This window comes from Kineosphaera limosa NBRC 100340, from assembly GCF_000298215.1.
GTDB lineage: Bacteria > Actinomycetota > Actinomycetes > Actinomycetales > Dermatophilaceae > Kineosphaera > Kineosphaera limosa.
Map to the genome: position 1 here is coordinate 1 of NZ_BAHD01000030.1, position 57,370 is coordinate 57,370.

Here is a 57,370-nt window from a genome sequence, read left to right on the forward strand (position 1 = left end):
GTCCCGACGCCGCAGCGGCCCCCGCGGCGAGTCGGCTTCGGGCTCCGGGCAGAGCGGGGCACGCGCCGCCGGCTCGGGCGCCACGGGGTCAGGAGGCAGCGGTTCAGGTGGCGGCGAGGAGTCCGGCACCGCACGGCGCCGCAACCGCCGACGCACCCGCGGCGGCCGTCCCGCCGCGCGCTCCGACCAGGAGAGCTGACCCACACCCACGCCAGGCGCGCCAGGGCGCCTGAGCAGCCCGCCGCAGCGCTGGCAATAATCGAGACGTTGGGCCCGAGCGATGCTCGGGCCCAACGTCTTTCGAGGGCGGTTCAGAGCAGCCCCGAGCCCTTGTATCTCAGATCCGGAGGCCTACTGGACGCGCGTTCAGTAGATGCCATACGATCGTCCAAGACGCCAGAGAGCGGCTGGGGGGCCGCACCGCACGACGGGGAATCGTGCGATCTGGGGATTACTGAATTGGGGGATTCATATGCTTACCGACGTTGCGACGCAGGCGCCTGTGCGCGCTGTCCGTCACGCGATCTTCGCCCTGGTGGGGGCGCTTCTTCTCGTGCTGGCGATGCCGGGGCTGCTGCAGGCCGTCAGCGTGCCGACCGTCGTGATCGCGGTCGCCGGTGGCGTGGCCGTCGGCGTGTCGGCCCTCGCGGCCCGTGCCGGTCGCACTCAGCGCCGCACCGACCTGTACTGATCACAAGGCACACCGATCGGCTCGAGCGATCGGCCGGCGGATCACTCACCTGGCTGATGGTCTGCTGAGTCCGTCGTTCTGCGTCCGGCCCGGCCTGGTCCCCTCCGACCGGTCGGCCGCCGTCCCGCCTCCTCCCCTCTGTGAGGCGGACGGACGGCCCGACGCCCAACCTCCCTCCGGGCGTCGAACGCACGGCGCCCCGCACCCATACTCCTCCCGGGTGCGGGGCGCCGCGGCGCGTCCGGGATGAATCAGCTAGGGCGCGAACGCTGTTGGGCGGGAGAAGAATGTCATCCCCGGGCCAACACCGGCTCGCTACCGGATGCTCGCGCGAGAATCTGCGCCAACACCTGCGGGGAGGTCAGTTGTTCGCCGAGCCGGTTCGGCTTGCCGTCGCCGTGGTAGTCGCTGGAGCCGGTGACGAGCAACCCGAAGGTGCGCGCCGCCTCAAGGGCCCGGCGCGTCTGCGCTGGATCGTGATCGGGATGGTTGACCTCGATTCCGACCAGCCCCGCATCCCTCATCTGCGCGATGACCGACTCGTCGACGATTCGCCCCCGCTTCTGCGCGAAAGGGTGCGCGAAGACCGGCACTCCCCCGGCGGCCCGCACGAGCTCGATCGCCTCCAACACGTCGATGGCGTAGTGGGAGGCGTAGTACGGCGAGCCGTTGTACAGGTAGCGGTCGAACGCCTCGGTCCGGTCCGCGACGGCTCCGCTCGCGACGAGCGCGTCGGCGATGTGTGGGCGGCCGACCGTGGCGCCGTCGCTGACCTGCGCGCGCACCTGGTCCCAAGTCAACGGAACGACCGTGGCAAGCCGATCGACGATCCGCTGCGCTCGCGTGTCCCGGCTGGCGCGCGCGTGCTCCAGCTGTGCGAGCAGCGGTTCGAACTGCGGGTCGTGCAGGTAGGAGAGCAGGTGGATGCTCGTGCCGTAGTACGTGCACGAAATCTCCATGCCGGGCAGCAGGTCGATGCCGTGCTCGCGGGCCGCCCGGCTCGCCTCATCCCAACCGCGGGTCGAGTCGTGATCGGTGAGCGCCACGACATCCAATCCGGCGGCCGCGGCTTCGGCGACGACCTGGCCCGGCGAGCCCGTTCCGTCGGAGGCGTCACTGTGGGTGTGGAGGTCGATGCGCACGACCGGCAGTTTAGGCGGGCTCGTCAAGCTCCAGCTCGACGCGGCATGAGCACGGTGTAGTCGAGGTCGAGCACGACCCCGGGCAGGTACTTGCCGGCCTCGTCCCGGTAGGGGAAGCCGGCGCAGGGCAAATCCTTCGTCGCGACCGTGCGCAACCGCAGGGCGCCGACATCGGCCCGGCCCGGCACCTCCATCCGGTCGAGCACTTCGCTCCAGGCGTAGATGGTGTCGCCGGCGAATGTCGGATTGGCATGTGAGCCGGCGTTGATCGCCGCGACCGCCTGCGCGTTGGCCAGTCCGTTGAACGAGAGCGCTCGCGCGAGGCTGATGATGTGGCCGCCGTAGATGAGCCGCCGCCCGATCTTCGTGTCGTTCTGCGCGAACTGGTTGAAGTGCACCTTGGCGGTGTTCTGGTAGAGCCGCGTCGCGAGCATGTGATCGGACTCCTCGATCGTCATGCCGTCGACGTGGTCGATCCGCTCCCCCACCTCGTAGTCGTCCCACAGGTGGGTGCTGCCCGCGAGGGCCTGCATCCGCTCGTCGTAGGGGGCGCCGGGCTCATAGGGCACGACGAGGTCCTCGACGGCGACGGCTCCGGGCAAGGGCGGGATGACGCTCTCGCCCACCTCCGAGACAGCCTCGCGGCGGTTCACCATGACCCACCGCACGTAGTCGAGCACCATCTGCCCGTCCTGATTCACGCCCACCGAGCGCACGTAGACGTTGCCGTTGCGGCCCGAGGAGTTCGGTTTCAGCCCGATGACCGTCGAGGTCGTGGTCAGCGTGTCGCCGGGATAGACCGGCACCCCGAAGCGGCCGCCCGCGTAACCGAGGTTGGCCACCGCGTTGAGCGAGATGTCGGGCACCGTCTTGCCGAACACCAGGTGGAACGCGAGCAGCGAGTCGATCGGCAGCTGCGGATAGCCGAGGTCGCGGGCGAACGTCGAGGCGCTCGTGGCCGCGAACCGGGAGCCGTACAGCGCGAGGTAGAGGGCGATATCCCCCTGCGTCACCGTGCGCGGCGTCGCGTGCACGATCTGCCGACCGATCGTGAAGTCCTCGAAGTAGTTGCCGCTGTAGGTCTTTCCGGCCATGACCGTCCTCTCGCGAATGCCGTGCGCTCTGATCCCCTCCCGATCCTGCCAGTCGCGGGCGCTCACGCCTGCCGATCCGCGGGTAAACGGGTACCTTCGCTGACAGGGGCCTGCTCGCAGCCGCGGGGGGCGATCAGCTGACGAGAGCCCGGGGCTCGAGCGCCACCGGGAGGAGGGGGTGGGTGATGTCCTCGGCTCTGTCGCCGCAGCAGCGCGCCGCCGCGATCGAGACCCTCGCGGGCGGCGCCGAAGTCGATGTGCTCGTCGTGGGTGGCGGGGTCACCGGAGCCGGAGCGGCCCTGGATGCCGTGACCCGCGGCCTGACCACGGGGCTGCTGGAGGCGCGCGACTACTCATCGGGCACCTCCAGTCGCAGTTCGAAGTTGATCCACGGCGGGCTGCGCTACCTGGAGATGCTCGACTTCCGGCTGGTCGCCGAGGCGCTGACCGAGCGCGGTCGGCTGCTCACCGATATCGCCCCGCACCTCGTGCGCCCGGTTCCCTTTCTCTTTCCGTTCACCCGCAGCTGGGAGCGCGCCTACATCGGCTCGGGGGTGGCGATGTACGACGCGATGGCCCGCCTGGGCGGCACGGCGGCGGGTCTGCCGCTGCAGCGCCAACTGACGCGGCGTCAGGCGTTGAAGGTCTTTCCGGGCCTCAAGCCGCACGCGCTGACCGGCGCGCTGCAGTACTACGACGCGCAGGTCGACGACGCCCGCTTCGTGGTCGAACTGGTCCGCACCGCAGCCTCGTTCGGCGCGCTCGTGGCCAATCGTGTCGAGATCACCGGCTTCCTGCGCCAGGGCGAGCGGGTCACCGGAGTGGTGGCGGCCGACAAGGCGAGCGGGCGAACGATCGAGATCAAGGCCAAGCAGGTCATCAACGCGACCGGGGTGTGGACCGACGACACCCAGCGGATGCTCAACGAGCGCGGCACGTTCAAGGTGCGGGCGTCCAAGGGCGTGCACATCGTCGTGCCCAAGGACCGCATCCACGCCAAGTCCGGCCTCATCCTGCGCACCGAGAAGTCGGTGCTCTTCGTCATCCCGTGGGGCCGGCACTGGATCATCGGCACGACCGACACCGACTGGGAGCTGGACAAGGCGCACCCGGCGGCGACGTCGGTCGACATCGAATACCTGCTCGACCACGTCAACGCCGTGCTGTCGGTGCCGCTGACTCCCGCGGATGTCGAAGGCGTGTACGCGGGTCTGCGGCCGCTGCTCTCCGGGGAGTCGGACAGCACGAGCCAGCTCTCGCGCGAGCACATCGTGGCGCATACCGCGCCCGGGCTCGTCGTCGTGGCGGGCGGCAAGTACACGACGTATCGGGTCATGGCCAAGGACGCCGTCGACGAGGTCGTCAACGGGTTGGCGCGCAAGGTGCCGCCGTCGACCACCCATCAACTCCCTCTCCTGGGGGCGCAGGGGTACCGGGCGATCCACAACCAGCGCGACCAGTTGGCGGCCCGCAGCGGACTGCATCCGGCGCGGATCGAGCACTTGTTGGGCCGCTACGGCTCGCAGATTCGTGAAGTGTTGGACCTCATCGACGCCGACCCGACGCTGGCCCAGCCGTTGCCGGGCGCCGAGGACTACCTGCGGGTCGAGGTCGCCTATGCGGTCAGCCACGAGGGGGCTCGGCATCTGGAGGATGTGCTCGCGCGTCGCACCCGTATCTCCATCGAGGTGTGGGATCGCGGGGTGGGCGCCGCTCCCGCTGCCGCGCAGGTCATGGCGCCGATCCTGGCGTGGGGCGAGCCGCAACAACAGCGGGAGGTCGAGTTGTACCGCGAGCGGGTGGCCGCGGAGCGGGCGTCGCAGACCCTGCCGGACGACGAGTCCGCCGACGCAGCTCGCCGTGCCGCTCGCGACGCCAGCTGAGGCTCCCGGGGCGGCGGGGGTCGCGAACGTCATAAGGTGTCGCCATGGCAGATCACTTTGACGTCGTCGTCCTCGGTGCCGGCCCCGGCGGGTACGTCGCGGCCATTCGCGCCGCTCAACTCGGCAAGTCCGTCGCGGTCGTGGAGAAGAAGTATTGGGGCGGGGTCTGCCTCAACGTCGGCTGCATCCCCAGCAAGGCGCTCCTGAAGAACGCCGAGCTCGCGCACATCCTGACGCACGAGAAGAAGAAGTTCGGCATCGAGGGTGACGCCACGATGTCGTTCGGCCCGACGCACAAGCGCAGCCGGCAGGTCAGCGCCGGCATCGTCAAGGGCGTCCACTTCCTCATGAAGAAGAACAAGATCACCGAGATCGACGGCTGGGGCACCCTCGGCGACAAGGGCAAGCTCTCCGTCGAGACCGACAAGGGCGAAACCCGCGAGCTCACCTACGACGACCTCATCATCGCCACCGGCTCGGTGACGCGAATGATCCCGGGCGTGCAGGTCTCGGAGAACGTCGTGACCTACGAGGAGCAGATTCTCGACGAGAACCTGCCGGACTCCATCATCATCGCCGGGTCCGGCGCGATCGGGGTCGAGTTCGCCTACGTCATGAAGAACTTCGGCGTCGACGTGACGATCGTGGAGTTCCTCGACCGGATGGTGCCGACCGAGGACGCCGACGTCTCCAAGGAGCTGGCCAAGCACTACAAGAAGCTCGGCGTGAACGTGCTGCTCGGCACGAAGGTCGAGAAGGTCAAGGACACCGGCTCGGGCGTCGAGGTCACCGTCTCCAAGAACGGCAAGGAGGAGACGCTCAAGGCCGACAAGCTGCTCTCGGCCATCGGCTTCGCCCCCCGCGTCGAGGGCTACGGGCTCGACAAGCTCGGCGTCGAGCTCACCGAGCGCGGCGCGATCAAGATCGACGAGTTCGGCCGCACGAACGTCGAGCACGTCTACGCCATCGGTGACGTCACCGCCAAGCTGATGCTGGCGCACGTGGCCGAGGCCCAGGGCATCGTCGCCGCCGAGACCATCGCCGGCGCCGAGACGATGCCGATCGACTACGACTTCATCCCGCGAGCCACCTACTGCCAGCCGCAGATCGGCTCGATGGGCTACAGCGAGGCTCAGGCCAAGGAGAAGGGCTACGACGTCAAGACGGCGACCTTCCCGTTCACGGCCAACGGCAAGGCCCAGGGTCTCGGTGATGCCGTCGGCTTCGTCAAGGTTGTTGCAGACGCCAAGTACAACGAGATCCTCGGCTGTCACATGATCGGCCCCGACGTCACCGAGCTGCTGCCGGTGATGAACCTGGCCAAGCAGTGGGACCTGACCGCCGACGAGGTCTCCCGCAACGTCTTCGCCCACCCGACCCTCGGCGAGGCCGTCAAGGAGGCCGTGCACGGCATCTCCGGGCACATGATCAACTTCTAGTAGCACCTGCTTGACACAAGGCCCGCGTTTCCACCTGGGGACGCGGGCCTTGTGCTGCCCGCCGCCACCGCCCGCGATGATCCGGTGCAACTGCGCGCGAACAGGGGGTCACCCTGCTCAGCGACACCCGTGACGCCTGCCCGGTGTCATACCACGGCGGTATGCTGACGGTATGGCGCAGCAGATGACGATCCGGGTCGACGATGAAGCCGCCGCGTTCGTGGACCGCGCAAGCAAAGCGGGCGAGGGCAGTCGAGCTGACGTGATCAACCGAGCCCTGCAGCGTGAGATGCGCCGCCGCCTCGCTATCGCCGACGCTGCGATCTACGCCGAGAACGCAGACCCCGACCTCGAGTCGGACGCCTACGAAGCCTGGACACGGGCCAACGCCGACATCGTCGGGCGAGACCTCGACTGACATGCACCCCATCTGGCTGGCGCACCTCGACAAGACCCGGCCCGTTCTGATTCTCACCCGAGAAGAGGTGCGGGCAGTGCGGCGCCTGGTCACGGTGGCGCCCATCACGACTACGGTCCGAGGGCTGTCCAGCGAGGTAGCCATCGGCTCCCGGAACGGCCTCGACCACGAATGCGTGGCGTTGCTCGATTCGATCACGACCATCCCCCGCGCCGACTTGATTCGACCCGTAGGTGCGCTTCTGCAGGATCAGGAGGCTGCCCTGACGCGGGCCTTTCATCACGCATTCGACCTCGACGACTGAGCAGAGACGGGTTTGACCCCTCCCCAGGACGCTCGCGGAGGCACGCGAGGCGCAGCACGTTGAGCTGCCCGGGCGCCTCACCGCAACGAGGCCGGGTCATCCGATCGGAGGAGGTCTGTCGAGCCGATCGGTCGATCCGGCGATCCGGGTCGTGGGGCGAGGCTGGGGGCATGGCCCTGATCGAGGTGCGCGGACTGCGCAAGAGCTACGGCGAGAAGCGGGTGCTGCGCGGTGTCGACCTGCAGGTCGAGGCAGGGCAGATCGTCGGGATACTCGGACCCAATGGCGCCGGCAAGACGACGGCCGTCGAGTGCATCGGCGGCCTACGGACGCCCGACGCCGGCACGATCGCGGTCGCGGGACTCGATCCCCAGAGTGAGGCGGCGGCCTTGCGCCAGCTGCTCGGCATGCAGCTACAGGAATGTCGACTGCCGGCCCGGATCACGCCGCTCGAGGCCCTGGAGCTGTTCGCCTCCTTCTATCCCGACCCCCTGCCGGCGACTGACCTCCTAGGGCGGTTCGGCCTGGCGGCCCAGGCCGGGGCTCGATTCGAGCGGCTCTCCGGCGGGCAGCAGCAACGGCTGTCGGTGGCGTTGGCGCTCGTCGGGCGCCCCCGCATCGCGATCCTCGACGAACTGACGACCGAGCTGGACCCCGCGGCGCGACGAGAGATCTGGGGCTACCTGAGCGACCTGCGGGCCCAGGGGGTCACGATGCTGCTCGTCACGCACTCGATGGAGGAGGCCGCGCACCTGTGTGATCGGGTGGCGATCATCGACGGTGGCCGGGTCGTAGCCCACGGCTCCCCCGCCGACCTGACCACCGCGGCGCAGGCGCAGCAGACCTCCTTCGAAGCCGACCTGCCGGAGGCGATGCTCGCCCGCCTCGCTGAGCTGCCAGGTGTGCGGGCGGTGCGGCGCGACGGCGCTCGGATCGTCATCGACGGGGATGACGACAGCCCCCAAACGGTACTGACGGCCCTCATCGAGGGCGGTGTCCGCCCGGCGCGGCTGCGCGTCGCCGCGCCCACCCTCGACGACGCCTACCTACGGCTGACGGAGGCATCATGACGACGGCCGACACCCTCTCCGACCCGAGCGGCCACAACCACACCGGCCACGACCAGACCGGCCACCACCAGACCGGCCACGGCCTGCGCGCCGGGTGGCGGGCCACGAGGGCCTTGCTGGGCAACGAGGTCCGGTTGTTTGCTCGAACCCCGGCGGCCGTCGTCCTGCCGGTGCTCATGCCGATCGTGGCGACCGCCGTCATCGCGGCGGTCCCGGCGGCGCGACGCCCGGCCGAGCCGTTCGGGGGCTTGAGCGTCGCGCAGGCCTACACGCCGACGCTGATCATCTTCGCGGTGAGCATGGCGACGCTCGTCGTGCTGCCCTCGATCCTGGGCGGCTATCGCGAGCTGGGGTTTTTGCGCCGACTGCGGACCACGCCCGTCTCTCCGGCGATGCTGCTCGCCGCGTTCCTCGTCTTCATGACCGTGGTGAGCCTGATGACCGCGCTCGTCATCGCCGGGGTGCCGCTGCTGTTCGGGGTGCCGGCGCCGATGCGGCCGGTCACCTTTGCCGTCGGGGTGCTGCTGTGCGTTGCAGCCTTCTTGGCTGTCGGCACGCTCTTGTGTGCAGTGATCCCGAATCCGCGGGTGGCGACGGGCGTCGGGAATGTCGTGGCGGCACTCATGTGGTTCTGCGCCGGCCTGTGGTTTCCGCGGGCGCAGTTTCCGGCGTGGCTCGCCGGCATCGCCGATGCGACCCCGGGTGGAGCGGCGGTTCGGCTGATGACCGATGCGATGGTCGGTGCCGCCATGTCGTGGTTGGCCGTCGGCGTCTGTGTGGTGTGGTGCGCAGTGGGCGCCACGGTGGCGGTGCGCACGTTCCGGTGGGAGTGAGCGACGATGGCAGGCATGGCTGCCAGATCGGGCGCAACCGGCCGCACCGGGGGCCACGCCGGCGCGCCGGAGGCCGGGCGGGCTCGCGACCCGCACGTGCAAGTGGCGCCCTATGCGCTCCTCGCGGTCGCGCTGGCCGCAGCGTTCGGGCTCGTCAACGCCCTACCGGCGATGTTTCCCGCGTGGACCATGCCGTGGTTCGTGGCGCTGGCCGTGCTGGCCGCCGCTGTCCGGGCGTGGGGTGCGGCGCCCGCTGGCCCCGCGCGGGCGCGGCTGGCGTTCTGGCTCGGGCTGGGCGTCACGCTGGCGCTCGTGCTGTTGAACCCGGCATTCGGGCTGTATGCGTTCATCTTCTACCCGGACGGCACGCGGCTGCTGCACGGCGTGCAAGCCCGCCTCGGCCTCGGGGCGGTCGCGGTGGTGTGCTCGCTGGCCCAGACCGGCGGCCCCAACTCGCCGATCTTCACGCCCCTGTTCGTGGGGCTATTCCTGCTGGTCAACCTCGTGGTGGCCGGATCGATGGCGCTGTTCGACCGGCAACGACAACGCGTCAGCGACGAGTTGACGCAGGCCAACGCCCGGCTGCGCGCCGAGCAGTCGCGCAATGAGGCGCTGCAGGAGCAGCTCTTGGAGCAGGCTCGAGACGCCGGAGTGACTCAGGAGCGCGCTCGCCTGGCCCGCGAGATCCACGACACCATCGCACAAGACCTGGTGGCGATCATTGCTCAGCTGTCGGCGGCATCCCAGGCGGCGCACGCACGACCGAACGGACAACCGGCTGCTGAGTCGTCGGGACAACCTCTCGCGGGTATCGACGACGAGCTTGCCCGGCGCCTGGACCTGGCCGAGCGGACCGCTCGGGAAGCCCTGGCCGAGGCGCGGCGCTCGGTGCGCGCGCTGTCCTCTCCGCGGCTGGACAGCGACGACCTGCCTGCAGCGGTGCAGCGACTGCTCGACGCCTGGGCGCAGACCACCGGTGCGACCGCGCGCCTCGCGGTCCGTGGCCCCGCCGTCCCCGTCGAGCCGGACGGGGTCGCGTTGCGCGTCATCCAGGAGGCGCTGGCCAATGCCGCGCGCCATGCGGGCGCTCGCGCGGTCGACGTCATCCTCACGTACGAGACCGACGCCCTTGAGGTCGAGATCGCCGATACTGGAGCCGGATTCGATCTGGCTGCCACGGCCACCGGTCACGGCCTCCCGGGGATGCGCCAGCGCGTCGAGCAGGCCGGCGGCGCGCTGCGCCTCGTGTCCATTCCCGGTCAGGGCACTCACGTCTCGGCGCGCCTGCCAAGGCCTGAGTGCCCAACAGGGACCACGCGGCAACACGGGAGCCGACGATGATCCGCATCCTCATCGCCGACGATCACCCGATCGTTCGCGACGGTCTGATCGCCCTGCTCGCCTCCGACCCCGACGTCGAGGTGGTCGGCGAGGCGAGCGGCGGCCGGGAGGCGATCACACTGGCCCAACGGTTACGCCCGGACGTCGTCCTCATGGACCTGCGCATGCCCGCAGGCGACGGAGTCGAGGCGATCGCCGCGTTGCGAGCGACCTCGCGCGAGACCCCGCGCATCCTTGTGCTGACGACTTACGACACTGACGACGACATCCGCCGAGCCCTGGCCGCCGGTGCCGACGGCTACCTGCTCAAGGACACCCCACGCCCCGAACTCCTCGCCGCCGTCCACCAGCTCGCGGCCGGCCACCCCGTGCTCACCCCGGAGGTGCTGCGCGTCATGACCGCCCCAGCACCCACGCGGCCGGACTCGCCGGCCCTCACTGCGCGCGAGCGCGACGTGCTGCGCGAGGTCGCCGCCGGCGGCACCAACCGCGACGCCGCGGGCCGCCTGTTCATCAGCGAGGCCACTTTCAAGACCCACCTGTCCCGCGTCTTCGACAAGCTCGGCGTCACCGACCGCGCCGCCGCCGTGCGCGCCGCCTACGACCAAGGGCTGTTGTGAGGTCGCCTGAGCCGACCCCACCGCCCCCATAGATGCGCACGCATCATGAGAGGTGATGCTATGCTGTCACGATGCGGACCACGGTGACCTTGGACCCTGAGAATGAGTCGGCCATCCGACGCCTCATGGAGCGTCGGGGACTGTCGTTCAAGCAGGCGCTCAACGACCTCATTCGCTCGGGCGTCGGCAGCTCCGGCAGCTCCCCGGCGCCGTTTCGCACGCAGGTGCGTCACATGGGCGTTCCGACCGTCGCTCTCGAAAAGGCTCTGCAGCTGGCCGGGGATCTCGAAGACGAGGAGATCATCCGGCGGATGCGGACAGGGCAGTGAAGGTTGTCGACGCCAACGTGCTGCTGTATGCGATCAACGCCGATAGCGCTCACCATGTCGACTCCCGGCGCTGGCTGGATCGCTCCCTGCGCGGCGCCGACACCGTCGGCTTCACCTGGCTCGCCCTCACGGCCTTCGTCCGCATATCGACCAAGGTCGGCCTCTTTCCGGCTCCCTTGACTGCCGCTGAGGCGATGGACCAGGTCCGTGGTTGGCTCGACGCGCCGGGCGCGGCGGTCGTTGAGCCCACCGGGCAACATGTGGCCGTCTTGGAGCGCCTCCTGCGGCAGGTCGGCACGGGCGGCAACCTGGTCAGTGACGCGCACCTGGCCGCAGTAGCCATAGAGCATCGCGCCGATGTCGTGTCGTATGACGCCAACTTCGGGCGGTTCCCCGAACTGCGCTGGCATCGCCCCAGTGACCTCCTGGAGAACGACCCGGCATAGTCGTGGACCGCCGGGTCTCCGGGAAAGGCCCGCGTGAGCCGCGAAGCAGCCGCCGTATCGTTCGGCACGCCGTCCAACCTACGTCCAAGCCTCAGCACGTGCCTGACCCCGGAGCCGTCGCGTGAGACGGTGAAGCGGCTGTTCAGACAGCGCGTGCACCGGGTACACGAACTGGGAGGTGCCATGTCATTTGTTCACTTCGAGGCCATGCGCGCGGCGCGCGATGGGCTCGCCGACCTCTTGCGCGCGGCGACGGAGGGGCGGCCGGCGTCGGTGCAGCGGGGAGCCGACCACCTCGTGGCAATCATCGACGGCAAACGTTTGGTGCGCTTCTACGGAGCGACCTGCCCAGCGCGGGCCGAGATCGCGCCGGAGGATGGCGGCTACTCGATCATCCTTCCCGGGCTACCCATCCACGGCGACGGCGACTCACTGCAGGAAGCCCTCGACGACACAGTGCTGGCGCTGCGCGACTACGCCCACGCCTGGACCGAGCGCCTGCGACTGGCCCCCAATCACGAACAGAACGACATGCTGGTGCAGTTCATCGCCGCCGCGACCGACGACGAACTGCGAGCCTGGCTTACCGCCTAGTGACCTATCCGGCACCGACCCGCAGGGTCACCGCAGCTTCTGCGTCGGCGTCCCGGCCCGACTCTGGTGGGACGTAGCGGATTCTTGACGTACTCGCGAAACCGGGCGCCGCAGGGTCAGGCCGCTGACCTGCACAGTTGCTCGCGGCCTCCCGACGTGGGGGCGCCGCAGTACGTCGAGAATCCGCTACGTCTGCGATGAGACCGCCCGGACCGTGGGGCAGGGTGGGCCGCGGAAGGGCGCCGTTCACCTAGGCCTGCGATACTGCGCGCCATTCGACCCCGGGACAAAGGACTTCCGTGTCGCCTCTGCTTCGGTCCGGAGCTGCTGCTCCACCACGCACCCTCGTCGACATCTTCGAGGAGATTTGCACCGAATATCCAGATTCCGTGGCGCTGGACAACGGCGCCGAGCAGCTCTCCTACAGCGAGTTTCGTGAAGCGGCAGCCGAACTGGGCGATCGGCTCGCCGCGGCCGGGGTCGGGCCGGGTGCGCGGGTCGGGGTGCGTATCGCCTCCGGCACCACCGATCTGTACGTGGCGATCATGGGCATCCTGCTGGCCGGCGCCGCCTACGTGCCCGTCGACCGCGACGACCCGAAGGAGCGCGCCCGACTCGTGTTCGGCGAGGCCGGCGTAGCCGCGATCGTCGGCAGCGACCTGACCATCGAGGCCGGCCCCGGCGCCACACCCGCCACGGCCACCGACCCGGCCGAGGCCCTGCGCCCCGTCGAGCCCGAGGACGACGCCTGGATCATCTTCACCTCCGGCTCCACCGGCACGCCCAAGGGCGTCGCGGTCACCCACCGCAATGCAGCCGCCTTCGTCGACGCCGAATCGCGGATGTTCCTGCAGCGCAAACCCATCGGCCCGCAGGACCGCGTCATGGCGGGCCTGTCCGTCGGGTTCGACGCCTCCTGCGAGGAGATGTGGCTCGCCTGGGCACACGGGGCCGCCCTCGTGCCCGCGCCGCGCTCGCTCGTGCGCTCCGGCATGGACCTGGGGCCCTGGCTGGTGGCCAACCGCGTCACGATCGTCTCCACCGTGCCGACCCTTGTCGCCATGTGGCCCGACGACGCTCTGGCCGACGTGCGGCTGCTCATCGTCGGCGGCGAGGCCTGCCCACCCGAACTCGGCGCCCGCTACGCCACGCCAGAGCGCGAGGTGTGGAACACCTACGGCCCCACCGAGGCCACCGTCGTCGCCTGCGGCGCCCAGGTCGACGGGTCGCTGCCCGTGCGCATCGGCCTGCCGCTGGACGGCTGGGACCTGGCCGTCGTCGACGATCAGGGTCAGCCGGTGCCCGACGGCCAAGAAGGCGAACTCGTCATCGGCGGAGTCGGACTCGCCCGCTACCTCGACCCCGCCAAGGACGCCGAGAAGTACGCGCCGATGCCGAGCCTGGGCTGGGAGCGCGCCTACCGCAGCGGCGACCTCGTCGTGTTCGACGGTGAAGGGCTGGTGTTCCACGGCCGCGCCGACGACCAGGTCAAGGTCGGTGGCCGGCGCATCGAGCTCGGCGAACTCGACGCCCGCCTCCTCGACCTGCCCGGTGTGCTGGGCGGTGCCGCCGCCGTCCGCCAGACCGCCTCCGGCACCAAGATCCTCGTCGGCTACCTCAAGGTCGACGACAGCTACGACCAGGACGGCGCGCTCGAGCGGCTTCGCGCCGACCTCCCCGCCGCCCTGGTCCCCCGCCTCGCCGTCGTCGACGACCTGCCGACCCGCACCTCCGGCAAGATCGACCGCGACGCCCTGCCGTGGCCGCTCGCGCAGACCTCTGACGACGACGCCGACGTCGACCTGTCCGACCTCACCGACACCCAGGCCTGGCTCGCCGGCGCCTGGCGCGATGTGCTCGGCGCGAGCGTGCGCAGTGCCGACGACGACTTCTTCGACCTCGGCGGCTCCAGCCTGTCCGCCGCCCACCTCGTCTCCGCGTTGCGCGCTCGCTTTCCCGGCGTGCGCGTCGCGCACATCTACGACAACCCCTCGCTGCGCGCCCTGGCCGCCGAACTCGACGGCCAGGAGGCCCCCGCGACCACCGACGACGACCGGGAGATCGACCCCGTGCGCCGCCGCGCCGGCGCGTGGCAGTGCGCCGGACTGCTGCTGGCCCGCGCCCTGACCGGACTGCGCTGGCTCACCTGGATCATGCTCGGGCTCTGGCTCGCCGACGCGACGCTCGGTCTCGGCGCGGCCGCCGCCCTCGGGCTGCCCGCCTGGAGCGACCCGCGGTTCTGGGCCCCGGTCGCGCTCGGCTGGGCGCTGCTGTTGACCCCGCCAGGTCGGATGCTGGTCGCGGCGGCTCTGGCACGCCTCATCCTCCTGGGCGTAACCCCCGGAACGTACCCGCGCGGCGGGTCCGTGCATCTGCGCGTCTGGTTCGCCGAGCGCATCACCGACGAGATCGGCCCCACCGGCCTCGGCGGCGCCGCCCTCAACCGCTGGTACGCCCGAATGCTCGGCGCCACGGTCGGCCGGCACGTCGACCTCCATTCGGTGCCGCCGGTCACCGGCTTCCTCACCCTGGGCAACGGCGCGTCCGTCGAGACCGAGGTCGACCTGGCCGGTCACTGGCTCGACGGCGACGAGTTCGTGCTCGGGCGGGTCGCCGTGGGGCGCCGCGCCCGCGTCGGGATGCGCAGCACCCTGCTACCCGGCGCGGACATCGGCACCGACGCCGAGATCGCCCCCGGCGCCGCGGTCTTCGGCCCTGTTCCTGAAGGCGAGTACTGGTCGGGTGCCCCGGCCACCCGCTTCGGCCCGGCGCGCGGCCCGTGGGCCGACGCCAAACCCGTCAACAAGCCCGTCTGGCTGCTGGCCTACACCGCCGGCGGGCAGCTGCTGGCCCTGTTGCCGGCCCTGTGCATCACGCTCGCCGCGCTGATCGTCGAGGGCCTCGGGCGGCTCCTCGGTGTCGCCACCCCGGCAACGGCCAGCTCCGTCTCCGGGGCTGTGGGTGCCGCCCTCGCCTGGTCGCCGCTGGCCGCGCTCGTCGCGTTCGCGCTGCTCACGGGTGCCGTGCTGGGGCTCGTGCGGGTGTTGGCCGTGGGTCTAGTGCCCGGCCACTACCCGGTGCAGGGGCGGCTGGCGTGGCAGGCGTGGATGACGATCCGGCTGCTCGACGAGGCCCGTACCTGGCTGTTCCCGCTGTACTCCGGGGCGCTGACGGCCCGCTGGTGGCGGCTGCTGGGCGCCAAGGTCGGCAAAGACGTGGAGTCCTCGACGGCCCTGATGATCCCCCACCTGGTGACGATCGGCGACGCCGCCTTCCTCGCCGACGACACCCTCATCGGCGGCTACGAGCTGGGCGGCGGCTGGCTGCGCATCGAGCGAGTCAAGATCGGCAAGCGGGCGTTCATCGGCAACTCCGGAATGGCCGCTCCGGGACGCAAGGTACCCAAGGGCGCGCTGGTCGCGGTGCTCTCCGCGGCGCCGCGAAGGGGCCGGGCCAAGCGCGGCACCTCGTGGCTGGGCAGCCCGCCGGCCCCCGTGCGGCGCGCCGTCACCGAGAACCAGGACGAGCGCACCTACGAGCCCACCCAGGGGTTGCGCGTCGCCCGCGCGTTCGTCGAGACGTGCCGCCTGACCTCGCTCATGGCTCAAGGCCTGTGGTTCGCCGCGGCCGCCGGGGTCATCGTGCTCATCGGAACCTCGTGGGTCTGGCCGGCCGCCGCACTACTCGCCGGACCGGTGCTCGCCCTCGGCGCCCTGGCCGCCGGGGCGCTGGCCGTCGCCGTCAAGTGGCTGCTCGTGGGTCGCATCCGGCGCACCGACCACCCGCTGTGGACCTCCTTCGTGTGGCGCAACGAGCTCGCCGACACGTTCGTCGAGCAGCTGGCCGCACCGTGGCTGCTGCGCGCGGCGACCGGCACCCCGATCCTCACCGCGTGGTTCCGCGCGATGGGTGCGCGCATCGGCTCTGGAGTCTGGTGCGAGACGTACTGGCTGCCGGAGGCCGACCTGGTCGCGCTCGGCGACGGCGCCACCGTCGGCCGTGGCTGCGTCGTGCAGACCCACCTGTTTCACGACCGCGTGCTCTCGATGGACTCGGTGACGCTGCATGCCGGCGCCACCCTCGGCCCCAATTCGGTCATTCTGCCCGCCGCCGACATCGGGCGGAACTCGACCGTGGGGCCGGTCTCACTCGTCATGCGCGGCGAGTCGGTGCCCGAACGCACCCGGTGGATCGGCAACCCCATCGGGCCTTGGCAGTGAGCCGGCGAACGAGCTGGCTGTGACGTCTGGCTCGGCCGGTGCGCCGGGCCCACCCCGGTGCACCACGACGGCGCAGAATGGGCAAGGCTGAGGGACGACGCCGGGACGGTCGGCGCGACGGTGACAGGAGGATGAGTCGGTGGTCAAAAGGGCGTTGCGGCGGATCCTGCCCGGGCTGGCGGACGAGCCGGACCCGGCGCGCCGCGACCTGGGCCCGCTGGCCGACAACGAGGCCTACGTGCCCGGCCACGGCGACCCCAGCTACGCCGTGCGCTCCTACGACCTCGACCTGACCCTCAAGCTCGCCGGCAACCACGTACAGGGTCGCGCCGAGCTGCTCATCGAGCCACTCGTCGACCCCCTGCCGCGCCTGCAGCTCGACCTGCACGGGCTGAAGGTCACGAGCGTGACCGTCGACGGTCGCCCTGCTAAGCACAGCCGCCGCGGCGACCGACTGACCGTCACACCGCGCCAGCCGCTGAAGGGCGGCCAAGAGTCCCTGCTCGTCGTGCACTACTCGGGCAACCCGAGCCAGGTGCGCGGGCTCGACGGGCTGGCCGGCTGGGAGGAGCTCGACGACGGGCTCATCGTCGCGTCCCAACCGCACGGGGCGCCGTCGTGGTTCCCCTGCAACGACCGGCCCGACGACAAGGCCGCGTACCGCATCGCCGTCACCACCGACTCCGGATATCGGGTGGTCGCCAACGGCTCGCTGGTGGAGACTCGCCGCCGCAGCAGCCGCACGACGTGGGTGTACGAGCAGCCCGAGCCGATGGCCACCTACCTGGCGACCGTGCAGGTGGGGCGCTACGACACCCTCGACCTCGAGCCCGGACCCGGCCCCGACGGACTCGTGCCGATCCGCCTGCACTATCCGGCAGCGTTAACGCGGCAGGTCGCGGCGGGCCCGATGATGCGCCACCGGGCGATGCTCAACACGTTCACGGAGGCATTCGGGCCGTATCCGTTCGCCCGCTACGACGTCGTCATCACCCCCGACGTTTTGGAGATCCCGCTGGAGGCGCAGACGCTGTCGATCTTCGGCAGCAACTTCGCGCGGCCGGGGTGGCAGCAGGAGCGGCTCATCGCGCACGAGCTGGCGCACCAGTGGTTCGGCAACTCGCTGACGTTGGGGCAGTGGCGCGACATCTGGCTGCACGAGGGGTTCGCCTGTTGGAGCGAGTGGCTCTGGTCCGAGCGCTCCGGTGGCCGGCGCGCCGCCGACCTGGCCCGCGAGCACTACCGCGGGCTGGCCGACAAACCGCAAGACCTCTACTTGGTCGACCCGACCCCGCAGCTGATGTTCGACGACCGCGTGTACAAGCGAGGCGGCGTGCTGCTGCAGGCGCTGCGCGAGCACGTCGGCGACGGCGCCTTCTTCGCGTTCCTGCGCACCTGGTGCGAGCGTTACCGCTACGGCACCATCACCACGCCCGCCTTCGTCGCCGAGGCCGCCGCCGACCTCGGCATCGCCCCCGACTGGTTCGACCCGTGGCTGCAGCACAAAACCCTCCCTGAGTGGGGGTCTTGATTCCGACGAGCCGGGCGCAGGTTAGGTCTGCCTAACATACGGCCGACGTATCTTACAGAGCGTGTATGTTCCTGCGGCCCAGCTCGGGGAGCAAGTGCGCGAGCACCACGTCAACGGCCAGTTGTCTCCCGGTCGGCTTACGATGCCGCACACGACCGACATCCGGGACAAGAGGCGTGATGGGAGCACGAGCATGATCCGCGTGCTGCTCGTCGAGGACGACGTGCGGCTGGCTGCGGCGCTCGGGGACGCGCTGAGCGCCGGGGGCCTCGAGGTGCGGCACGTGACGACCGGCGCGGCGGCGCTCGAGGCGCCGGTGGCCGACGTCGTGTTGCTCGACCTGGGGCTGCCCGACGGCGACGGGCTCGACGTGTTGGCGGCGCTGCGGGCCCGGTTCGACATGGGCGGCGCCGGGATCATCGTCGTCACCGCCCGCGGCCGGGAGGCCGATCGGGTGGCCGGTCTGCGGGCCGGCGCCGACGACTACGTCACCAAACCCATCGCCCTCGGTGAGCTGTTCGCCCGCATCGAAGCGGTCGCCCGGCGCACCAACCCCAGCGCCCAAGCCCACCTCGGCGTCGGCCCGCTCGACCTCGACCTCACCTCCCGGCAGGCCACCCGCGACGGGGTCGACGGCGGCCTCACGGCCAAGGAATTCGACCTCCTGCTCGCCCTGGCCCGCGAACCCGGTGAGGCCGTCTCCCGCGACCGCCTCACGTTGCAGGTGTGGCAGACCGTGTGGCCCGGCACCCAACGGACCCTCGAAGTGCACGTCGCGACACTGCGAGCCAAACTCGGCGACCCTAGCCTCATCGAGACCGTCCGCGGCGTCGGCTACCGCCTGGTGCAGGAGCCGCCGTGAGACGCCGGGTGATGACGGTCTACCTCACGCTGCTCGTCCTGACCTGCATCGGCCTCGCCGTCCCGCTCGGGATTGCCCTGGCGCAGCGCGCGACAACCGCCGTCGTCCTCGACCGCACCGCCGACGCCGCCCGCTTCGCCTCCCTCGCCGAGGCATCGGTAGTCTCCGGGCGATCCGGGCTGATGACGGCCGAACTGGGCTCCTATCACGAGCTGTTCGGCATCGACGCGCTGGTGGTAGACCGCGAGGGCGGGATCGTCGCGCGCGGCCGTCCGGGGTTCACCCTCGACGACCTGGCGTCGACGCTGCCGCGACCCGACGCGCTCGGCGCCGGCGGAGCGGGCGGCCTCCCGGAGCCGGTGCAGGCGGCCATGGCGGGCACCCGTGGCGGCTCGGAGCACACGGTCTATCCGTGGACCAGTCACCCGCTCGTCGTTCTCGAACCCGTCGGCAGCGCGGGTGAGATCGTCGGCGTCGTCGTCACCGCCTCCCCAACGAGTGCGCTGCGCGCCGGCCTCGCCGCTCAGTGGACGCTCGTCGTCGCCGGGGTGTTGCTCGTGCTCGCGGCCGGATTCGCGGCGGCGGGGCCGCTGACCCGGTGGGTGCTGCGCCCGGTGGCCGAGCTCGACGCCGCCGCGCAGGCCGTCGGCTCCGGCAGCCTGCGCACCCGTGTGGAGGGGGTCGCCGGGCCCGACGAACTGCAGCACCTCGCGGGGTCGTTCAACGACATGGTCGCGACCGTCAACGCGCTGCTGGAGCGCCAACGCACTGTGGTCGCCTACGCGGGCCACCAGATCCGTAACCCGTTGGCGGCCCTACGGATTCGCCTCGAAGGGCTAGGGCTGCGGCTGCCGCCCGAGGACCAGCCGATGCACCGCACCACCCTCGATGAACTCGATCGCCTCGCCCGCACCTGCGACGGATTGCTGGCCCTCGCCGAAACCGACGAGGAGCACCTGGATCGCAGCGAGGTCGACGTCGCCGTCGTCGTCGCCGATCGCGTCCGCGCCTGGGAGCCGATCGCCCGCCGCACCGGCGCGCGGCTCGTGGACCGCAGCGAACCGGGGCTGTGGGTGCGGCTCATCGACGGCACCTTGGACCAGGCCCTCGATGCCCTGATCGACAACGCGCTGAAGTTCGGGGGCGAGGGGGTCGAGGTCACGCTGGCCGCCGAGGCAGCCGCAGACGGGAGCATCGTCGTGCAGGTCAGCGACGACGGTCCCGGACTCCCCGCTGGCCTGGGTGCCCGGCTGAGCGGGGCCTACGGCGAGCAGCCCGGCGAACCCTTCGGTCGGCCGGGGCCACCGACGCCGGACGATCGCCGCGACCGCCTCGATCCCCTCAAGGAGTCCGGAGGGTCCGGGCTGGGCCTGTCGATCGTCGTGACCCTGCTGCACCTGGACGGTGGTCGACTCGAGCTGCAGCCGTCCCGACCGCACGGCGTGTTGGCCCGCATCACCCTGCCGAGTTCGCCGCCGCGGTGACCTGATCACCGGCCCCGCGACCTGATGGGCCAAGCGCCGACCCGCGGATCATCCCGCCGGATCGTTAGCGATCTTGACCTCTTGGTAGTACCGCCGCGCTCCGGGGTGCAGCGGCACCGACCCGGTTGCGATGGCCGACCGCTGGGACAGTTGCAGCGCGGCGGGCACCTCCCGGCCGACGGCAGCCCGCGTGTGGAAGAGCGTCGCGGTGAGCGCCTGACCGACCGGGACCGGTAGGTCGGCGTGCACGACCAGCAGGCTGGGGACGCCGACGGTCCGCACGCCCTCGACCCCGGGATAGGTGCCGGCGGGGATCGGCAGTTCGCTGAAGTGGTCGCCATAGGCGCTGGTCAGCGGTCCGACCCACTCCCCCAGGTCGATGAGCCGCATGCTGCCGGTGGCCGCGAGCCGCGAAAGGGCCTCGGTGGGCAATCCGCCGGACCAGAAGAACGCGTCGATCGTCCCGGCCTGCAGTTGCGCGACCGACTCGGTCAGATCGAGCCGCACCACCTGCACGTCAGCGCCCGGCACGAGAGACGCCTGGGTCAGGAGCCGCTCGGCGATCATCTCGGTGCCCGAGCCGTCGGCGCCGAGGGAGACCCGCGCGCCGGCCAGGTCGCGCAGGTCGGTGACCCGCGAGGCGTCGAGCACCACGAGGTGGGTGTGGTTGTCATAGAGCCGCGCGACGGCCTGCACGGGCAGCGGCTCATCGAAGGGCGCCTGCCCGGCCACCGCGAGCGCGGCGACGTCGGCCAGCGTGAATCCCGCGTCGACCTCACCGGCCGCGACGAGCCGCAGGTTCTCCACCGAGGCCGCCGACGAGCGGGCCGTCAGCGGTGTCGCCGAATCGGGGGTCGCCTCCTGCAGCGCCTGCCCGAATGCGTAATAGACGCCACCGGGCAGCCCCGTCGCGACGGTCAGCGGCGCGGGCGCCGGCGCCGGACGGTGCAGCACACCCCAGGCACCGGCCGCGACCAGCGCGAGCACGACGAGCAGCGCAGCCGGCAGCCAGCGTCGGCGACCGGCCCGCTGCCCAAGATTCACGCGCGCCATCGCTCCCCACGGTAGGCGGGCCCAGGGTGGTCGGAGCCCGCACGGGAATGTTGTGGGGGTGAACTAATGACATGCTCCTGGGCCTCGCGCGAGCTCACAGCCCTGACCTGCGGCAATGCTCCAGGCCTGGAGCGCTCCAGACGGAGCACGTCATTAGTTCACCACAAAGACAAATGGAGCACCGTCCGACCGCGCCCGCCCAAGCTCAGGCTTTCCTCAAGTCTGGCCCGCGCAGCACGCCGGGAGACCGGCCCCTCCCTACGGTGAACGAAGCACGGACGACACCGACGACGCTGCCTGACGTGAAAGGACGCACCCATGCGCACCTCCCGACACACGACCGCCCTCGCCGCCGCCGCCACCCTCGGACTCGTTCTGGCCGGCTGTTCCCAACCGGCCGAATCGGGGGCCGCCGACGGGCAGGAGCAGCAGCGGGCCTCGGCGCTGACGATCGTCACCGGCGGCACGGCCGGGGTCTACTACCCGATCGGCGGCGCGCTGCGCAGCATAATCGGCGACCACGTCGAGGGCAGCACCGCCTCCGTCGAGGCGACCGGTGCCTCCGTCGAGAACATCCGGCTCATCAACTCCGGCTCGGCCGACCTGGCGATCACCCAGGGCGACGCCGCCGACCAGGCCAAGAACGGCATGGCCGAGTTCGAGGGCAGCCCGGTCGAGACCAAGACCATCGCCGTGCTGTACCCGAACGTCTACCACACGGTCACGCTGGCCTCGATCAAGAACAACCTCGGCCTCAACTGCTTCGCCGACCTCAAGGGCCACCGCTACTCGGTCGGCGACGTGGGCAGCGGCAACGAGGCCACGACCAACCAGGTCTTCAGCTCCCTCGGCATGAACCCGGCGTCGGACATCCAGCGCCGCCAGCTCGGGTACGCCGAGACGACCAACGCGCTGACCAGCGGCGGGCTCGACGCAGGCTCGTGGGTGGTCGGGCAGGGACACGGCGGCATCAGCGAGCTGGCGGCCACCGCCGACATCGCGCTCGTGCCGATGTGTGACGAGGAGATCACCAAGATCACCGACGGGTACGGCGGTTACACCGAGCACACCATCCCCGGCGGCACCTACCCAGGCGTCGCCGACGACACCAAGACGATCGCCGTGTGGAACGCCCTCGTCGTGCCCAAGGACTTCAACGAGCAGCAGGCCTACGACCTGACGAAGGCGATCTTCGAGAACGTCGACACGGTCGTCGGCGTCTACGCACCGGCCGCGGAGTACCTCAAGCCGGAGACTGCGGTCAACGCACCCGTGCCGCTGCACCCGGGCGCGGTGCGGTACTACGAGGAGGTCGGGGTCGACCTGCCCGCCGAGGTCAAGGCGTCCTGAGCCGATGCCCCGGCTCGCCGTCGGTGCCGCGCTCCTCGCGCTGGTCACACTGGTCGCTCTGGCGCCAGTGTGGCCCGCGACGCGCGTCGCCCACGGCGAGCAGGTGCTGGCCACCGCGACCCAGCGGCACCTGACGATCGCCTACGTCCACTCGATCGATCGCCTGCCCATCGAGGAGGACCTGCGTCGCGAGGGTGACCAGCTGATCGTCGAACGCACGCGCTTGCGTGAGTTCGGCGCCGGGATGGGACACATCGCGGGGCAGGGCAACGGCCGTGCCGACGGTGAGTGGTGGGTCGTCGACGACCTCGCCCGACCCATCGGGCCCCAGCTGCTGCTGCGGGTCGGCGCCCCCCGGGTCGATCACCGCATCCGCCTCGGCGACACCGAACTTCGGCTCTCGAACTGCCTGGCCGGGCAGCGCGTGACCATCAGCGCGGACCGCGTGTCCGCCGCCTCCCTGCTACGTCACCGGGCCACCAGCGCCCCCGCCGCCGGCGACGACCCCGGCGACCCGCCTGCCTGCGAGCCGCCCCCGGCGGCGGAGAGCGAGAAACCATGAGCCAGGCCCGCCGCGACATCATCGAGGAGCACGGCTCCGACATGCTGCCAGACTCCCTCAAGGAGGGAGCGCAGCTGCAGGAGGAGGACGACACTCCCGCCGGCGAGGGCCCGCTGTGGCAACGCCTGGCGGCGGCCCGGCTCGGGGACGTCCCGGGCGTGCGGATCCTGGGCGTCGTCATTCTGGCTCTGGCGCTGCTGCTGGGCGCCTTCCAGCTCTACATCGGCATCACGTTCAGCCTCGACGCCCGCCAGCAGCGCCTGACCCACCTGCTGCTGATCCTCGCGCTGATCTTCCTCATGGTCCCGGCCTCCAAGAAGCCCTGGGGACGATCGCGGCTCATGCTCGGCGTCGACCTGCTGGCCGTCCTTGCCGCCGTCGTCGTCAGCATCTACCCGATCGTCAACGCCCGCGCGCTGGCGCAGCGGGCCGGCGCCTACGAGACCACCGACTGGGTCCTCGGCCTCGTCATGACCCTGCTGCTGCTGGAGGCGACGCGGCGCACCGTCGGCTGGTTCATGTCCGTGCTCGTGCTCGCGTTCATGTTCTACGCGTGGGCCGGGCCGTGGTTTCCCGGTGACTTCCGCCACCGCGGCGTGACGATCGAGCGGCTCTCCAGCTATGTCTACCTGGGCAACGACGGCATCCTCGGGCTGACCTTGGGCGTCGTCGTCACGTTCGTCTTCATCTTCGTGCTCTTCGGCGCGCTGTTGCAGAAGACCGGCGGCGGCAACTTCTTCATCGGTTTGGCGTTCGTGCTGACCGGCCGCTCCCCCGGCGGCCCGGCCAAGGGCGCAGTCGTCGGCAGCGCCCTCATGGGCTCGGTCTCGGGCACGGCGATCGGCAACGTCGCGACGACCGGCCCGTTCACGATCCCGATGATGAAGAAGGTCGGCTACAAGCCGAACGAGGCGGCCGGCGTCGAGGCGGCCGCGTCGACCGGGGGGCAGATCCTGCCGCCGATCATGGGCGCCGGGGCCTTCCTCATGGCCGAGCGCACCGGCATCCCCTACGCCGAGATCGTCAAGGTCTCGATCATCCCGGCGCTCATGTACTTCGCGACCGTCTACCTGTTCGTCGACATCAAGGCGCGCAAGCGGGGCATCTCGGGCATGAGCCGCGACATGCTGCCCAAGTTCGGTGAGGTGATGAAGCACGGCTGGCACTTCCTCGCGCCGCTCGTGCTGCTCGTGGTGCTGCTGCTGCAGTACGTGCCGCCGGGCCGAGCGGGCCTGTTCGCCACCGCCGCGCTGCTCGTCGTGGCGATGCTGCGGGCCGGCAGCCGGCTCAGCCTGCAGGACCTGCTCGAGGTCTTCGTCATCGCCGCCCGCAACACCCTGCCGGTGTCGGCGGCCTGCGCGATCGCCGGGGTGATCATCGGCGTCGTCGGCCTCACCGGCCTGGGCCTGGTCATCTCCGACACACTCGTCACCGCGTTCGCCGGCAGCCTGCTGCTGACGCTGCTCATGGTGGCGCTCGCCTCGCTGATCCTCGGCGTCGGGCTGCCCGTCACGGCCTCCTATGTCGTGCTCATCATCCTGGCCGGGCCGGCGTTGGAGCAGCTCGGCCTGGCCGTCATCGTCACGCACCTGATCGTCTACTGGTACAGCCAGGACTCAAATGTCACCCCGCCGGTCGCCCTGGCCGCGTTCGTCGCCGCCGGCATCGCGGGCGCCAAACCGATGCGCTCGGCCGTCTCGGCGTGGATCTTCGCCAAAGGCCTCTACTTCATCCCGCTGATGATGGCCTACTCCGCGTTGTTGCTGACGGGGCCGGCGACGCAAGTCGTCATAGCGGCCGTGACCGGCATGATCGCGCTGGTCGGGGTGGCGATGGCCATCGAGGGCTACCTGTTCCGCCGGACGACCGTCATCGAGCGGGTGCTGCTCGCGATCGCCGCGGTCATGGTGATGATCGCGCCGGAGTGGGACGGCTGGAGTCAGGCGTTGTTCGGCTTCTCGCCGGGCTCGCAGGCGTTCGTCTGGGGTGGCACCGCCGTGTGCGTCGCCCTCATCGCGTTGCAGTTCATCGGCCGTGGGCGCCATGGGCAGGCTCCCAGCGAAGCTCGGGGCGAACTGAGTACATCAACCGCCTGAGGCTGCCCAGGCGCTGACAACGCCGCTGGTCAACGACCTGGCTGGCGGCGGGGGCACTGATGACGTACTTCGTTCGCCACAGGAGCCGTCAGCGACTACTCCTTGGCGTCGGCGCGCGAGCGATGCAAGGCCCGGTCGCGCGCCCGGTCGCGGATGGCGCCGCGGTTGGGTTGTGTGGCGCGGCCCAAGTAGGCGCCGAGGCTGACACCGGCGGCGAGCGCGAGCCCGATGGACATGGCGGTACCGAGCGAGTCGAAGGCCTGCCCGTAACCCTGCTCGGCCCCGGCCGTCGCCAGGTGATAAAGCCCGCGATAGACGGACAGGCCTGGCAACAGCGGCACGATGCCAGCGGTGCTCAGCGCCAGCGAGGGCACCTGCCAGCGGCGGCCCAGGAGTTGGGCGACGGCACCGACGACCAGGGCCGCCACGCCGCTGGCGGCGGCGACCCCAAAGCCGCCAGCGATCATGAGGGCGTAGGAGCTCCAGCCGAGAGCGCCGGTCAGCACGGACAGGAGGGCAGTGCGGGGGCCGGCGTAGGAGCTGATGGCGAACATCCCGGCGATCACCGCCGACGCGAGCACCTGCATCGCGAAGTTGCCGGTGAGCCGCGAGTAGGCGGCCAGCGACATGGGTGCCCCGATGGTGGTGCTGATGGTCAGCACCACCATCACTCCGACGACGATGCCCAACGTCAGCACGACGACCTCGGCCGAGCGGGCGGTGGCGGTGAGGTAGTAGCCGTCGATGGCGTCCTGCGCCGCCCCCACGACCGACAACCCGGCCAGCAGCACGACGATCCCGGTCGCCACGACCGCCGAGGGCGAGATGTCCTCCAGCCCCGGCACGCTGGCGCGGGCGTAGATGAGGGCGACCGCACCGATGGTGGGGACCATCCCGCCGACCATCTGAGCGAAGAATGCGGGCAGCTTGCGGCGGGCCAACCAGAGCTGGGTGCGGTCCACGATGACGGCATTGGCCAGCGCGATGAGCACCTCGATGGTGGATCCGTCGAGCAGCACGCACACGGCGGTGCCGAGCACGGCGGTTGCGGCGGTGACGACGGAGCGGCGGTATCGCCGCGGCATCGCCGCGATCCGCTCGAACCGGCGGCGGGCAGCGGCCACGCTGAGCCCGCGCTCGTCCTCGATCTCGTTGACGAGCCGCTGCAGCCGCGCGAGGCGCTCGTAGTCGGCCGAGCGCACCCGCACGGTGCGCATCGCGTAGATCGGCGCCTCGGTGCCGCGGTAGTGGCAGACGTCGATGGAGGTGAAGGTGACGTCGACATGCACAGACTTGAGCCCATACACCGTGGTGATCCGCAAGACGCTGGCGGTCACCTCCGCCGCCGACGCCCCGGTCGACAGCAACGCCTCGGCAATCCGCATCGACAGGTCGACGACGTTGCGGGCGCGCTTTTCCTCGACGCCGTCCTGAATGGCCCGCAGGTCCAGGCTCCACGTCGGGGCCTTGTCGCTGGCGACCACCCGCTGGGCGCGGTCGAGCCACGTGAGCTTGGGGTTCTCGGCGACGACGATGGCGCCGGTGGCGTCGTCGGAGATCACGGGGATCGCGGCCGTCGCGTCGGTCAGGGGTTCGTTGGCCGGTTTGCCGCTAGGGCTGTGTGACGACGGAGAGGACACGCCCTCCACTGTGCGACGCCGCCCCCCGGGGGGGCAAACCACCTGCGGCGCGCGGGCGCTGCGGACCGGGGCCGGTCCGTGCAAGCATGTCGCCATGAGCGAGAAGCAGGCCAAGGCCGAGCACCGGAGCCGGCCGACGTCCCAGAACTTCAAGGACTTCATCGCCACGGGCTGGGCACCCCGGGACGAGACCTTGCCGCAGCTCGCGGAGAGTTCCCGATGGGCGGCGCCGCGCCGTGACGCGCTGTCGGCGCAGTTCGCCGGGGAGCGGCTGGTGATCCCGGCCGGCGGCCTGAAGGTGCGCAGCAACGACACCGACTACGTGTTCCGCCCGCACACGGCGTTCGCGCACCTCACCGGGTTGGGCAGCGACCGCGAGCCGGACGCGGTGTTGGTGCTGGAGCCGCTACCCGAGGGCGGGCACGAGCCGGTGCTCTACTTCATGCCGCTGGCGCCGCGGGACAGCGAGGAGTTCTTCGCCGACGCCCGCGTCGGGGAATTCTGGGTCGGCGCGCGCCCGACGCTGGAGAGCATGGCCGCCGAGATCGGCGTGGCCACCCAGCCGGTGGAGAACCTGCGCGACGCCCTCGCCAAGGACGCCGGACTGGTGCCGCTGCGGGTGGTGCGGGATGCCGACGCGCAGGTCAGCGCGATGGTCGACCAGATCCGCTCCGAGAGCGGCCTCGTGCAGTCCGTCGAGAGCCAGGAGGAGGCAGTGGAGTCGGACACGGCGCTGGCGCGGGCGCTCTCGACGATGCGGATGGTCAAGGACGACTGGGAGGCCGACCAGATGCGGGAGGCGTGCGCGGCGACCGCCCGGGCCTTCGAGGCAGTCGTCGCCGACCTCCCGGAGGCGGTGCGGCGGGGCCGCGGGGAGCGTTGGGTCGAGGGGATGTTCGGGCTGCACGCCCGGCACGCCGGCAACGGGGTCGGTTACGACTCGATCTGCGCGTCGGGCGATCACGCGAACACGCTGCACTGGATCAAGAACACCGGCGATGTGCGCCCCGGCGACCTCATCCTCATCGACGCCGGGGTGGAGATCGACTCGCTGTTCACGGCCGACGTCACCCGCACGCTGCCGATCAACGGCCGGTTCAGCGACGCGCAGCGACGGGTGTACGACGCGGTCTACGCGGCCCAGGTCGCGGGCATCGAGGCGTGCCGCCCGGGCAACAAGTTCGAGGACGTGCACGCCGCGGCCATCCGCGTCATCGCCGAGCACCTCTACGATTGGGGCCTGCTGCCCGACGGCGTCGACGTCGAGGCGACCCTCGACAAGGAGGGTCAGTGGCACCGCCGCTGGATGGTGCACGGCACCAGCCACCACCTCGGCCTCGACGTGCACGACTGCACCCTGGCGCTGCGCGAGGACTACATGGAGGGCGAGCTGACCCCCGGCATGGTGCTCACCGTCGAGCCGGGCCTGTACTTCAAGGCCGACGACGAGCTGGTCCCTGACGAGCTGCGCGGTATCGGCGTGCGCATCGAGGACGACATCCTCATCACCGCCGACGGCTGCGAGAACCTCTCCGCCGCCCTCCCCCGCACCTCCACCGACGTCGAGGCCTGGATGGCCAAGCTCTGGGCTGCCCAAGCCTGAGAAGCCGACCTCACGCGGCCGTCCGGAGCCGACAAGCCCTTCGATCCGGCAGGAGCCGAACCGGCACTAATGGGTGGGCGCCGTCGGTGTCGCGGGCCAGACCTGCGACTCCAGCGCCTCCGCCATCGAGGGCCCGAGCGGTGCGCGTGAAGTGAAGACCCCGTTGGTGGCCTCACTGCAGTTGCCGGGGTTGAGAAACGTCGACACCCACAGGTGGCCGCCGTCGCCGTAGCTCAGGCCGAGCAGATAGGGGACGGAAGGGCCTGCTACTGCGCGGCAGATGGGAGTCGAGCCCGGGGTCGCAGGCGGCAGCCCGGCCAGCTCAGCCGGTATGGTGTCGAGCGCCCCTGTCAGGGTGGCCGAGCCGGTGAGCGTGGAGTCGGGTATCGCGACGAGGGCGTCCGGTGCAGGAGGGTGCGTCGGCCCGGGTCGATCGCGGAGCGCCTCCTCGTCGGATTCGTACCGGCACACGATCGCCGCAGTCGGCACGGTCTCGGGGACCAATCGGTCCCCCGCGGAGGCCTCCGGGAGCCACGGGTTGACGGGGACCGGCGGAGCCATCCGTTTGGTGGCCCCCCACGCGAGCGAGGGCGGGCAGACGGTGGCGGCCGGTACCTGTTGGTCCGCCACCGCGCCGCCGCCGGCCTGCGCTGCGGCCGGGGCGCCGGCCTGCTCCTGCGAGGACGAAGCCCCCGTGCCGACAAGGCCATTGGGCAGCACCTGGGAAGCGACCCCCACCGATCCGGCGACCACCACCAGGGCCGCCAGCGACGAGGCCGCCGCGACCCGCCGACGACGCCGGCGGCCGGCGATCTCGACGACTTCGCCGGCATCGAGGGCCGCGGGCGGCCCGGCGGTTGCCTGCAGCCTCGTGACCAGCTCATCCGTGTCGCTCATGTCCCACCTCCAGCGCGGGCCGTGTCCGTGTGCTCCCCAGTCGACCTGTCGCCGGCGCCCGGATCCCTGGTCGCTCGATCCCCAGCCCGCGACCCCGGTGCCGGCCGGTCCCCAGCCGCTCGACCCCCGGCCGGCGTCAAGGCTGCCCGCAGCGACGCCAGGCCGCGGGAGGCCTGGCTCTTGACCGTGCCCGCCGAGCACCCGAGGATCTGTGCGACCTGCTCGACGGGCAGGTCCTCGGCGTACCGCAGCACGACGACCTGCCGTTGCCGCACGGGCAGATGCGCCAGCGCCCAGGCCAGTTCACCGTCGACATCGGCATCCACCTCCTGTCCCAACGCCCGCTCGGGTAACCGTTCGGTAGGGATCTCCCCGCGCCATTTGCGGCGCCGCCACGAGATCTGCAGCCGCGTCATGACCGTGCGCACATACGCCTCGGGCGCCCCGGTGCTGATCCGCGCCCAGTGTGGCCAGGTCCGCACGAGCGCCTCCTGCACCAGGTCGTGCGCGAGCGCCGCGTCGCCGGTCAGCAGGTAGCCGGTGCGCACGAGAGCGCCCGAGCGCGCCCGCACGAACGCCTCGAAATCCACCGCCCCCGGCACCGACCCCGCCACATACCTACAGAAGCACCTGACACCGGCCGCAGGTTGCATCGACGCTCCGCCGATTCTTGCCTGGGCGCCGAACTCGCCGACCCAGCGGCGCGGTCGCACGCACCGTGCCGGCCGACGTAGCGGATTCTCGACGTACTCGGGAGCACCCCTTGACCAGAGCCCGTCGTATCACCGCAGGTCAGAGCGGTGTGCCGTGTTCGGCGAAAATCCCCGGTACGTCCAGAATCCGCTACGTTCGCCGCGCCCTGGCCGGCCCGCGGGCCCATGAGCGCGCCAACAACGACACGGCCCGGCAGCCACTGACCGAGGTCAGTGGCTGGGGCCGGTCGGGCTTCTCGGCGTCAGTGCCCTGCGCCGGCGGGCTCGTCGCCGGTGTCGGACTGCTCGATGACGGCGCAGGCGACGCGCTGGCCGGCGTCACCGGCCTTGCGGGTCTCCTCGTCGGCACCGCCGGCCGCATAGCGGGTGGGGATGTTGGCGAAGTTGTCGGGGCTGCCGTGCAGGATCACCGCGGAGCCGTCGGCGTCGAAGAGCAGCTCAGAGGTGAGGCGCTCGGTGACGACCTGCAGATAGGCGGTGCCGTCGGTGTTGACCAGCAGCGGGGGCAGGTCGCCGGCGTGCGCGGGGTGGTCGGCGCCAGGCCCCGCCAGGTGCGGCCCGGCGGACAAGAAGGGCCCCGTGTCGGTCGCGTCGGCGGGGTTGGCCGAGGGCGCCTCGCACTGGCCGACCGCGTGCACGTGCAGGCCGTGGAAACCAGGCTGCAGCCCGTGGGCCTCGACGGTGACCTCGACGCCCTTGTCGGTCTGAGACAGCTCGACCGTGCCGACCTGCGTGCCCTGCGCGTCGGCGAGTTGCCCGACACCGATACCGGTGGAGGTCGGGCCGGTGGGGCCATGGTCCTCCCCGCCGTGCCCGAAGGCGCCGAGCGTCGGCCGGTTCTCGACATACGTCGCCGTGTAGCCGACGTCGCCGCACGCGGACAGGGCGAACATCCCGGCGACGGCGAGCGCGGGAAGAGCGAGACGACGACGAGGCTGGCGCATGGTCAATTCTCCGGATCAGGTAGGCCGACGGGCGGATTGAGGCGTCACGGGCGGTGTTCGGGTCCAACTTATCCTTGACGAAGGCCCCGATCTCGCGCAATGCCGACACCATCGTGTGGCGCGCTCCGGTGGGGAACCGTCGGCCCCGGGAGTCATCGCGCGCACTCCCCCCTCGGGCGCATCCCATATTTGGGACAAGAAGTCGGTCCCGGCGGTCGCGTCAGGCCGATCCGCGCCGGTGCAATGGGACGCATGACGAGCCCTGAACTGCTGCCCACCGTGACCGTCGGCGACCGCCCCTTGTCGGTGGCGCAAGTGGTGTCCGTGGCGCGCAACGGCGCCCGTGTCGAGATCGCCGAGTCCGCGTGGCTGGCCGTGCGCCGCGGCCGAGAGGTCGTCGATGCGCTGGTCGACGACGACATCGCGCACTACGGCATCTCGACCGGCTTCGGGGCTTTGGCGACCCGCCACATCCCGGTCGACATGCGCGCCCGCCTGCAGCGCTCCCTCATCCGCAGCCACGCCGCCGGCAGCGGGCCGCAGGTCGAGACCGAGGTGGTGCGCGCCCTCATGCTGCTGCGCATCCAGACCCTGGCCACGGGGCACACCGGCATCCGCGAAGAGACCCTGCGCACCTATGTCGCGCTGCTCAACTCCGGCATCACCCCGGTGGTGCACGAGTACGGCTCGCTGGGCTGCTCCGGCGACCTGGCCCCGCTGTCACACTGCGCGCTGGCCCTCATGGGCGAGGGTGAGGTCAGCGACGCCAACGGGCAGATCATGCCGACCGCCCAGGCGCTGCAGGCCGCGGGCATCGCGCCCGTCGAGCTGCAGGAGAAGGAGGGGCTGGCGCTCATCAACGGCACCGACGGCATGCTCGGCATGCTGTGCCTGGCGCTGGTCGACCTGGGTGAGCTGCTGAAGGTGGCGGACATCTCCGCGGCGATGTCCATCGACGGCCTGCTGGGCAGCGACGAGGTCTTCGCGGCCGACCTGCAGGCCCTGCGGCCGCAGGTCGGGCAGGGCCGGTCGGCGGCCAACCTACGAGACCTCATGGCGGGCAGCGGGATCCGCGATTCGCACCGCGACCCCGACGCATGCACCCGTGTGCAGGACGCCTACTCGCTGCGCTGCGCGCCGCAGGTCGCAGGCGGCTGCCGGGACACGGTCGCGCACGCCACCCGCGTCGCCGAGCTGGAGCTGGCCTCGGTCGTCGACAACCCCGTCATCACCGACGACGGCCGCGTCGAGAGCAATGGCAACTTCCACGGCGCCCCGGTCGCCTACGTGCTGGACTTCCTCGCGATCGTCGTCGCCGACCTGGCGAGCATCAGCGAGCGCCGCACCGACCGAATGCTCGACAAGGCCCGCAGCAACGGCCTCCCGCCGTTCCTGGCCGACGACCCGGGCGTCGACAGCGGCCACATGATCGCCCAGTACACGCAGGCGGCCATCGTCTCCGAACTCAAGCGGCTCGCCGTCCCGGCCAGCGTCGACTCGATCCCGAGCAGCGCCATGCAGGAGGACCACGTGTCGATGGGCTGGTCGGGCGCCCGCAAGTTGCGTCGGGCCGTCGACGGACTGCGCCGGGTGCTGGCCATCGAGGTGCTCACGGCGGCCCGCGCCATCGAGTTGCGCGCCCCGCTGCGCCCGAGCCCCGCGATCGGCGCCGTCGTCGCCGCCCTGCAAGCGGCCGGCTGGCCAGGCCCGGGTGTCGACCGCTGGCTGTCCCCGGAGATCGAGGTGGCCGTCGACCTCGTCGGCTCCGGCGCCGTAGTCGGCGCGGCGGAAGGCGCGCTCGGCCACGAGCTGAACTGACCCAGACCGTCGCGCCCCGGCTACGCGGTCTGCCGTTCGCGGGCCAGCCGCGCGATGTGCAGCGCCAGGTAGGTGACCTCGTCGGCGGTCAGCGCCGTGCTGTCGAGTTCGAAGATCTCGGCGACTCGCAGCGCGGTCCGGTGCGCCAGCGGATGCGTGCGCTCCACGGCCAGCCCGAGCAGCTCGGGTGCCTCCGCGATCTGGCGCCCGGAGGAGATCCGCACGAACAGGTAGCGCAGGTGGGTGACGAACCGCGCCGTGCTCATCGACTCGTCGTCGACGTCCATTCCCAGGGCGGCCCGCACGACGACAAGGATGAGTTTGATCCGCTGCGTCATCGCGACGGTGCGTTCGAGGTCTTCGGTGGCGAAGGCCGCGTTGACGAAGTGCAACGCGAACGCCACCGCCTCCTCCCGGGGCAGCTCGACACCCAACTCCCGGGAGGCGATGTCGACGGCGCTCTGCCCCACGCTCAGTTCGTCGGGGTACAACTGCGCGACCTCCCACTGGAGGGGGTAGGCGCCCAGCCCACCCCGCTCCAGTCGGATGAGCGCGAACCGCAGGTGGTCGGCCACGCAGAGCAGCAACCCCTGGGAAGGGGTCACCCGCAACCGCTCCCCGGCCGCGTGGGTGATGGCGGCCGCTGCCTGGGCGACCTCCAGCGGCAGTTCGTCGACGAGGTTCGTCAAGGTGCCGATCGGATGCGTGACGTCGGGAACGAAGCGGTGGGTGACAGCCGCCGCGTCGACGGCATCGCCGAGCCGGCTGCCGAAACCGATGCCGCGCCCCATCAGCACGACGCGACCGCCGGCCTCGTCCTGGGCGAGCACCGCGTTGTTGTTCAAGGCCCGGACGACCTTCACTTCGCACCTCCTTGTACTCGACGGCGACTCTCATCGGTCCTGCAGGTCTATCGCAGGCAGCGCCAGCTCGGCGCACCACAACGGCGCGCCGAGCCGACCCCGCAGCGCTACAGGTGCGCCCCGCCGGAGGCGATGACCCGCCGGAACCACTCGAACGAGTCCTTGCGGCGGCGCTCCAGCGTGCCGTTGCCCTCGTTGTCGCGATCGACGTAGATCATGCCGTACCGCTTCTTCATCTCCCCGGTCGTGAACGAGACGAGGTCGATGATGCCCCAGGGCGTGTAGCCCAGCAGTTCGACGCCGTCCTGGGTGACGGCCAGCGCCATCTGCTCGATGTGTTCACGCAGGTAGGTGATGCGCTCGGGGTCGTGGATCGCGCCGTCCGCCGCGATCGTGTCGACGGCGCCGAAGCCGTTCTCCACGATGAACAGCCGCACCTGGTAGCGGTCGTAGAGCACGTTGAGGGTGTACCGCAGGCCGACGGGGTCGATCGGCCAACCCCATTCGGTCGCCTCGATGTGCGGATTGGGCACGGCACCGGGCAGGCCGCCGGTGACGACATCCGCCGCGTCGGCCTCCTTGGCGGCGTCGGCCTTGACCGTCACCGACATGTAGTAGCTGAAGCCGACGTAGTCGACCTTGCCCGCAGCGAGAATTGCGGCGTCACCCTCAAGGATGCCGACGTCCCAGCCGTTGCGTTCGAATTCCTTGAGGGCGTACCGCGGGTATTCGCCGCGCACGTGCACGTCGGGAAAGAAGAAGCGCGCCCGGTTGGCGACGACCGCGGCCATCATGTCGGCCGGATCGCACGAGAACGGGTAGATCGGTACGTGCGAGATCATCGCCCCGATCTGCAGGCTCGGGTCGATCTCGTGACCGATCGCAACGGCGCGGGCGCTGGCCAGCAGCTCGTGGTGACCGGCCCGGTACATGACTTCGGTCGGATTCTCCCCCGGCGCGATGGTGACCCCGGAGTTCGTCCAAAGAAACAGCGCATTGGTGTCCATCTGGTTGTTGATCTCGTTGAAGGTCATCCAGTACTTGACCTTGGTGTGGTACCGCTCGAAGCACACCCGGGCGAAGCGCTCGAAGAGGCCGACGACCTCGCGGCTGCGAAAGCCCCCGTATTCGCGGGCCAGGTGCAGGGGCATTTCGAAGTGCGACAGCGTGATGACCGGCTCGATGCCGTGGGCCAGCAGTTCGTCGAACAGCTCGTCGTAGAACCGCAGGCCCTCCTCGTTCGGCTCGGCCTCGTCGCCGCGGGGAAAGATGCGGGTCCACGCGATGGAGGTGCGGAAGCACTTCAGGCCCATCTCGGCAAACAGCGCGATGTCCTCGCGGAATCGGTGGTAGAAGTCAGCGGCGACCTGGTTGGGGTAGAACTCGCCGGGGTCGACGTCGGCGGTGATCCGGCGCGGCACGCCGTGGGCGCCGGCGGTCAGGACGTCGACGACGCTGGGGCCCTTGCCACCGGCGTCCCAGCCGCCCTCGAGTTGGTGCGCGGCGACCGCGCCACCCCACAAGAAGTCCTTCGGCAGTGCCGTCGTGGCGCTCATGCGCTGTGCTCCGTTCGTGGCTGCAGTGGATGTCGTGTTCGAGGCCGCGGTCATGCGTCGGAGTCCTTGGCCAGTACTCGGGCGACGACCTCGCCGGGGTTGACCATGGCGCCGACCTCGCCGACGACCTGGCCGTACTTCTTGGAGTTGGTGACGACCACCGGGGTGATGAGGGAGTAACCCGCCTCGCGGATGACCGCCGGGTCGAACTCCAGCAGCAGGTCACCGGCCTTGACCTTGTCTTTGGCGTTGACGTGCTGGGTGAAGCCGCGGCCCTCCAGGGCCACGGTGTCGAGGCCGACGTGGATGAGCAACTCCATGCCGTTGTCGCCGCGCAGGCCGATGGCGTGCTTGGACTTCAGCACCGTGACGACCGTGCCGTCGAAGGGTGCGTAGACGCGAGTGTCGGTCGGGTCGATGGCGACGCCGCCGCCCATCGCGCCGGAGGCGAAGACCGGGTCGGGCACGTCGGACATCGCCACGACTCGCCCGCCCAGGGGGGCGGTGACCGTGGCCACCTGCGTGCCGGCAGCGGTCAGAGTGGCGGCGGCGCTGCCGGGGGCGGCCGGTGCGGCGACCGTGACCTCGGCGGCTGCCTGCGTGCCAGGAGCGGTGACGTCGGCACCGAGCTCCTCGACGGGGTCGTTGAAGCCGACGAAGTAGGTCAGCGCCATGGCGAGGATGAAGGCGACGGCGCAGCCGACGATGGCCCCGAGCAGGGAGGGCGTGCCGGGCGATTCGGCGTTGACGATGGTCAAGAACCCGGGCAGGCCCGCGAACGCATAGTAGACGGTGCCGAAGAACGTCATGACGGCCGCGCCGATCGCGCCGGAGAGGCAGCCGTAGATGAACGGCCGCTTCAGGCGCAGGGTGACGCCGTAGATCGTCGGCTCGGTGATCCCGAAGAAGCCGGGGATGGCGGCCGAGCCGGCGATGCCCTTGAGTTCGCGGTTGCGGGTCTTGAGGAAGACCCCGATGACGGCGCCGACCTGCGCGATGACGGCGGCGGACTGGTAGGCCTGCGAGGCGTCGAAACCGTACTGGGCGTGGTTGGCCAGGGCGACGGGCAGGAAGCCCCAGTGGATGCCGAAGATCACGGCCACCTGGATGAGGCCGCCGTACAACAGCGCAGCCACGACCGGGACGTTCTGGACGAGGTAGTTGAAGCCGTCGGACAGGCCGTTGGCGGCGCCGGCGGCCACCGGCCCGACGACGAGCAGGGTCAGCGGCACCATGACGAGCAGGGAGACGAGCGGGACGAAGATCTGCTGGGCCGCGCCGGTCAGCCGTCGCGACAGGGCCTTCTCCAGGTAGGAGAGCAGCCACACGAGCAGCAGCGGCGGCAGCACGGTGCTGGTGTAGACGGTCTGGGACAGCGGGATGCCGAAGAGCGACACCGACTCGCCCTGCGCGATCCGGCCGGCGATCTCGTTCCAGGTCGGGTTCATGATGGCCGCGCAGCACAGCACGGCGACGAAGGTGTTGACCTTGAAGTGCTTGCTGGCGGTGATCGCGATGAAGATCGGCAGGAAGGTGAACGGCGTCCACGACATGAACGAGAGCACCGCGTGGGTGCCGGTCTCTTCGAAGGCGGGCCAGACCATCGTGGTCAGGATCAGCGCTCCCTGCAGAATGCCGGCCGCGGCCAGAATGTAGACGAACGGTGCGAAGACGGCGGACATCGTCGCGATGACCCGGCTGACCACCGACGCCTTGTGCTCGCCGCCCTCGGCGGCTTCGACGTCGGCGATACGCAGCAGCTCTTCGTGCACCTCCCCGACGTGCGGGCCGATGACGACCTGGAATTGGCCGGAGTTCTCGACGACCGTGATGACCCCGGGAAGGCGGGAGACCTGCTCCTTGGCCTGGTCTGGGGTGTTCTTCAACACGAGCCGCAGGCGAGTGGCGCAGCGACTGGCATTGGCGATGTTCTTCTCTCCACCGACGAGTTCAAGAATGTCGGCGGCGAGTTTGGGATAGTTGCGGACTTGCGCAGCCATGAGTGGGACTCCGTTGTCTGGCAACCGGCTTCGACCGGTTGAGCGGGCATTCGATCCGATCGCGGCGCCAGCGGGTGTGGCGAAAGGGCCACACCGGGCGGGACGGGTGATCGGGGCTGCTCGCGAGATGAGTCATCGCAGAACCAGGAGCAGGAAATGCCCGGGAGGACACACGGCTACCAAGGGAGCGAAGCGCTGCACCTCGGGTTTTTGCCTCGTGTGAGTAACAAGCCCGGATCGAGAAGCTGCCCCAGACATTAGCCCCTCACGGAGCGGCTTGGCAAGGCTCAGACGAGGCTCACGACCACACTGGGGACGTAGGTCCCCGCCAGGCCAACGGCGTACGGGGCTGCTACCACCGGCTGGGTCGGCTGTTCAGGACGCTGCCATCGCGGGCTCAGCAGGATCGGACAGAATGGCGACATGAGCACTCCCGCCTCCCCCGGCGCAGCCCGCGTTCCCCTCGAACGACTCGCGCTGGAGTTTCCGCGCAGCCTGGCCGTGTACAACTCCTACACCGATGCCCAGAAGGCGGTCGACTACCTTTCCGACCACCAGTTCGCGGTCGAGAACGTGCTGATCGTCGGCACCGACCTCAAGCAGGTGGAGCGGGTCATGGGCCGCCTGACGTGGACCAAGGTGCTCACCGGCGGGGTGCTGACCGGCATGTGGCTCGGCCTGTTCGTCGGGCTCATCATGTCGCTGTTCTCCCCCAACGCCGCCGGCTCGCTGGCCACGATCCTCTCCGCGGTGCTCACCGGCGCGATCTTCGGCGCGGTCTGGGCCGCGATCGGCTACCGGTTCACCGGCGGTCGGCGCGACTTCACGTCCGTCACCTCGGTCATCGCCACCAAGTACGAGGTGCTCGTCGAGCACAGACTCTTCGACCAGGCCCGTTCTTTGCTCACCGAGGGGGGCCTGACCTCCGGCTTGGCGGCCGGCTCGTCGGCGCCCAGCAACCAGCCCAACCCCTATGCAGGGCTGTACGGGGCCATGCGTACGGACGGCGCGGGGGGCTCCGCGTCGGCGGCGACTTCCGCTGCCGGGGGCGCCGCCGGCGAGCCAGGCGGCGCGCGCGAGACCGAACCGCAGCGCTCCGACCAGCCCCAGTACGGCGTCCGGTTGCCCGAGGGCACCCCACCGCCGCAGGGCGAGCGGCGCGGCGAGGGCGGGCCGAGCGCGCCCCCGAACCCCCGCGACTGACCACGCTATTCGGCTCGGGAGTCCCGAGTCAGAGGGCCGCGTCAGGTATCGGAGCCAGGCCGTGCACGATCTCGTGGACGAGCCGGGCCGCCGTTCGGGCCGTCCGGGAATCCTGATCTAGCGGCGGGCACAGTTCGACGACGTCGACGAGGGCGAGTTTGCCGCTGCCGGCGACCTGTCGGCACACCTGCACAATCGTCTCCACCGGCACGCCGTAGGCCGCGGGAGCGCTGACGCCGGGCGCCACCGCGGCGGGCAGCACGTCGAGGTCGATCGTCAGGTGCACGACGTCGAGATCGGCCATGAACCGCGCCACGAACTCGGCGATCTGCGCCGACCGGCCCGGCTGGCAGTCGTGGTCCAGCAGCCACGGCACGTTCAGGGCCCGGGCCGTGTCGAACAGGGCGGCGGTGTTGGCGGCCTCGCTGATGCCGAGCACGGCGTACCGAAAGTCGCGGCCCGCCGCGGCCTGCGCCCGCGCGGCCTGCAGAAACGGGGTGCCCGAGCTGGCGCGCGGCGCCTCCCGCAGGTCGAAGTGCGCATCGAGGTTCAGGATGCCCACCCGCTGCTCGCCCATGGCCGCCGACCAGCCCAGATAGCTACCGAAGGCCGTCTCGTGGCCACCGCCGAGCACCACGACGAGTCGATGGGTGCGCAGGGCCCGCGCCACCGCCTCCCCTAGCGCTTGCTGGGCACCCTCAAGGTCTTCCCCGTCGAGGGTCACGGTGCCCAGGTCATCGATGGCCGCGTCGGTGTGGAGGGGCAGCGATGCGAGCGCCCGCCGCAGCGCATCGGGGCCGGCGGCCGCACCCGGGCGACCCTTGTTGCGGCGCACCCCCTCCTGTGAGGCGAAGCCCACGAGGGCCACATCGCCCGAGGTCGTATCGGTCGGGTCGATGAGCGACACGCGCTGGTGCCAGCGCGCGTGCTCGGGCCCCTCGCCGTCGATTCGTCCGGTCCACAGCGTCGGGTCGGTCGGGATGGTCATGCCGTTCTCCCTGCGTCGGTGCTCAGCGACGTGCGCTCGTCTCCCACACCATCCTGTCGATCACAGCGGCCGACATGCAGCACCGGCCCACCACGGGCATCCCATATTTGGGACGATGCGGTGGTTCCACGTCTGTTCCCGCCCGCCGACACACGCTGAGATGAGAGGCAAGAGCCGAACGCGGTGACCGTCACCGCGAGCTCCCCGCCACAACGACGAGACGAAGGAGTCCCCATGGCCCTCCCCGGCGCCCGTGAAGTCCGTGCCCCCCGCGGCACGCAGTTGTCCGCCAAGTCCTGGCAGACCGAAGCCCCGCTGCGGATGCTCATGAACAACCTCGACCCCGAGGTCGCCGAGCGCCCCGACGACCTGGTCGTCTACGGCGGCACCGGCCGCGCCGCCCGCTCGTGGGATGCGTTCGACGCCATCGTGCGCTCGCTGCGCGACCTGGAGGACGACGAGACGCTGCTCGTACAGTCCGGCAAGCCCGTCGGCATCTTCCGCACGAACCGTTGGGCCCCAAGGGTTCTGCTGGCCAACTCCAACCTGGTCGGCGACTGGGCGACGTGGCCGGAGTTCCGCAAGCTCGAGGCCGAAGGCCTCATGATGTACGGCCAGATGACCGCCGGTTCGTGGATCTACATCGCGACCCAGGGCATTCTGCAGGGCACCTACGAGACGTTCGCCGCGGTCGCCGCCGCCATGCACCGCGACGGCCGCATCAGCGAGCCGACGCTGGCCGGCACCTTGACCCTGACCGGCGGGTGCGGCGGCATGGGTGGCGCGCAGCCGCTGGCCGTGACGCTCAACGGCGGTGCCGTGCTCATCGTCGACGTCGACCAGACGCGGCTCGAGCGCCGGCGCGCCAAGCGCTACCTCGACGAGGTCGAGACCGACCTCGACGCCGCCCTGGAGAAGGTGTTGGCGGCCAAGCGGGAGCGGCGCGCCCTGTCGGTGGGCCTCGTCGGCAACGCGGCGCAGGTCTTCCCCGAGCTGCTGCGCCGCCAGCGCGCCGGTGAGTTCTTCGTCGACGTCGTCACCGACCAGACCAGCGCCCACGACCCCCTCTCCTACCTGCCGGTGGAGTACACGATGCAGGAGTGGGAGCGCGAGGCCCAGGCCGACGAAGAGGGCTTCACGAAGAAGGCCCGCGAGTCGATGGCCGCGCAGGTGCAGGCGATGGTCGAGTTCGGCGACGAGGGTGCCGAGGTGTTCGACTACGGCAACTCGATCCGCGACGAGGCCCGGCACGCCGGCTACGACCGCGCGTTCGGCTTCCCCGGCTTCGTGCCGGCCTACATTCGCCCACTGTTCTGTGAGGGGATGGGCCCGTTCCGCTGGGTCGCGCTCTCGGGCGACCCCGAGGACATCCGCGTGACCGACGAGGCCATCAAGGAGCTGTTCCCCGACAACGAGCACCTGCACCGCTGGCTCGACGCGGCCGGTGAGTACGTGGAGTTCGAGGGCCTGCCGGCCCGCATCTGCTGGCTGGGCTACGGCGAGCGCCACCGCGCCGGACAGCTGTTCAACGAGCTTGTCGCAAGCGGCAAGGTCAAGGCGCCGATCGTCATCGGCCGCGACCACCTGGACTGCGGCTCGGTCGCCTCGCCCTACCGCGAGACCGAGGCGATGAAGGACGGATCGGACGCTATCGCCGATTGGCCGCTGCTCAACGCGCTGACCGCCACGAGCTCGGGCGCCACATGGGTCTCGATCCACCACGGCGGCGGCGTCGGCATCGGCCGCTCGATCCACGCCGGGCAGGTCGGCGTCGCCGACGGCACCGAGCTCGCGGCCGAGAAGCTCTCCCGGCTGCTGACCAACGACCCGGGCATGGGCGTCATTCGGCACGTCGACGCCGGCTACGAGCGCGCCGACGAGGTCGCCCGCGAGCGCGGGGTACGCATCCCGATGCAGGAGGGCTGATGAGCAGCGAGCTGCTCGTCGGGATCGGCGAGCTGTGGACCGCCGACCCCGACGAGGAGCGGGCCTTCGTGCCCGACGCCACCCTCGTGGTCGACGACGGCCGCATCGCCTGGCTCGGGCCCGCCGCACAGGCCCCGGAGGCCGATCGCCGGACGGATGTCGAGGGTCGGGCCGTGCTCCCCGGCTGGGTCGACTCGCACAGCCACCTGGTGTTCGCGGGCGATCGGGCGGCCGAGTTCGCCGCCCGCATGGCCGGGCAGGCCTACGCCGCGGGCGGCATCGGGGTGACGACCGCGGCCACCCGCGAGGCCAGTGACGAGGAGCTGGCCGCACTCGTCGCCGGGCGGGTGCGCGACGCGACGGCCGGCGGCACGACCTACCTGGAGACCAAGACCGGTTACGGCTTGAACGTCGAGCAGGAGGCGCGGGCCGCGCGCCTCGCCGCCGGGCTGGTCGACGAGGTCACCTACCTCGGGGCGCACCTGGTGCCCACCGGGCCGGACGGGCAGCCGGTCGACGCCGACGAGTACGTCGACCTGGTGTGCGGCGCGATGCTGCAGGCCGTGCGGCCGTACGTGACCTGGGCCGACGTCTTCTGCGAGGAGGGCGCGTTCACCCCCGAGCAGTCCCGCCGGGTGCTGCAGGCGTGCGCAGAGGCCGGTTTGGGCCTGCGCGTGCACGGCAACCAGTTGGGGCACAGCGGCGGGGTCGCGTTGGCGGTCGAGTTGGGCGCGGCGAGCGTCGACCACGTCAACTACGTCACGGACACCGACATCGAGGCGCTGGCTTCCTCCGACACGGTGGCCACGATCCTCCCGGCGTGCGACCTGTCGACCCGGGCGCCGCTGGCTCCCGGGCGGGCGCTGCTCGACGCCGGCGCGACCGTGGCCATCGCCTCGAACTGCAATCCCGGCACGAGCTACACCTCGTCGATGAACTTCTGTGTCGCGACCGCAGTGCTGCAGATGCGGCTCACCGTCGAGGAGACGGTGCTCGCGGCGACCTACGGCGGCGCCCGGGCGCTGCGCCGGGATGTGCGCAGCGTCGCCGCCCAGGGCGACGATCGGACTCCCGTCGGCACGCTGGCAGTCGGCGCCCGCGCCGACCTGCACGTGCTCGACGCCCCGTCGGCGACTCACCTGGCCTACCGGCCGGGGATGCCGCTGACGTGGGGCGTGTGGCGGTCGGGTCACCGAGTCGCCGGAGCCTGAGCAGATGGACGCCAGCCCCGCGGTCGCGCACGCCCTGCGGATCCTGGACGCCCTGGCGCGGGCGGCAGGCCCCCGCTCGGCTGTCGCGTTGGGGCGGGAGTTGTCCATTCCGCGCTCGACCACCTATCGGGTGCTGTCGACCATGGCCGCGCACGGTTACGTCGTACACGTTCCCGACCTGGGGTACGCCCTGGGCCCGGCCGCCCACGAGCTGTCGTGGGCGTACCAGCGGCAGGCCCCCCTCCAGCGCGTCGCGGGGCCGCTGCTCGCAGCGCTGGCCGATGCTCTGGGCCATAACGCACATCTTTCTGTGCTGCACGGCAAGGACGTGCTGTACGTCATCGAGGAGCGGGTCAAAGGCCGGCCCCGGCTCATCACCGATGTCGGGGTGCGGCTGCCCGCCGAGCTGACCGCGAGCGGCTGCGCGATGCTCTCCCGGCTGACGTCGGCGCAGATCAGCGCGCTGTATCCGTCGAAGGAGGCGCTGGTCGACCGCAACGACAACGGCCCGGCGACGGTCAGCGAGTTGCGCCGCGAACTGGCTTCCATCCGCGCCCGCGGCTACGCCCGCGAGACCGAACTGGTCTCCACGGGTCTCGGCTCGGTCGCGGCCCCGGTCCTCGACAGCGCCGGGCATCCGGCCGCCTCGGTGGCCGTCACCTTTCCCCTGGGCACCGGCGAGCCCGAGATCGAGAGGGTTGCCGAGCAGGTGCGGCGCACCGCCGCCACCATCGAGGCCCGCCTCGAGCGCCGCCGCCCACCTGCCTGATCACCCAGCCCGAACCAAGGAGCACCATGGGCCCGCAACCGACCCCAGCCGACGAGGCCACCACCCCGGCGTCCGTGCCGATGTGGAAGTTCTTCGTCCTGTCGGCCATCGGCATCTTCATGTTCTTCGTCCCCATCACGCTCGGCGAGCGCAGCACGATTCCGCTGGACCACATCGTGGGTGCCGTCCGCCGGGCCGTGCCCGACCTGCTGCCCGCGTACGCGTTGCTGCTCATCGCCGCCGGCGCGATCTACCCGTTCGTCGCGGGTCGCTGGCGGCGCACGACCACCGAACTCGTGTTCACCATAGCGCGGGTCGTGGGTCTCGTCGTCGGCATCATGCTCGTGTTCGGGATCGGCCCGGCCTGGCTGTTCGAGGAGGGGATGGGCCCGTTCCTGCTCAACTCCCTGGTCATCCCCGTCGGGCTGCTCGTGCCGATCGGCGCGGTGTTCCTGGCGCTGCTCGTCGGCTACGGCCTCATGGAGTTCGTCGGCGTGCTGGTGCGCCCGATCATGATGCCGTTGTTCCGCACCCCGGGACGCTCGGCGATCGACGCGGTGGCCAGCTTCGTCGGCTCGTACTCCCTGGCGCTGCTCATCACCAACCGCGTCTACCTCGAGGGCAAGTACAACCAGCGTGAGGCGATGATCATCGCGACGGGCTTCTCCACCGTCTCCGCGACGTTCATGATCGTGGTGGCCAACGCGCTCGACCTGATGCAGCACTGGAGCCTGTACTTCTGGTCCACGCTCGTCATCACGTTCCTCGTCACGGCCGTCACCGTGCGCCTGTGGCCGCTGTCGCGGGAGCCGGAGGACTACGCGCCCGGCACCACGCCGCAGCCGGAGGAAGACGTGCAGGGCAGCAAGCTGGCCGCCGCGTGGCAGCAGGCCCGGGCGACGGTGGCCGCCGACCCCGGCGTGGGCCGCACGATCCTGACGAACTTGCGCGACGGCGTCCTCATGGCGATGGCCGTGCTGCCCTCGATCCTGTCGATCGGTCTGCTGGGCCTCGTGCTGGCCACGTACACGCCGCTGTTCGACGTCATGGCCTACCTCTTCTACCCGATCACGGCTCTGCTGGCGATCCCCGACCCGATGCTCGTGGCCAAGGCCGCCGCGCTCGGCGTCTCGGAGATGTTCCTGCCCGCCGCGCTCGTCGTGGATTCGGTGGTGAAGGTCAAGTACGTCGTGGCCGTCGTCTGCGTCTCGCAGATCATCTTCTTCTCCGCGATGGTGCCCAGCATCGTCGGCACCCAGATCCCGTTCTCGATTCCCCGCCTCATGGCCATCTGGTTCGCCCGCGTCGTCGTCAGCCTCATCATCACCATCCCGGTGGCCCACCTGCTGTTCTAGCGCGGGAAACACCTCACGGCCCCTGGAGTTCTCCGGGGGCCGCGATGGTCATCGCACACAAGAGCGTGGGGTCAGCGCAGCTTGTAGTCCTCCAGCAGGCGTCGCCCGATGATCATCCGCTGGATGTCGGCGGTGCCCTCACCGATGAGCAGCATCGGGGCCTCGCGGTAGAGCCGCTCGATCTCGTACTCCTTGGAGTAGCCGTAGCCGCCGTGAATGCGGAAGGAGTCCTCGACGACCTCCGCGCAGTACTCGCTGGCCAGGTACTTGGCCATACCGGCCTCGAGGTCGTTGCGCTCGCCCTTGTCCTTCATGCGGGCGGCCTTGACCATCATCTGGTGGGCGGCCTCGACCTTGGTCGCCATGTCGGCGAGGCGGAACATCACGGCCTGGTGCTCGGCAATCTTCTTGCCGAAGGTCTCGCGCTGCTGGGCGTAGGCGATGCCGAGCTCGAACGCGCGCCGCGACAGTCCGCACGCGCGGGCGGCGACGTTGACGCGGCCGACCTCGACGCCGTCCATCATCTGGTAAAAACCCTTGCCGGGCACTCCGCCGAGGATCTGCGCGGTGCTCGTCTGGTGGCCCTCGAACACGAGCTCGGTGGTGTCGACGCCCTTGTAGCCCATCTTCTCGATCTTGCCGGGCACCGTGACGCCCTGGGCGGTCTGCCCGAAGCCGGGCTCCTTGTCGATGAGGAAGGTCGTCATGTTGCGGTAGACGGAGTCGGCGCCGGTGTCGGTCTTGACGAGGACCGCGACGAGGTTCGCGCTGCCGCCGTTGGTCAGCCACATCTTCTGGCCGTTGATCGTCCACTCGTCGCCCTCGCCGGCGACGGCCTTGGTCTTGATCCCGGAGACGTCGGAGCCGCAGCCCGGCTCGCTCATGCTGAACGCGCCGCGGATCTCCCCGGTCGCCATCTTCGGCAGGTACCGCTGCTTCTGCTCGTCGGTGCCGTGCTGCAGCAGCATGTAGGCGACGATGAAGTGGGTGTTGATGATGCCGGAGACGCTCATCCAGCCGCGCGCGATCTCCTCGACGCACAGCGCGTAGGTGAGCAGCGACTCCCCCAGCCCGCCGTACTCCTCGGGGATCATCAGGCCGAAGATCCCCATCTCCTTCATGCCCTCGACGATGTCGGTGGGGTACTCGTCCTTGTGCTCCAGCTGCGTGGCGACGGGGATGATCTGCTCGTCGACGAACTCGCGGACGAGTTTGATGAGCTCGGCCTGCTCTTCGGTCAGGCCGTCGGTCTGCTGGAGGCGGGACATGGAGCCACCCTTCACTGCGTGGTCGATGCGTACTTCGCTCAGTATGCCGAACGCCGGGAGGGTGCGCGGTCGAACCACTCAGACGTGCGCGAGATTCACTGCCTGTGACCAGCCCGCTACGACCAGGCCCGCCGGAGCACGCCCACGGCCTGGTCGAGGTCGAGGCCGCCCCGACGGGCAGCGGAGGCGAACAGCAGCGCCGCGGCTTGCGTCTCGTCGGCGCGGGGTCCGTCTTTCGCGCCCAGCACCACCGTGCCGGCCCGGCTGCGCGCGGCGACGTGCCCCTCACTCTCCAACTGCTTGTAGGCCTTGGCGACGGTGTTGACGGCGACCCCGAGGTCGGCGGCGAGTTGACGCACGGTCGGCAACCGGGCCCCGGTCGCCAGCTCCCCGGAGACGATGCCCGCGACGATCTGGTCGCGGATCTGTTCGTAGGGCGCCGCTCCGCTCGCCCGGTCCAACTCGATGATCACGAGACACCACCTTGCCGCAGGCTCGCTCGCGGTCCTTGCGCGGTGGGGCCTATCGACGACTCCTCGACCCAGGTGGAGACCACGGCCAGGACGACCAGTGCCAGGCCGGTGAGGCCGGCGGCCCAGGCGATGGGCACCATCGCCGCTGGCAGCTCGAAGCCCGCAGCCCCGTACCAGGCATTGAAGAGGGTCATGGTCGCCAGGACCGCCGTCATGATGCGCGCCGTGACGACGTCACGTATACCGCGTGCCCGCTCCAGTTCGGTCCAGAGCAGCGTGGCGCTGTCGGCGCTGCTGGTGGGGACGGTGACGAGGCGACGGGTCCAGGCCGCGAGCCCTGCCAGGACGAGCACAGTGGGCAAGCACCCCAGGGCGAACCACCAGGGAGCTGGGCGCTGACCTCCCGAGGCCAGGGCGAGGCCACCGAGGGCCATGGGCGCCAGCACGAGGAGGTCAGCCGGAGCACCGAGCCACCACGGCACGTAGTCACGCAGCCGACGCGACACGAGACGCGCCACTCGAGGCTCGGCTCCTGGGGGCTTGGCCAGCAGCGCGCACCCGGCGCTGAGCATCGCGAACCACAGCGCCGCAGCGAGCAGAGCCCAGGGGACGATCGGAGCCTCGATACCGACCAGCGCCGCGACCAGCAGGTATCCCGACAGACCGGCCGCCGAACCGAGCGAAAGCCACCGACGCTGCCGAGCTCGCCGCGCCACGAGAGCCTCTGGATCGGTCGGCTCGGGCATGCCGCGACGCACGAGACGAAGCACGGCGACTCGCTCCCGGTCGGGGATCCGCCAGGCGTCGACCACGGCGATCACCAGCATGAAGACGGCCACCGCCACAAGCGACGTCTCCTGCACCGCCACCACCTCGCTTAATGTCGCACTACAAACACGACAATAGGCGGTGCGACTGAGTTGGACAAGGGGCTAGGCGTCACTGGGGTCCCACTGCGACAGGTCGACGGACTGACTCACCGCACGTCAGTAGACGCGGACCTGATCGCCGATTCGCAGGCCACCGTTCCACAGCATGTCCATGGCCTTGGTGCTGACGCGGGCGCAGCCGTGGGAGGCGGGCCGGCCGGGGATGCTGCCGTCGGCGACACCGTGCACGGCGTAGCCGCGGAAGAAGTACTTGGGGCGGTAGAGCTTGCCGAGCGGCGCGGTGTGCCAGCGGTTGATCTGCCGGAACACGCGGTAGGTGCCCTTGGGCGTGGGGGTGGCTTTGGTGCCGGTGCTCGTGTTGATGACCGACGTCACCTTGCCGTCGACGACCAGCAGCATGATCTGGCGCTGCAGGTCGATCTCGAGCACGCGACCCTTCGTGCTCCGGGCCTTCGGCATGACCCCCTTGTCGAGCGCGGCGCGGGTCGCCGGCCCGGCCACCCCGTCGCGGCCCAACCCGGCGACCTTCTGGACCGCCATGACGGCCTGCGCGGTGGAGTGGTCGTAGCGCCCCGAGGGTTTGCCGGACCAGTACCCCTTCGTGCCGAGCTCCGTCTGCAGCGACGTCACTGCGGGCCCGGTGGCCCCGAGGCGCAGCAGCGGCGGGTTCACGCGCGGCGTCGCCTTCGTGCTCCCGGGCTTGCGTTCGGGCGAGCTGGCAGTGTGCACGGCCGCCTGCACGGCTGCGGGCGCAGTGACTGCCGGTGCCCTCGTCGGCGCCGCGGCCTGCGCGGGCGCTACCGCGACAAAGGGAACGAGCGCGACGGCCGAGCCGACGGCGATGGACAGAACTGATGACTTACGCATGAGGTACCCCCCGGTACTTTCTCGCCGCACCCCCGGTGCGGACCCCCGGCCGCGCGCGAATCGCCTCGACCAGCGCCCTTGTGCAGGACACGCGTTCAGAATAGTCGTCCGAACTCACAGACCGTTCACGATTCCCTCACGTCTGCGCAACGATTTGCCCGGCCACTGCCCCCGCCTTCCCGGCGGGCGGCGCCCGGCCCACTGGACAACCGCAACCGCGACTGGGCACCCGCCAACCGACTGGACTACTGCTCGAGCAGTTGCCCAGTGGGGTCAGCGATTGTCCAGTGCGGGCAGCCGTTGCCCAGTCAGTCGCGCTGGGTCGGTTTGGCCCTCAAACGCAACCAACCAGCCGCGTCGAACGCCGAGCGCGCCTGGGCCACTCGGTCGGCGAGCAGCCGCCAGACCTCCGGGGTGACTCCCGGATGCGCCGTCCGGTCGACCTCCTCTAGGGCCCGCCCCAACTGCGTCACGACATCGTGAACGACAGGCTCCGCGCGCTCCCGGGACACGCCCCATGTCCTGATCTCCTCGACCACACTCTGGATCGACAGCTGGGCGAAGTCCGACTCACCGGCCAGATCCAACGCCGTCCGATAGCCCCCGGGATGATGCAGATGCACGGCCACGTCGTATGCGGGGGCGACCGACACTGTGCCATCGGGAAGCCGCAGGATCGAGGTGTTCTTGGCATGGTGATCGGCGTTGCCCACGAGGTACTAGAACGTCACAAGGCGCGCCATCGGGCCGATCCGCCCTCCGTCCTGGCCGAGCGCACGCGCGCCCTCTCGCCAGGACGGCAATGTCCGGCCACGCTGGAATTTGCGCGCCGGATCAGCCGTGTTCAACCCGAAGACTTGCGCCAGGTCCTCCTCATGGATCCGCTGCACGCGGCCATCGACGAGCACGCGGTCGTAGCGAGAGACGGCGATAGCTCGGCGGCCATCGAAGTCGAGCACCGACGCCTGAACGGTGGTCACACCGATCCGCCGACCCAGATCGAGGCAGAGTGCTTCGGTATCCACAACGTCGGCCGCAACACTGTCCGCGGGATGGGCCACCTTGAGAATCCACGTGGACGGCACCCCCGCCGGGGGAAGCAGCCAGGTGCCGTCGTCCGCGCGCGACAAAGCGATCTTGGGCACGAACCCGGGCAGGATAGGCGAGGTCGTCCCGCCTGCATTCGACGAGTCGGCCTTATCGAGTAGCGAACGCACGTCGCTGTCGTTGAGCCGGATCGACACGTAGCCGGCCGAACTCGCGAGTCCCGCCGGGTCGGGTCCAATCACGAGAGCCCCAGGAGTGTCCCACCCATACCGATCCAGCAGGGCGAACAGATCCCCGGGCTCGATTCCTGCGTTGACGGCGTAGTGGATGCGGGCGGCGCCCTCAGGTAGCAGCCCCTCGACGAATGCTCCGACTAGCAGGTCGTGGACCGGCTGCCCGATCGCGAACCCATGTGAGACAACTCGCGCACCGAGCCCCCAACGGTCGGCCGCCAACGGTGTCCACGACCAGTGGAGCCGATTGGGTGCACGTCCACGGGTGATGTCGGCAACGTGCGTCCCGCAGAGGTGAACTGCCAGAGACTCCATTGGGCCTTCCGACATCGACATCGCGGATGTGCGTAAATCTGCACAACACCGCCCTTGTGCAGATTTACGTACAACCCGGACTCAGGCCTCCTCGAGCGCCTGGATGGCCTCATGCATGGTGAGGATGCGCTGGGCGGACTCGACGTGCAGGTTCTCGATGAGGCGGCCGTTGTACGTGACGACGCCGCCGCTGCCGCCCGCCTCCCACGCCTCCAGCACGCCGCGGGCGTCGGTGATGGCCTGCTCGCTGGGGGCGAAGGCCTCATTGGCGCCGGCGACCTGGCCGGGGTGGATGAGCGTCTTGCCGTCGAAGCCCATCTGGCGTCCCTGGGCGCACTCGGCGAGGAAGCCCTCGGTGTTCTTCACGTCGTTGTAGACGCCGTCGAGAATCGCCTTACCCGCCGCGCGGGCCCCGAGTAGCGCGGTGCCGAGCGCAGCCAGCAGCGGCTCGCGGCCGGGCACGTGCTCGGCGTACAGCTCCTTGACCAGGTCGTTCGTGCCCATCACCAACACCGACAGGCGCGGTGAGGCCGACGCGATCTCGTGGCAGCGCAGCATCGCGATCGGCGTCTCGACCATCGCCCACAACGTTGTGTGATCCGGCGCGCCAGCCCGCTCCATGGCCTCGACCAGCGCCAGCACCTCGGCCGCCGAGTTGACCTTGGGCACGGCGATGGCGTCCGGGCCGGCCTTGGCCGCCGCCGCCAGGTCCGCCTCGTGCCACTGGGTGCCGATCGCGTTGATGCGGATCGTCACCTCGCGGCGCCCGTAGTCGCCCGTTTGCGCCGCGGCGCACGCCTGCTCGCGGGCGACGTCCTTGGCGTCGGGTGCCACGGCGTCCTCGAGGTCGAGGATCAGCCCGTCGCACGGCAGGGTCGCCGCCTTGGCCAGCGCCCGCTCGTTCGAAGCCGGCATGTAGAGCACCGAACGGCGGGGCCGGAAGGTCGTCTGCTGTGTCATGATCACGCCTCCTGGTCCGCGACGGACGCCCGGGCGGCCTCGTACTGCTCGCCCAGCTCCGGATCGATCGCGCCGAGCTGCTGCGCCAACTCCACCATCACGAGGCACTGCTTGAGGGAGGCGTCGTCCTCCATCTTGCCGTCGAGCATCACCGCGCCCGTGCCGTCGCCCATCGCCGCCTTGACCCGGTAGGCGTGCGCCACGTCGGCCGGGTCGGGGCTGAACACCTTGCGGGCGATCGCGATCTGCGCCGGGTGCAGCGTCCACGTGCCCACGCACCCCAGCAGGAAGGCGTTGCGGAACTGGTCCTCGCACGCCACGACATCCTTGATGTCGCCGAACGGGCCGTAGTAGGCGTAGATGCCGTGCATCGCGCACGCGTCGACCATCCGCGCGACCGTGTAGTGCCACAGATCCTGCTGGTAGGTGCTGCGCTGCCCCTGGATGTCGCCGTCGACCGGGTCCTGCCGCACGAGGTACCCGGGGTGCCCGCCGCCCACGCGCGTCGTCTTCATCTTGCGGTCCGCGGCCAGGTCGGCCGGGCCGAGCGAGATGCCCTGCATGCGCGGGCTAGCGCCGCAGATCTCCTCGACGTTGACCATGCCGCGCGCCGTCTCCAGGATCGCGTGCACGAGGATCGGCCTGGTCAGCCCCGCCTTGGCCTCCAACTGCGCTAGCAGCCGGTCGATGTAGTGGATGTCCTCGGCGCCCTGCACCTTGGGCACCATGATGACGTCGAGCTTGTCGCCGATCTCGGTCACCAGCGTCGTCAGGTCGTCCAGCACCCACGGGCTGTCGAGCGCGTTGATCCGCGTCCACAGCTGCGTCGGGCCGAAGTCGGTGGCCTTGGCGATGTCGACGAGCCCCTGCCGGGCGGCCAGCTTGTTGTCGGCCTTCACCGCATCCTCGAGGTTGCCCAGCAGCACGTCGACCGTGCCGATCATGTCCGGCACCTTGGCCGCCATCTTGGGGTTGCTCGGGTCGAAGAAGTGGATCATGCGGGTCGGCCGGGCCGGCACCTCACGCACGGGTTGGGGTGCCCCCACGGCCAGTGGGGCGAAGAAGTCCTTGGCGCTGCGCATCGGGATAGGGCCTCCTTAAGGCATCGCGGGCGGGTCGACAAACGGCGACTGGGATCCCACCCACGACTCTAATCACGCCCACCCGCGCCGTTACCCCAATCGGCGCAGTTGCGCCCCGGGCATGGTGACGTCGAGTCGTCGTTTCGGGCCGCCAATCGAGGCGACGCAGGGACGCCTCGATCCGAGAAACGACAACTCGACCGAAGGCCGCGCGATGGCCGGGGCACGGCAAAGCCACAGGTAGCCTGGGCCCGTGAGCTCGCGCGTCTTCGTCTCGCGGTTGGCGAGCCTGTCCGTCTTCGACCCCCTTGGTGATCAGGTGGGTCGAGTGCGCGACGTCATCGTCACCGTCTCCCCGCGCCGCCACCGGCCGCGGGTCATCGGCCTGGCCGTCGAGGTGCCCGGCAAACGTCGCGTGTTCGTGCCGATGACTCGGGTCACGAACATCGACGCCGGTCAGGTCATCACGACTGGCCTGGTCAACATGCGCCGGTTCGAGCAGCGACCCAACGAGACGCTGGTCATCGGCGAAGTCTTCGACCGCTCGGTCACCGTGCGCGATCCCGACGAGCCCACCGGCACGTACGAGGCCCTCGTCGAAGACCTCGCCATCGAGAAGGAGCGGCTGCGCGACTGGTCCGTGGTCAAGGCCTTCGTTCGCAAGGGCGATGGCGCCCGCACCTTCGGCGGTCTCGGCCGGCGCCGCGGCGAGACCGCGGTCGTGCCGATCGAGGACGTCGTCGGCCTCCTGACCGTCGACGCCGGCCAGGGCGCCGCGAGCCTGCTCGCCAGCTACGACGACCTCAAGGCCGCCGACCTGGCCGAACTCATCCGCGACCTGCGTCCCGACCGGCGCATCCAGGTCGCCGCAGCCCTCGACGACGAGAAGCTGGCCGACGTCCTCGAAGAGCTCCCCGAGGACGACCAGGTGCCGATCCTGGCCGCGCTCGCCTCCGACCGGGCCGCCGACGTGCTCGAGGCCATGCAGCCCGACGACGCCGCCGACCTGCTCTCCGAGCTGCCGCCGGAGGCCCAGGAGCGCTACCTGCAGCTCATGGAGCCCGACGAGGCCGCCGACATCCGTCGACTGCTGACGTACGAAGAGGACACTGCCGGTGGCCTCATGACGACCGAGCCGGTCATCCTGCCGCCGGAGGCGACGATCGCCGAGGCGCTGGCCCTCGTGCGACGCGCCGAGATCTCCACCGCCATGGCGGCCACCGTCTACGTGTGCCGCGCACCGCTGGAGACCCCGACCGGGCGCTATCTGGGCGTCGTGCACATCCAACGGCTGCTGCGCGAGCCGCCGCACGGGGTGGTCGGCGCCATTCTCGACAAGGGCATCGAGGTGCTCGGCCCGGACGCCTCCATCGGCAAGGTCGCCCGCAGCCTGGCCACCTACAACCTCGTCTCGGTACCCATCGTCGACGAGGACAACCACCTGCTCGGCGCGGTGACGGTCGACGACGTGCTCGACCATCTGCTGCCCGAAGACTGGCGCGAGGAGCGGCACGAGGTGACCGATGACTGAGGACAGCCGGTTCGGCCGGCTCGACCAACCCCGCGAGTCCCGCCGCCTGAGTTGGCCGGGCAAAGGCGTCGATCAGGAGCGCTTCGGCATCATCGCCGAGGCCTTCGCCCGGTGGATGGGCACCGCCCAGTTCCTCTTCTACATGACGTGTTTCGTCACCGCCTGGCTGATGTGGAACACGCTGATGCCCGAGCCGTTCCAGTTCGACCCGCGGTCGCTGAACTACACCCTGCTCACGCTCATCCTGTCGCTGCAGGCCTCCTACGCCGCGCCGCTCATCCTGCTGGCCCAGAACCGCCAGGACGACCGCGATCGCGTCGGCCTCGAGCAGGACCGCGGCCGCGACGAACGCAACCTCGCCGACACCGAGTACCTGACCCGCGAGGTCGCCGCCCTGCGGATCGCCATGCGCGACGTGGCCACCCGCGACTACGTGCGCTCCGAACTGCGCGAGCTGCTCGACGAGCTCCGGGAGGACCTGCGCAGCGACGACCGGCCCGCTGACCAGGGCGCAGCCCCCGCCAAACCCAAACGCAAGAAGCGCCGCTCGACCGACACGTCGGCCATCCCCGTCATCCAGGAGCACGGCGCCGCGACCGAGCGCGCCTCCAAGCCCAAAGCCAGCGACACCACAGCCGACCACCCGACCGACAATCCCCCCGCGACGAAGGGGCCCGGGCAGCCGAGCTGAGCCGTCGATAGAGTGGCGGGCATGGTTGCCCCCACTCGCGATGCACTGCTGCAGGCCCTTTCGGGCGTCGAGGACCCCGAGATCCACCGCCCGATCACCGATCTGGGCATGGTCGGCGACCTGCAGATCAGCGAGTCCGGCGCAGTGCTCGTCACCATCCTGCTCACCGTCTCCGGCTGCCCGCTGAAATCGAAACTCGAGCACGACACCCGGCAGGCGTGCGAGTCCGTCGAGGGCGTGACCAGCGTCGACGTGCGCCTGGGAGTGATGAGCGACGAGCAGCGCGCGGCCCTGCGCGAGCACCTGCGCGGCGGGCAGGCCGAGCGGGAGATCCCGTTCGCGCGGCCCGACTCGCTGACCCGCGTGTACGCCGTGGCCTCCGGCAAGGGCGGCGTCGGCAAGTCGTCGGTGACCAGCAATCTCGCCGTCGCGCTCGCCGACCAGGGCCTGACCGTCGGGGTCGTCGACGCCGACATCTACGGCTTCTCCATCCCCCGCATGCTGGGGGTCGACCGCGCGCCGACGCAGGTCGACGACATGATCATGCCGCCCGAGGCCCAGGGCGTTCGGGTCATTTCGGTCGGGATGTTCGTGCCCGGCAACCAGCCCGTCGTGTGGCGCGGACCGATGTTGCACCGGGCCCTGCAGCAGTTTCTCTCCGACGTCTTCTGGGGCGACCTCGATGTACTCCTGCTCGATCTGCCTCCGGGCACCGGCGACGTCGCGATCTCCGTGGCCCAACTCATCCCCGGCACCGAGATCATCGTCGTGACGACCCCGCAGCAGGCGGCCGCGGAGGTCGCCGAGCGCGCCGGGTCGATCGCGGCGCAGACCCACCAGCGGGTCGTCGGCGTCATCGAGAACATGTCGTGGCTGGAGCTGCCCGACGGCTCCCGTCAGGAGATCTTCGGCTCCGGCGGTGGCCAGCACGTCGCCGACTCCCTCAGTCGGCTCATGGGGCACGAGGTGCCGCTGCTGGGCCAGATTCCCCTCGATGTCGCGCTGCGCGAGGGTTCGGACGCCGGTGACCCCGTGGTGCGTTCGGCGCCCGACGGCCCGGCCGGAGTCGCCTTGCGCGGCATCGCGCGCGGCCTGGGCTCGCGCTCGCGCGGCCTGGCGGGGCGCAAACTCGGCCTCACGCCCACGGGGCGGTAAACCACTCGACACCCCACTCCCCTACAGCCCTGCGGTCTTTGGCCGCAGGGCTGTACTTTTTGACGTCCACGTCCTACTGTATTAAGTACCTAATACAGTAGGACGACAGGAGGCGAGCGATGGACTTCGACCCCTCGCGGCCGATCTGGCACCAGCTCATCGACGAGTTCTGCCGCCGCATCGCCGTCGGCGACTGGGCCCCCGGACAACGCATCGGCGGCGTGCGCGAACTGGCCGGCGACCTGGGCGTCAACCCCAACACCGTGCAGCGCGCGCTGGCCGAGCTCGAACGCGAGGGCCTGTGCCGCTCCGAACGCACCGCCGGCCGCTTCGTCACCGACGACCAGGCGCGCATCCGCGACCTGCGCCACCACGTGGCCGCCGGCGCCGCCGACGACTTCATCCAACGCGCGCACGGGCTCGGCCTCGACCTGCCCGACGCGATATCCCTGCTCACGCAAAGGTGGACCGCCCATGACCCGCGCACCAGCCGCCCCGACACCGACACCGACGCAGACGCAGACACAGACACCGACACAGACACCGACGAGCCGAAGGGAGCCTGACCCGATGTCCACCACCGAGGATCAGACCAGCGGCGGGGCCGCCATCGACATCCGTGGCCTGCGTAAGCACTACGGCCCGGTGCACGCCCTCGACGGCGTCGAGCTGCAGCTGACGCCAGGCCGGATCGTCGGCCTGCTCGGCGAGAACGGCTGCGGTAAGACGACGCTGCTCAAGGTGCTGGCCGGTGTGGTCAGCGACTACACCGGGCAGGTGCGTATCGCCGGCCACACGCCGGGGCCCGCGTCCAAGGCGCGGGTGAGCTTCCTGCCCGACACCTCGTTTCTGCCCGACCGGGCTCGGGTGCGCGACTGCGTGAACATCTACCGCGACTTCTTCACCGATTTCGACGCCGAACTGGCCGCAGACCGTCTGGCCCACTTCGGCTTCGACGAGGGCCTGCGCCTCAAGGAGGCGTCCAAGGGCATGCGGGAGAAGATCCAGATCGCGCTCGCCATGAGCCGTCGGGCCGCCGTCTACCTGCTCGACGAGCCGATCTCCGGTGTCGACCCCGCCGCGCGCGAGGTACTGCTCGAGGCGATCGTGCGCGACCTGCATCCAGAGGCCCTCGTCTTCATCTCCACCCATCTCGTGCACGACCTCGAGCCGGTGCTCGACTCCGTCGTCTTCATGCGCCACGGGCGGATCACGCTCTCCGGCGACGTCGACGACCTGCGGGCCGAGCACGGCGCCAGCCTCGACCAGATCTTTCGGGAGGTCCACCGATGAACACCGCCACCGCCGCCAACACGGCGACCCCCGCGTCGCCCGAGCGTCACAGCGGCCCCACGATCCGCACGCTCCTGCGCCATGAGGTCGCCCGCACCCGCGGCCCGCTCGGCGTCGTCGTGCTCGGGACCAGCCTCTTCGCGGTCGTGGGCGCCCTCATCGCCACGACTCCGATCTACGTCCTGGCGAACCTGGGCCTCATCCTCGGCTTCGGTGCCGCCGGCGCCCTCCCGCCGATCGCCCTCATCGTGCTGGCCATCGACTACTGGCTGTCGGCCTACGGGCGCACCGGCTATCTGACGCAGAGCCTGCCGCTGCGGGGCTCGAGGATCTACGCCGCCCGCCTGCTGTACGGATCACTCGTCGGCGTCGCGGCCACGGTGTGGGCCCTGGCACTGGCCCTGCTGCCGGCGCTCGCCGCCGCCAGGGAGGCCGCCGACCCGGGCCAGGGCGCGGTCGCCTTCCTCGTCAAGAACGTCCGGGAGGTGATCGCCCCGGTCGGCGCGCTGTGGTGGCTCTTCTTCGCGGCGCTGGGTGTCGCGCTCATCGTCAGCTACCTCGCGCAGTACTACTTCGCGGCCTCGATCGGCAGCGAGGGTCGCCTCGGGGCGATGGGCCCGGCGGGCCCGGTTCTGGTGTGGTTCTGCGTCTACCTGCTCATGCAGGTGCTAGCCGGGGTGGGCCTGTTCGCGGTGCCGGTCGGCGTCGGGATGTCCG

At 70.5% G+C, this 57,370-nt stretch carries 49 protein-coding genes and 2 pseudogenes (1 of these 51 cut by a window edge); 33 read left to right on the forward strand and 18 right to left on the reverse strand.

Annotation, left to right across the window (positions count from 1 at the left end; all coding sequences use genetic code 11):
* Together KILIM_RS24620 and KILIM_RS09710 are read left to right on the forward strand one after the other, a co-directional pair.
* Positions 1-199: pseudogene (locus tag KILIM_RS24620) on the forward strand (DEAD/DEAH box helicase); the annotation flags it as partial.
* Between the two features lie 303 nt (positions 200-502).
* Positions 503-691, forward strand: coding sequence for a hypothetical protein (locus KILIM_RS09710; RefSeq protein ID WP_157551624.1), 189 nt, complete (start codon positions 503-505; stop codon positions 689-691).
* A gap of 290 nt (positions 692-981) precedes the next feature.
* On the opposite strand, the gene KILIM_RS09715 is transcribed toward KILIM_RS09710, so the two are convergent.
* Positions 982-1,833 carry a PHP domain-containing protein gene (locus KILIM_RS09715; RefSeq protein WP_040562874.1) on the reverse strand — a complete coding sequence of 284 codons (852 nt, stop codon included), beginning with the start codon at positions 1,831-1,833 and terminating at the stop codon, positions 982-984.
* Positions 1,834-1,856: 23 nt separating this feature from the next.
* Complete coding sequence (locus KILIM_RS09720) at positions 1,857-2,927, reverse strand: MaoC family dehydratase (protein ID WP_040562876.1); 1,071 nt, start codon at positions 2,925-2,927, stop codon at positions 1,857-1,859.
* 185 nt (positions 2,928-3,112) lie between these two features.
* Between KILIM_RS09720 and KILIM_RS09725 the strand changes: the two genes are divergently transcribed.
* The 15 genes from KILIM_RS09725 (at position 3,113) to KILIM_RS09795 (ending at position 20,301) form a co-directional block, all read left to right on the forward strand.
* Complete coding sequence (locus KILIM_RS09725; RefSeq protein WP_006592494.1) at positions 3,113-4,810, forward strand: glycerol-3-phosphate dehydrogenase/oxidase; 1,698 nt, start codon at positions 3,113-3,115, stop codon at positions 4,808-4,810.
* Between the two features lie 44 nt (positions 4,811-4,854).
* Complete coding sequence (gene lpdA / locus KILIM_RS09730; protein WP_006592495.1) at positions 4,855-6,249, forward strand: dihydrolipoyl dehydrogenase; 1,395 nt, start codon at positions 4,855-4,857, stop codon at positions 6,247-6,249.
* A gap of 172 nt (positions 6,250-6,421) precedes the next feature.
* The gene (locus tag KILIM_RS09735) at positions 6,422-6,667 is read left to right on the forward strand and encodes a YlcI/YnfO family protein (RefSeq protein ID WP_006592496.1); all 246 of its coding nucleotides are present in this window, start codon (positions 6,422-6,424) and stop codon (positions 6,665-6,667) included.
* A 1-nt stretch (position 6,668) separates the two neighbouring features.
* Positions 6,669-6,971: a type II toxin-antitoxin system PemK/MazF family toxin gene (locus tag KILIM_RS09740; RefSeq protein ID WP_006592497.1), complete on the forward strand. Its 303-nt coding sequence runs from the start codon at positions 6,669-6,671 to the stop codon at positions 6,969-6,971.
* A gap of 170 nt (positions 6,972-7,141) precedes the next feature.
* Positions 7,142-8,041 carry an ABC transporter ATP-binding protein gene (locus KILIM_RS09745; protein ID WP_006592498.1) on the forward strand — a complete coding sequence of 300 codons (900 nt, stop codon included), beginning with the start codon at positions 7,142-7,144 and terminating at the stop codon, positions 8,039-8,041.
* Positions 8,038-8,874: an ABC transporter permease gene (locus KILIM_RS09750; RefSeq protein WP_006592499.1), complete on the forward strand. Its 837-nt coding sequence runs from the start codon at positions 8,038-8,040 to the stop codon at positions 8,872-8,874. The genes KILIM_RS09745 and KILIM_RS09750 overlap by 4 nt, the downstream gene beginning before the upstream one ends.
* 15 nt (positions 8,875-8,889) lie before the next feature.
* Positions 8,890-10,215: a sensor histidine kinase gene (locus KILIM_RS09755; protein WP_051988728.1), complete on the forward strand. Its 1,326-nt coding sequence runs from the start codon at positions 8,890-8,892 to the stop codon at positions 10,213-10,215.
* Positions 10,212-10,835, forward strand: a complete 624-nt coding sequence (locus KILIM_RS09760) for a response regulator (RefSeq protein WP_006592501.1) — start codon at positions 10,212-10,214, stop codon at positions 10,833-10,835. The genes KILIM_RS09755 and KILIM_RS09760 overlap by 4 nt, the downstream gene beginning before the upstream one ends.
* A 71-nt stretch (positions 10,836-10,906) precedes the next feature.
* Positions 10,907-11,164: a hypothetical protein gene (locus KILIM_RS09765; protein ID WP_006592502.1), complete on the forward strand. Its 258-nt coding sequence runs from the start codon at positions 10,907-10,909 to the stop codon at positions 11,162-11,164.
* Positions 11,161-11,610 (forward strand): type II toxin-antitoxin system VapC family toxin, encoded by a 450-nt coding sequence (locus tag KILIM_RS09770; protein ID WP_006592503.1) that lies wholly within the window; start codon positions 11,161-11,163, stop codon positions 11,608-11,610. The genes KILIM_RS09765 and KILIM_RS09770 overlap by 4 nt, the downstream gene beginning before the upstream one ends.
* A 183-nt stretch (positions 11,611-11,793) precedes the next feature.
* Positions 11,794-12,204, forward strand: coding sequence for a hypothetical protein (locus KILIM_RS09775; protein ID WP_040562879.1), 411 nt, complete (start codon positions 11,794-11,796; stop codon positions 12,202-12,204).
* A 299-nt stretch (positions 12,205-12,503) separates the two neighbouring features.
* Positions 12,504-16,424, forward strand: coding sequence for a Pls/PosA family non-ribosomal peptide synthetase (locus KILIM_RS09780; protein WP_040562881.1), 3,921 nt, complete (start codon positions 12,504-12,506; stop codon positions 16,422-16,424).
* A 139-nt stretch (positions 16,425-16,563) separates the two neighbouring features.
* Positions 16,564-17,955 (forward strand): M1 family metallopeptidase, encoded by a 1,392-nt coding sequence (locus KILIM_RS09785; protein WP_006592506.1) that lies wholly within the window; start codon positions 16,564-16,566, stop codon positions 17,953-17,955.
* A gap of 61 nt (positions 17,956-18,016) precedes the next feature.
* A complete protein-coding gene (locus KILIM_RS09790; RefSeq protein ID WP_255247635.1) occupies positions 18,017-18,817 on the forward strand; it encodes a response regulator transcription factor in 801 nt (266 codons plus the stop codon).
* A complete protein-coding gene (locus KILIM_RS09795) occupies positions 18,814-20,301 on the forward strand; it encodes a sensor histidine kinase (protein WP_006592508.1) in 1,488 nt (495 codons plus the stop codon). Before KILIM_RS09790 ends, KILIM_RS09795 begins: the two co-directional genes overlap by 4 nt.
* A 48-nt stretch (positions 20,302-20,349) precedes the next feature.
* On the opposite strand, the gene KILIM_RS09800 is transcribed toward KILIM_RS09795, so the two are convergent.
* On the reverse strand, positions 20,350-21,354 hold the full coding sequence (locus KILIM_RS09800) for a TAXI family TRAP transporter solute-binding subunit (protein WP_006592509.1): 1,005 nt from the start codon (positions 21,352-21,354) through the stop codon (positions 20,350-20,352).
* 318 nt (positions 21,355-21,672) lie between these two features.
* On the opposite strand from KILIM_RS09800, the gene KILIM_RS09805 reads away from it, so the two are divergent.
* From KILIM_RS09805 to KILIM_RS09815, 3 genes are read left to right on the forward strand one after another with little or no spacing between them, the layout of a single operon-like run.
* A complete protein-coding gene (locus KILIM_RS09805; RefSeq protein ID WP_006592510.1) occupies positions 21,673-22,704 on the forward strand; it encodes a TAXI family TRAP transporter solute-binding subunit in 1,032 nt (343 codons plus the stop codon).
* A gap of 4 nt (positions 22,705-22,708) precedes the next feature.
* Entirely contained in the window at positions 22,709-23,266 is a 558-nt protein-coding gene (locus KILIM_RS09810) for a DUF1850 domain-containing protein (protein WP_006592511.1), read from the forward strand.
* On the forward strand, positions 23,263-25,362 hold the full coding sequence (locus KILIM_RS09815) for a TRAP transporter permease (RefSeq protein WP_006592512.1): 2,100 nt from the start codon (positions 23,263-23,265) through the stop codon (positions 25,360-25,362). The genes KILIM_RS09810 and KILIM_RS09815 overlap by 4 nt, the downstream gene beginning before the upstream one ends.
* 95 nt (positions 25,363-25,457) lie before the next feature.
* Here the strand turns inward: KILIM_RS09815 and KILIM_RS23970 are convergent, their stop codons facing one another.
* On the reverse strand, positions 25,458-27,002 hold the full coding sequence (locus KILIM_RS23970; protein WP_169330753.1) for a threonine/serine exporter family protein: 1,545 nt from the start codon (positions 27,000-27,002) through the stop codon (positions 25,458-25,460).
* A 94-nt stretch (positions 27,003-27,096) separates the two neighbouring features.
* On the opposite strand from KILIM_RS23970, the gene KILIM_RS09825 reads away from it, so the two are divergent.
* Positions 27,097-28,605, forward strand: a complete 1,509-nt coding sequence (locus KILIM_RS09825; RefSeq protein ID WP_006592514.1) for an aminopeptidase P family protein — start codon at positions 27,097-27,099, stop codon at positions 28,603-28,605.
* Positions 28,606-28,671: 66 nt separating this feature from the next.
* Here the strand turns inward: KILIM_RS09825 and KILIM_RS09830 are convergent, their stop codons facing one another.
* The 3 genes from KILIM_RS09830 to KILIM_RS09840 form a co-directional block, all read right to left on the reverse strand.
* Positions 28,672-29,502: a hypothetical protein gene (locus KILIM_RS09830; RefSeq protein WP_006592515.1), complete on the reverse strand. Its 831-nt coding sequence runs from the start codon at positions 29,500-29,502 to the stop codon at positions 28,672-28,674.
* Positions 29,499-30,116, reverse strand: a complete 618-nt coding sequence (locus KILIM_RS09835; protein WP_006592516.1) for a SigE family RNA polymerase sigma factor — start codon at positions 30,114-30,116, stop codon at positions 29,499-29,501. The genes KILIM_RS09830 and KILIM_RS09835 overlap by 4 nt, the downstream gene beginning before the upstream one ends.
* Positions 30,117-30,457: 341 nt before the next feature.
* On the reverse strand, positions 30,458-31,159 hold the full coding sequence (locus KILIM_RS09840; protein ID WP_006592517.1) for a superoxide dismutase family protein: 702 nt from the start codon (positions 31,157-31,159) through the stop codon (positions 30,458-30,460).
* A 252-nt stretch (positions 31,160-31,411) separates the two neighbouring features.
* Between KILIM_RS09840 and hutH the strand changes: the two genes are divergently transcribed.
* Positions 31,412-32,977: a histidine ammonia-lyase gene (hutH, locus tag KILIM_RS09845; protein ID WP_006592518.1), complete on the forward strand. Its 1,566-nt coding sequence runs from the start codon at positions 31,412-31,414 to the stop codon at positions 32,975-32,977.
* A gap of 20 nt (positions 32,978-32,997) precedes the next feature.
* On the opposite strand, the gene KILIM_RS09850 is transcribed toward hutH, so the two are convergent.
* The 3 genes from KILIM_RS09850 to KILIM_RS09860 form a co-directional block, all read right to left on the reverse strand.
* Positions 32,998-33,840 carry a PRD domain-containing protein gene (locus KILIM_RS09850; protein WP_006592519.1) on the reverse strand — a complete coding sequence of 281 codons (843 nt, stop codon included), beginning with the start codon at positions 33,838-33,840 and terminating at the stop codon, positions 32,998-33,000.
* Between the two features lie 107 nt (positions 33,841-33,947).
* Positions 33,948-35,396 (reverse strand): 6-phospho-beta-glucosidase, encoded by a 1,449-nt coding sequence (locus KILIM_RS09855; protein WP_040562882.1) that lies wholly within the window; start codon positions 35,394-35,396, stop codon positions 33,948-33,950.
* A 50-nt stretch (positions 35,397-35,446) separates the two neighbouring features.
* Positions 35,447-37,396, reverse strand: a complete 1,950-nt coding sequence (locus tag KILIM_RS09860; protein ID WP_006592521.1) for a beta-glucoside-specific PTS transporter subunit IIABC — start codon at positions 37,394-37,396, stop codon at positions 35,447-35,449.
* Positions 37,397-37,819: 423 nt separating this feature from the next.
* Here KILIM_RS09860 and KILIM_RS24485 point away from each other — a divergent pair, with 423 nt between their 5' ends.
* The gene (locus KILIM_RS24485; protein ID WP_006592522.1) at positions 37,820-38,599 is read left to right on the forward strand and encodes a YflT domain-containing protein; all 780 of its coding nucleotides are present in this window, start codon (positions 37,820-37,822) and stop codon (positions 38,597-38,599) included.
* Positions 38,600-38,627: 28 nt separating this feature from the next.
* Here KILIM_RS24485 and hutG read toward each other — a convergent pair whose 3' ends face one another.
* Positions 38,628-39,587, reverse strand: a complete 960-nt coding sequence (gene hutG, locus KILIM_RS09870; protein WP_006592523.1) for a formimidoylglutamase — start codon at positions 39,585-39,587, stop codon at positions 38,628-38,630.
* Positions 39,588-39,821: 234 nt separating this feature from the next.
* On the opposite strand from hutG, the gene hutU reads away from it, so the two are divergent.
* The 4 genes from hutU to KILIM_RS09890 are packed head-to-tail and all read left to right on the forward strand — an operon-like array spanning position 39,822 to position 44,848.
* Positions 39,822-41,513 carry a urocanate hydratase gene (gene hutU, locus KILIM_RS09875; RefSeq protein ID WP_006592524.1) on the forward strand — a complete coding sequence of 564 codons (1,692 nt, stop codon included), beginning with the start codon at positions 39,822-39,824 and terminating at the stop codon, positions 41,511-41,513.
* Entirely contained in the window at positions 41,513-42,724 is a 1,212-nt protein-coding gene (hutI, locus tag KILIM_RS09880) for an imidazolonepropionase (protein ID WP_006592525.1), read from the forward strand. The genes hutU and hutI overlap by 1 nt, the downstream gene beginning before the upstream one ends.
* Before the next feature lie 4 nt (positions 42,725-42,728).
* On the forward strand, positions 42,729-43,493 hold the full coding sequence (locus KILIM_RS09885; protein WP_006592526.1) for an IclR family transcriptional regulator: 765 nt from the start codon (positions 42,729-42,731) through the stop codon (positions 43,491-43,493).
* Between the two features lie 26 nt (positions 43,494-43,519).
* A complete protein-coding gene (locus tag KILIM_RS09890; protein WP_006592527.1) occupies positions 43,520-44,848 on the forward strand; it encodes a YjiH family protein in 1,329 nt (442 codons plus the stop codon).
* 71 nt (positions 44,849-44,919) lie between these two features.
* On the opposite strand, the gene KILIM_RS09895 is transcribed toward KILIM_RS09890, so the two are convergent.
* The 7 genes and pseudogenes from KILIM_RS09895 to KILIM_RS09930 all read right to left on the reverse strand — a co-directional run bounded on the left by KILIM_RS09895 (position 44,920) and on the right by KILIM_RS09930 (position 51,983).
* On the reverse strand, positions 44,920-46,116 hold the full coding sequence (locus KILIM_RS09895; RefSeq protein ID WP_006592528.1) for an acyl-CoA dehydrogenase family protein: 1,197 nt from the start codon (positions 46,114-46,116) through the stop codon (positions 44,920-44,922).
* A 116-nt stretch (positions 46,117-46,232) separates the two neighbouring features.
* On the reverse strand, positions 46,233-46,589 hold the full coding sequence (locus KILIM_RS09900) for a GntR family transcriptional regulator (RefSeq protein ID WP_006592529.1): 357 nt from the start codon (positions 46,587-46,589) through the stop codon (positions 46,233-46,235).
* Positions 46,586-47,452: a hypothetical protein gene (locus tag KILIM_RS09905; RefSeq protein ID WP_157551626.1), complete on the reverse strand. Its 867-nt coding sequence runs from the start codon at positions 47,450-47,452 to the stop codon at positions 46,586-46,588. The genes KILIM_RS09900 and KILIM_RS09905 overlap by 4 nt, the downstream gene beginning before the upstream one ends.
* A 123-nt stretch (positions 47,453-47,575) precedes the next feature.
* Positions 47,576-48,346 carry a L,D-transpeptidase family protein gene (locus KILIM_RS09910; protein WP_006592531.1) on the reverse strand — a complete coding sequence of 257 codons (771 nt, stop codon included), beginning with the start codon at positions 48,344-48,346 and terminating at the stop codon, positions 47,576-47,578.
* Between the two features lie 308 nt (positions 48,347-48,654).
* Positions 48,655-49,962 (reverse strand): annotated as a pseudogene (locus tag KILIM_RS09920) (type II toxin-antitoxin system HipA family toxin).
* A gap of 60 nt (positions 49,963-50,022) precedes the next feature.
* A complete protein-coding gene (locus KILIM_RS09925) occupies positions 50,023-50,901 on the reverse strand; it encodes an HpcH/HpaI aldolase/citrate lyase family protein (protein WP_006592534.1) in 879 nt (292 codons plus the stop codon).
* A 2-nt stretch (positions 50,902-50,903) separates the two neighbouring features.
* The gene (locus KILIM_RS09930) at positions 50,904-51,983 is read right to left on the reverse strand and encodes an HpcH/HpaI aldolase/citrate lyase family protein (protein ID WP_006592535.1); all 1,080 of its coding nucleotides are present in this window, start codon (positions 51,981-51,983) and stop codon (positions 50,904-50,906) included.
* 253 nt (positions 51,984-52,236) lie between these two features.
* Between KILIM_RS09930 and KILIM_RS09935 the strand changes: the two genes are divergently transcribed.
* From KILIM_RS09935 to KILIM_RS09960, 6 genes are all read left to right on the forward strand, one after another.
* A complete protein-coding gene (locus tag KILIM_RS09935) occupies positions 52,237-53,514 on the forward strand; it encodes a magnesium transporter MgtE N-terminal domain-containing protein (RefSeq protein WP_040562889.1) in 1,278 nt (425 codons plus the stop codon).
* Complete coding sequence (locus KILIM_RS09940; protein WP_006592537.1) at positions 53,507-54,205, forward strand: DUF1003 domain-containing protein; 699 nt, start codon at positions 53,507-53,509, stop codon at positions 54,203-54,205. Before KILIM_RS09935 ends, KILIM_RS09940 begins: the two co-directional genes overlap by 8 nt.
* A gap of 21 nt (positions 54,206-54,226) precedes the next feature.
* A complete protein-coding gene (locus KILIM_RS09945; protein WP_006592538.1) occupies positions 54,227-55,360 on the forward strand; it encodes an Mrp/NBP35 family ATP-binding protein in 1,134 nt (377 codons plus the stop codon).
* 119 nt (positions 55,361-55,479) lie between these two features.
* A complete protein-coding gene (locus KILIM_RS09950) occupies positions 55,480-55,926 on the forward strand; it encodes a GntR family transcriptional regulator (RefSeq protein ID WP_006592539.1) in 447 nt (148 codons plus the stop codon).
* Positions 55,927-55,930: 4 nt separating this feature from the next.
* Complete coding sequence (locus KILIM_RS09955) at positions 55,931-56,653, forward strand: ABC transporter ATP-binding protein (protein ID WP_006592540.1); 723 nt, start codon at positions 55,931-55,933, stop codon at positions 56,651-56,653.
* A protein-coding gene (locus KILIM_RS09960) for a hypothetical protein (RefSeq protein WP_006592541.1) crosses the window boundary here: on the forward strand, positions 56,650-57,370 show its 5' portion. Its footprint extends 167 nt past the window's final position; only the first 721 of its 888 coding nucleotides appear in the window; it begins with the start codon at positions 56,650-56,652; the stop codon falls past the right edge of the window. Before KILIM_RS09955 ends, KILIM_RS09960 begins: the two co-directional genes overlap by 4 nt.

Excerpts from the sequence above, each read along its gene's own strand:
- KILIM_RS09720 (WP_040562876.1), bottom strand. The coding sequence starts at position 2,927 with ATGGCCGGAAAGACCTACAGCGGCAACTACTTCGAGGACTTCACGATC.
- KILIM_RS09725 (WP_006592494.1), top strand. The coding sequence starts at position 3,113 with ATGTCCTCGGCTCTGTCGCCGCAGCAGCGCGCCGCCGCGATCGAGACC.
- lpdA (WP_006592495.1), top strand. The coding sequence starts at position 4,855 with ATGGCAGATCACTTTGACGTCGTCGTCCTCGGTGCCGGCCCCGGCGGG.
- KILIM_RS09735 (WP_006592496.1), top strand. The coding sequence starts at position 6,422 with ATGGCGCAGCAGATGACGATCCGGGTCGACGATGAAGCCGCCGCGTTC.
- KILIM_RS09740 (WP_006592497.1), top strand. The coding sequence starts at position 6,669 with ATGCACCCCATCTGGCTGGCGCACCTCGACAAGACCCGGCCCGTTCTG.
- KILIM_RS09745 (WP_006592498.1), top strand. The coding sequence starts at position 7,142 with ATGGCCCTGATCGAGGTGCGCGGACTGCGCAAGAGCTACGGCGAGAAG.
- KILIM_RS09750 (WP_006592499.1), top strand. The coding sequence starts at position 8,038 with ATGACGACGGCCGACACCCTCTCCGACCCGAGCGGCCACAACCACACC.
- KILIM_RS09755 (WP_051988728.1), top strand. The coding sequence starts at position 8,890 with ATGGCTGCCAGATCGGGCGCAACCGGCCGCACCGGGGGCCACGCCGGC.
- KILIM_RS09760 (WP_006592501.1), top strand. The coding sequence starts at position 10,212 with ATGATCCGCATCCTCATCGCCGACGATCACCCGATCGTTCGCGACGGT.
- KILIM_RS09765 (WP_006592502.1), top strand. The coding sequence starts at position 10,907 with ATGCGGACCACGGTGACCTTGGACCCTGAGAATGAGTCGGCCATCCGA.
- KILIM_RS09775 (WP_040562879.1), top strand. The coding sequence starts at position 11,794 with ATGTCATTTGTTCACTTCGAGGCCATGCGCGCGGCGCGCGATGGGCTC.
- KILIM_RS09800 (WP_006592509.1), bottom strand. The coding sequence starts at position 21,354 with ATGGCGCGCGTGAATCTTGGGCAGCGGGCCGGTCGCCGACGCTGGCTG.
- KILIM_RS09805 (WP_006592510.1), top strand. The coding sequence starts at position 21,673 with ATGCGCACCTCCCGACACACGACCGCCCTCGCCGCCGCCGCCACCCTC.
- KILIM_RS09810 (WP_006592511.1), top strand. The coding sequence starts at position 22,709 with ATGCCCCGGCTCGCCGTCGGTGCCGCGCTCCTCGCGCTGGTCACACTG.
- KILIM_RS09815 (WP_006592512.1), top strand. The coding sequence starts at position 23,263 with ATGAGCCAGGCCCGCCGCGACATCATCGAGGAGCACGGCTCCGACATG.
- KILIM_RS09825 (WP_006592514.1), top strand. The coding sequence starts at position 27,097 with ATGAGCGAGAAGCAGGCCAAGGCCGAGCACCGGAGCCGGCCGACGTCC.
- KILIM_RS09830 (WP_006592515.1), bottom strand. The coding sequence starts at position 29,502 with ATGAGCGACACGGATGAGCTGGTCACGAGGCTGCAGGCAACCGCCGGG.
- KILIM_RS09840 (WP_006592517.1), bottom strand. The coding sequence starts at position 31,159 with ATGCGCCAGCCTCGTCGTCGTCTCGCTCTTCCCGCGCTCGCCGTCGCC.
- hutH (WP_006592518.1), top strand. The coding sequence starts at position 31,412 with ATGACGAGCCCTGAACTGCTGCCCACCGTGACCGTCGGCGACCGCCCC.
- KILIM_RS09855 (WP_040562882.1), bottom strand. The coding sequence starts at position 35,396 with ATGAGCGCCACGACGGCACTGCCGAAGGACTTCTTGTGGGGTGGCGCG.
- KILIM_RS09860 (WP_006592521.1), bottom strand. The coding sequence starts at position 37,396 with ATGGCTGCGCAAGTCCGCAACTATCCCAAACTCGCCGCCGACATTCTT.
- KILIM_RS24485 (WP_006592522.1), top strand. The coding sequence starts at position 37,820 with ATGAGCACTCCCGCCTCCCCCGGCGCAGCCCGCGTTCCCCTCGAACGA.
- hutG (WP_006592523.1), bottom strand. The coding sequence starts at position 39,587 with ATGACCATCCCGACCGACCCGACGCTGTGGACCGGACGAATCGACGGC.
- hutU (WP_006592524.1), top strand. The coding sequence starts at position 39,822 with ATGGCCCTCCCCGGCGCCCGTGAAGTCCGTGCCCCCCGCGGCACGCAG.
- hutI (WP_006592525.1), top strand. The coding sequence starts at position 41,513 with ATGAGCAGCGAGCTGCTCGTCGGGATCGGCGAGCTGTGGACCGCCGAC.
- KILIM_RS09885 (WP_006592526.1), top strand. The coding sequence starts at position 42,729 with ATGGACGCCAGCCCCGCGGTCGCGCACGCCCTGCGGATCCTGGACGCC.
- KILIM_RS09890 (WP_006592527.1), top strand. The coding sequence starts at position 43,520 with ATGGGCCCGCAACCGACCCCAGCCGACGAGGCCACCACCCCGGCGTCC.
- KILIM_RS09895 (WP_006592528.1), bottom strand. The coding sequence starts at position 46,116 with ATGTCCCGCCTCCAGCAGACCGACGGCCTGACCGAAGAGCAGGCCGAG.
- KILIM_RS09910 (WP_006592531.1), bottom strand. The coding sequence starts at position 48,346 with ATGCGTAAGTCATCAGTTCTGTCCATCGCCGTCGGCTCGGCCGTCGCG.
- KILIM_RS09925 (WP_006592534.1), bottom strand. The coding sequence starts at position 50,901 with ATGACACAGCAGACGACCTTCCGGCCCCGCCGTTCGGTGCTCTACATG.
- KILIM_RS09930 (WP_006592535.1), bottom strand. The coding sequence starts at position 51,983 with ATGCGCAGCGCCAAGGACTTCTTCGCCCCACTGGCCGTGGGGGCACCC.
- KILIM_RS09940 (WP_006592537.1), top strand. The coding sequence starts at position 53,507 with ATGACTGAGGACAGCCGGTTCGGCCGGCTCGACCAACCCCGCGAGTCC.
- KILIM_RS09945 (WP_006592538.1), top strand. The coding sequence starts at position 54,227 with ATGGTTGCCCCCACTCGCGATGCACTGCTGCAGGCCCTTTCGGGCGTC.
- KILIM_RS09950 (WP_006592539.1), top strand. The coding sequence starts at position 55,480 with ATGGACTTCGACCCCTCGCGGCCGATCTGGCACCAGCTCATCGACGAG.
- KILIM_RS09955 (WP_006592540.1), top strand. The coding sequence starts at position 55,931 with ATGTCCACCACCGAGGATCAGACCAGCGGCGGGGCCGCCATCGACATC.